Source organism: Nocardiopsis baichengensis YIM 90130, from assembly GCF_000341205.1.
Taxonomy (GTDB): Bacteria; Actinomycetota; Actinomycetes; order Streptosporangiales; family Streptosporangiaceae; genus Nocardiopsis_A; species Nocardiopsis_A halophila.
On record NZ_ANAS01000040.1, the window covers coordinates 1 to 56,541 of the forward strand.

General features: G+C 74.9%; 52 protein-coding genes (1 of these 52 only partly in view). 38 read left to right on the top strand and 14 right to left on the bottom strand.

Going from position 1 to position 56,541, the window contains the following annotated elements:
* Positions 1-977: 977 nt before the first annotated feature.
* Positions 978-2,318 (top strand): HNH endonuclease signature motif containing protein, encoded by a 1,341-nt coding sequence (locus C892_RS29645; protein WP_017559639.1) that lies wholly within the window; start codon positions 978-980, stop codon positions 2,316-2,318.
* 620 nt (positions 2,319-2,938) lie between these two features.
* On the opposite strand, the gene C892_RS0126210 is transcribed toward C892_RS29645, so the two are convergent.
* Both C892_RS0126210 and C892_RS0126215 read right to left on the bottom strand, forming a co-directional pair.
* Positions 2,939-5,392, bottom strand: a complete 2,454-nt coding sequence (locus C892_RS0126210) for an NACHT domain-containing protein (protein ID WP_017559640.1) — start codon at positions 5,390-5,392, stop codon at positions 2,939-2,941.
* Positions 5,393-5,521: 129 nt separating this feature from the next.
* Positions 5,522-6,121 (bottom strand): TIGR03086 family metal-binding protein, encoded by a 600-nt coding sequence (locus tag C892_RS0126215; protein ID WP_017559641.1) that lies wholly within the window; start codon positions 6,119-6,121, stop codon positions 5,522-5,524.
* A 447-nt stretch (positions 6,122-6,568) separates the two neighbouring features.
* On the opposite strand from C892_RS0126215, the gene C892_RS0126220 reads away from it, so the two are divergent.
* On the top strand, positions 6,569-7,540 hold the full coding sequence (locus C892_RS0126220) for a tetratricopeptide repeat protein (protein ID WP_017559642.1): 972 nt from the start codon (positions 6,569-6,571) through the stop codon (positions 7,538-7,540).
* Between the two features lie 65 nt (positions 7,541-7,605).
* Here the strand turns inward: C892_RS0126220 and nhaA are convergent, their stop codons facing one another.
* Entirely contained in the window at positions 7,606-8,850 is a 1,245-nt protein-coding gene (nhaA, locus tag C892_RS0126225) for a Na+/H+ antiporter NhaA (protein ID WP_017559643.1), read from the bottom strand.
* A 289-nt stretch (positions 8,851-9,139) separates the two neighbouring features.
* Between nhaA and C892_RS0126230 the strand changes: the two genes are divergently transcribed.
* On the top strand, positions 9,140-9,538 hold the full coding sequence (locus C892_RS0126230; RefSeq protein ID WP_017559644.1) for an NUDIX domain-containing protein: 399 nt from the start codon (positions 9,140-9,142) through the stop codon (positions 9,536-9,538).
* Here the strand turns inward: C892_RS0126230 and C892_RS0126235 are convergent.
* Positions 9,499-10,491, bottom strand: a complete 993-nt coding sequence (locus C892_RS0126235; RefSeq protein ID WP_017559645.1) for an MBL fold metallo-hydrolase — start codon at positions 10,489-10,491, stop codon at positions 9,499-9,501. The genes C892_RS0126230 and C892_RS0126235 overlap by 40 nt on opposite strands.
* 162 nt (positions 10,492-10,653) lie before the next feature.
* Between C892_RS0126235 and C892_RS0126240 the strand changes: the two genes are divergently transcribed.
* Complete coding sequence (locus tag C892_RS0126240) at positions 10,654-11,031, top strand: single-stranded DNA-binding protein (RefSeq protein ID WP_017559646.1); 378 nt, start codon at positions 10,654-10,656, stop codon at positions 11,029-11,031.
* Between the two features lies 1 nt (position 11,032).
* On the opposite strand, the gene C892_RS0126245 is transcribed toward C892_RS0126240, so the two are convergent.
* From C892_RS0126245 to C892_RS0126255, 3 genes are read right to left on the bottom strand one after another with little or no spacing between them, the layout of a single operon-like run.
* Entirely contained in the window at positions 11,033-12,022 is a 990-nt protein-coding gene (locus tag C892_RS0126245; RefSeq protein ID WP_017541767.1) for an HAD-IIA family hydrolase, read from the bottom strand.
* Positions 12,009-13,337, bottom strand: coding sequence for a DUF1015 family protein (locus tag C892_RS0126250; protein WP_017559647.1), 1,329 nt, complete (start codon positions 13,335-13,337; stop codon positions 12,009-12,011). The genes C892_RS0126245 and C892_RS0126250 overlap by 14 nt, the downstream gene beginning before the upstream one ends.
* Before the next feature lie 25 nt (positions 13,338-13,362).
* Positions 13,363-13,713: an SCP2 sterol-binding domain-containing protein gene (locus C892_RS0126255; RefSeq protein WP_017541765.1), complete on the bottom strand. Its 351-nt coding sequence runs from the start codon at positions 13,711-13,713 to the stop codon at positions 13,363-13,365.
* 104 nt (positions 13,714-13,817) lie between these two features.
* Between C892_RS0126255 and C892_RS0126260 the strand changes: the two genes are divergently transcribed.
* The 12 genes from C892_RS0126260 to uvrA all read left to right on the top strand — a co-directional run bounded on the left by C892_RS0126260 (position 13,818) and on the right by uvrA (position 28,818).
* Complete coding sequence (locus tag C892_RS0126260; protein WP_017559648.1) at positions 13,818-14,561, top strand: coiled-coil domain-containing protein; 744 nt, start codon at positions 13,818-13,820, stop codon at positions 14,559-14,561.
* Between the two features lie 3 nt (positions 14,562-14,564).
* Positions 14,565-14,750, top strand: a complete 186-nt coding sequence (locus tag C892_RS0126265) for a hypothetical protein (protein WP_017559649.1) — start codon at positions 14,565-14,567, stop codon at positions 14,748-14,750.
* Positions 14,751-14,832: 82 nt separating this feature from the next.
* The gene (locus tag C892_RS0126270; protein ID WP_017559650.1) at positions 14,833-15,633 is read left to right on the top strand and encodes a TlyA family RNA methyltransferase; all 801 of its coding nucleotides are present in this window, start codon (positions 14,833-14,835) and stop codon (positions 15,631-15,633) included.
* Positions 15,634-15,644: 11 nt separating this feature from the next.
* On the top strand, positions 15,645-16,586 hold the full coding sequence (locus C892_RS0126275) for an NAD kinase (RefSeq protein ID WP_017541761.1): 942 nt from the start codon (positions 15,645-15,647) through the stop codon (positions 16,584-16,586).
* 49 nt (positions 16,587-16,635) lie between these two features.
* The gene (recN, locus tag C892_RS0126280; RefSeq protein ID WP_017559651.1) at positions 16,636-18,339 is read left to right on the top strand and encodes a DNA repair protein RecN; all 1,704 of its coding nucleotides are present in this window, start codon (positions 16,636-16,638) and stop codon (positions 18,337-18,339) included.
* A 144-nt stretch (positions 18,340-18,483) separates the two neighbouring features.
* Entirely contained in the window at positions 18,484-19,689 is a 1,206-nt protein-coding gene (steA, locus tag C892_RS0126285) for a putative cytokinetic ring protein SteA (RefSeq protein ID WP_017541758.1), read from the top strand.
* Positions 19,686-20,735: a copper transporter gene (locus tag C892_RS0126290; RefSeq protein ID WP_017559652.1), complete on the top strand. Its 1,050-nt coding sequence runs from the start codon at positions 19,686-19,688 to the stop codon at positions 20,733-20,735. The genes steA and C892_RS0126290 overlap by 4 nt, the downstream gene beginning before the upstream one ends.
* Before the next feature lie 60 nt (positions 20,736-20,795).
* Positions 20,796-21,713 (top strand): hypothetical protein, encoded by a 918-nt coding sequence (locus C892_RS0126295; protein WP_017559653.1) that lies wholly within the window; start codon positions 20,796-20,798, stop codon positions 21,711-21,713.
* A gap of 3 nt (positions 21,714-21,716) precedes the next feature.
* Positions 21,717-23,366 carry a murein biosynthesis integral membrane protein MurJ gene (murJ, locus tag C892_RS0126300; RefSeq protein WP_017559654.1) on the top strand — a complete coding sequence of 550 codons (1,650 nt, stop codon included), beginning with the start codon at positions 21,717-21,719 and terminating at the stop codon, positions 23,364-23,366.
* Positions 23,335-24,414 carry a glycosyltransferase family 4 protein gene (locus C892_RS0126305; RefSeq protein WP_017559655.1) on the top strand — a complete coding sequence of 360 codons (1,080 nt, stop codon included), beginning with the start codon at positions 23,335-23,337 and terminating at the stop codon, positions 24,412-24,414. The genes murJ and C892_RS0126305 overlap by 32 nt, the downstream gene beginning before the upstream one ends.
* Before the next feature lie 302 nt (positions 24,415-24,716).
* A complete protein-coding gene (locus C892_RS0126315; RefSeq protein WP_017559657.1) occupies positions 24,717-25,742 on the top strand; it encodes a TerC family protein in 1,026 nt (341 codons plus the stop codon).
* Between the two features lie 244 nt (positions 25,743-25,986).
* Positions 25,987-28,818: an excinuclease ABC subunit UvrA gene (uvrA, locus tag C892_RS0126320; RefSeq protein WP_017559658.1), complete on the top strand. Its 2,832-nt coding sequence runs from the start codon at positions 25,987-25,989 to the stop codon at positions 28,816-28,818.
* Here uvrA and C892_RS0126325 read toward each other — a convergent pair.
* On the bottom strand, positions 28,811-29,983 hold the full coding sequence (locus C892_RS0126325) for a M20 metallopeptidase family protein (protein ID WP_017559659.1): 1,173 nt from the start codon (positions 29,981-29,983) through the stop codon (positions 28,811-28,813). The genes uvrA and C892_RS0126325 overlap by 8 nt on opposite strands.
* A gap of 25 nt (positions 29,984-30,008) precedes the next feature.
* Entirely contained in the window at positions 30,009-30,533 is a 525-nt protein-coding gene (locus C892_RS30960; RefSeq protein WP_161632003.1) for a helix-turn-helix transcriptional regulator, read from the bottom strand.
* Positions 30,534-30,844: 311 nt separating this feature from the next.
* On the opposite strand from C892_RS30960, the gene C892_RS0126335 reads away from it, so the two are divergent.
* Positions 30,845-33,091, top strand: coding sequence for an ATP-binding protein (locus tag C892_RS0126335; protein ID WP_017559662.1), 2,247 nt, complete (start codon positions 30,845-30,847; stop codon positions 33,089-33,091).
* 62 nt (positions 33,092-33,153) lie between these two features.
* On the opposite strand, the gene C892_RS32680 is transcribed toward C892_RS0126335, so the two are convergent.
* Both C892_RS32680 and C892_RS32685 read right to left on the bottom strand, forming a co-directional pair.
* Positions 33,154-33,279, bottom strand: coding sequence for a hypothetical protein (locus tag C892_RS32680; protein ID WP_017559663.1), 126 nt, complete (start codon positions 33,277-33,279; stop codon positions 33,154-33,156).
* A gap of 37 nt (positions 33,280-33,316) precedes the next feature.
* Positions 33,317-33,442, bottom strand: coding sequence for a hypothetical protein (locus C892_RS32685; RefSeq protein ID WP_017559664.1), 126 nt, complete (start codon positions 33,440-33,442; stop codon positions 33,317-33,319).
* Between the two features lie 236 nt (positions 33,443-33,678).
* On the opposite strand from C892_RS32685, the gene C892_RS0126350 reads away from it, so the two are divergent.
* The 8 genes from C892_RS0126350 to C892_RS0126390 all read left to right on the top strand — a co-directional run bounded on the left by C892_RS0126350 (position 33,679) and on the right by C892_RS0126390 (position 40,077).
* The gene (locus C892_RS0126350; protein WP_239647545.1) at positions 33,679-34,416 is read left to right on the top strand and encodes a Rossmann-fold NAD(P)-binding domain-containing protein; all 738 of its coding nucleotides are present in this window, start codon (positions 33,679-33,681) and stop codon (positions 34,414-34,416) included.
* A 22-nt stretch (positions 34,417-34,438) separates the two neighbouring features.
* Positions 34,439-35,422 carry a TOMM precursor leader peptide-binding protein gene (locus C892_RS0126355; protein WP_017559666.1) on the top strand — a complete coding sequence of 328 codons (984 nt, stop codon included), beginning with the start codon at positions 34,439-34,441 and terminating at the stop codon, positions 35,420-35,422.
* Positions 35,419-36,786 carry a SagD/YcaO family ATP-dependent cyclodehydratase gene (locus tag C892_RS0126360; protein ID WP_017559667.1) on the top strand — a complete coding sequence of 456 codons (1,368 nt, stop codon included), beginning with the start codon at positions 35,419-35,421 and terminating at the stop codon, positions 36,784-36,786. The genes C892_RS0126355 and C892_RS0126360 overlap by 4 nt, the downstream gene beginning before the upstream one ends.
* Positions 36,787-36,808: 22 nt before the next feature.
* Complete coding sequence (locus tag C892_RS0126365) at positions 36,809-37,627, top strand: SagB/ThcOx family dehydrogenase (RefSeq protein ID WP_017559668.1); 819 nt, start codon at positions 36,809-36,811, stop codon at positions 37,625-37,627.
* A 10-nt stretch (positions 37,628-37,637) separates the two neighbouring features.
* On the top strand, positions 37,638-38,276 hold the full coding sequence (locus C892_RS0126370) for a CPBP family intramembrane glutamic endopeptidase (protein ID WP_017559669.1): 639 nt from the start codon (positions 37,638-37,640) through the stop codon (positions 38,274-38,276).
* A 251-nt stretch (positions 38,277-38,527) separates the two neighbouring features.
* Complete coding sequence (locus tag C892_RS0126380) at positions 38,528-39,013, top strand: RDD family protein (RefSeq protein ID WP_239647546.1); 486 nt, start codon at positions 38,528-38,530, stop codon at positions 39,011-39,013.
* The gene (locus tag C892_RS0126385; protein WP_017559671.1) at positions 39,010-39,543 is read left to right on the top strand and encodes an RDD family protein; all 534 of its coding nucleotides are present in this window, start codon (positions 39,010-39,012) and stop codon (positions 39,541-39,543) included. The genes C892_RS0126380 and C892_RS0126385 overlap by 4 nt, the downstream gene beginning before the upstream one ends.
* A gap of 129 nt (positions 39,544-39,672) precedes the next feature.
* Positions 39,673-40,077: a Rieske (2Fe-2S) protein gene (locus C892_RS0126390; protein ID WP_017559672.1), complete on the top strand. Its 405-nt coding sequence runs from the start codon at positions 39,673-39,675 to the stop codon at positions 40,075-40,077.
* A gap of 21 nt (positions 40,078-40,098) precedes the next feature.
* Here C892_RS0126390 and C892_RS0126395 read toward each other — a convergent pair whose 3' ends face one another.
* On the bottom strand, positions 40,099-41,316 hold the full coding sequence (locus C892_RS0126395; RefSeq protein ID WP_017559673.1) for a mechanosensitive ion channel family protein: 1,218 nt from the start codon (positions 41,314-41,316) through the stop codon (positions 40,099-40,101).
* Positions 41,317-41,469: 153 nt separating this feature from the next.
* On the opposite strand from C892_RS0126395, the gene uvrC reads away from it, so the two are divergent.
* The 9 genes from uvrC (at position 41,470) to C892_RS0126440 (ending at position 50,631) form a co-directional block, all read left to right on the top strand.
* Positions 41,470-43,443 (top strand): excinuclease ABC subunit UvrC, encoded by a 1,974-nt coding sequence (gene uvrC, locus C892_RS0126400; RefSeq protein ID WP_017541737.1) that lies wholly within the window; start codon positions 41,470-41,472, stop codon positions 43,441-43,443.
* 6 nt (positions 43,444-43,449) lie between these two features.
* Positions 43,450-44,334 carry an RNase adapter RapZ gene (gene rapZ / locus C892_RS0126405; protein WP_017541736.1) on the top strand — a complete coding sequence of 295 codons (885 nt, stop codon included), beginning with the start codon at positions 43,450-43,452 and terminating at the stop codon, positions 44,332-44,334.
* 61 nt (positions 44,335-44,395) lie between these two features.
* Positions 44,396-45,367: a gluconeogenesis factor YvcK family protein gene (locus tag C892_RS0126410; RefSeq protein WP_193374817.1), complete on the top strand. Its 972-nt coding sequence runs from the start codon at positions 44,396-44,398 to the stop codon at positions 45,365-45,367.
* A 41-nt stretch (positions 45,368-45,408) separates the two neighbouring features.
* On the top strand, positions 45,409-46,389 hold the full coding sequence (gene whiA / locus C892_RS0126415) for a DNA-binding protein WhiA (protein ID WP_017541734.1): 981 nt from the start codon (positions 45,409-45,411) through the stop codon (positions 46,387-46,389).
* A 234-nt stretch (positions 46,390-46,623) separates the two neighbouring features.
* Positions 46,624-47,628 carry a type I glyceraldehyde-3-phosphate dehydrogenase gene (gap, locus tag C892_RS0126420; RefSeq protein ID WP_026124652.1) on the top strand — a complete coding sequence of 335 codons (1,005 nt, stop codon included), beginning with the start codon at positions 46,624-46,626 and terminating at the stop codon, positions 47,626-47,628.
* 89 nt (positions 47,629-47,717) lie between these two features.
* On the top strand, positions 47,718-48,905 hold the full coding sequence (locus C892_RS0126425; protein ID WP_017541732.1) for a phosphoglycerate kinase: 1,188 nt from the start codon (positions 47,718-47,720) through the stop codon (positions 48,903-48,905).
* Positions 48,906-48,921: 16 nt separating this feature from the next.
* Entirely contained in the window at positions 48,922-49,704 is a 783-nt protein-coding gene (gene tpiA, locus C892_RS0126430) for a triose-phosphate isomerase (RefSeq protein WP_017541731.1), read from the top strand.
* 200 nt (positions 49,705-49,904) lie between these two features.
* Entirely contained in the window at positions 49,905-50,141 is a 237-nt protein-coding gene (gene secG, locus C892_RS0126435; RefSeq protein ID WP_017541730.1) for a preprotein translocase subunit SecG, read from the top strand.
* A gap of 91 nt (positions 50,142-50,232) precedes the next feature.
* Positions 50,233-50,631: an RNA polymerase-binding protein RbpA gene (locus C892_RS0126440; protein WP_083932812.1), complete on the top strand. Its 399-nt coding sequence runs from the start codon at positions 50,233-50,235 to the stop codon at positions 50,629-50,631.
* Positions 50,632-50,695: 64 nt separating this feature from the next.
* On the opposite strand, the gene C892_RS0126445 is transcribed toward C892_RS0126440, so the two are convergent.
* Positions 50,696-51,460: an IclR family transcriptional regulator gene (locus tag C892_RS0126445; protein ID WP_026124653.1), complete on the bottom strand. Its 765-nt coding sequence runs from the start codon at positions 51,458-51,460 to the stop codon at positions 50,696-50,698.
* Positions 51,461-51,622: 162 nt separating this feature from the next.
* Positions 51,623-51,823: a hypothetical protein gene (locus C892_RS0126450; RefSeq protein ID WP_017541727.1), complete on the bottom strand. Its 201-nt coding sequence runs from the start codon at positions 51,821-51,823 to the stop codon at positions 51,623-51,625.
* Between the two features lie 50 nt (positions 51,824-51,873).
* On the opposite strand from C892_RS0126450, the gene C892_RS0126455 reads away from it, so the two are divergent.
* The 4 genes from C892_RS0126455 to C892_RS0126470 all read left to right on the top strand — a co-directional run.
* A complete protein-coding gene (locus tag C892_RS0126455) occupies positions 51,874-52,809 on the top strand; it encodes a LysR family transcriptional regulator (RefSeq protein ID WP_239647547.1) in 936 nt (311 codons plus the stop codon).
* An 89-nt stretch (positions 52,810-52,898) separates the two neighbouring features.
* Positions 52,899-54,458 (top strand): histidine ammonia-lyase, encoded by a 1,560-nt coding sequence (gene hutH / locus C892_RS0126460; protein WP_017559676.1) that lies wholly within the window; start codon positions 52,899-52,901, stop codon positions 54,456-54,458.
* 33 nt (positions 54,459-54,491) lie between these two features.
* Positions 54,492-56,165 carry a urocanate hydratase gene (gene hutU, locus C892_RS0126465; RefSeq protein WP_017559677.1) on the top strand — a complete coding sequence of 558 codons (1,674 nt, stop codon included), beginning with the start codon at positions 54,492-54,494 and terminating at the stop codon, positions 56,163-56,165.
* Positions 56,158-56,541 carry the start of an allantoate amidohydrolase gene (locus C892_RS0126470; RefSeq protein ID WP_017559678.1) on the top strand. It continues 918 nt past the right edge of the window, so 384 of the gene's 1,302 nt are visible here — the first part of the coding sequence; the start codon lies at positions 56,158-56,160; the stop codon falls past the right edge of the window. Before hutU ends, C892_RS0126470 begins: the two co-directional genes overlap by 8 nt.

Here is a 56,541-nt window from a genome sequence, read left to right on the forward strand (position 1 = left end):
TCCCTTGCTTGTGATCATGTGAAAGTGTGGCCGGCCGGTCGTGGGGGTGTCTCCTGGGGCGGGGTGCCGGCCCGCGGCCGGGGTGCGGGGGCGGTGAGGGCGGGCCGGGCGGGTGCTTGTGCCTGCTTGCCGTCCGCCGGGCCCCGGGTGGTCCGGGTGGCCGGCGGCGACGGATGGGCAGGTGCCCCGCTCACTGCTACTCGCCGGGTGCCGGGCCCGCGCCGGTCGGGCGGGCGGGGGCGAGGCGGGGCGGGTGCCCGGCCCTGCCTGCCGGGCGCCGTGTGGTCCGGCTGGGGAGCGGCGACGGAGGAGCGGGGTCCCGCCTGCCCTGGCCTGTCGGGCGGGCGGGCGGCCGGTGCCCGGCCAGGGCGCGTTCTGGTGGCCGTGGCCCCTGTTCCGCCGCGCGGTCGGCGCCTGCGCGGGAATCGATAGTGGTGAGATCACCACCCGATCGCACATCGGGTGTCGATCTCACCACTATCGTTCGCCCATCCGGTCTTCCGGCGGGCCAGGCCGCAGGGGCACGTCTCCACAGGGCCGGTGGCGGCCCTGCCGCGCTCGTGCCGGGTGCCCCCGTTCGGCTGCCGGGGCGGTTTGGGAACGCATCGGTCCTTACCGGTGCCCCGCCCTGGAACGGGCGGCCCTTCGCCATTCCAGGACACTCTGGAACGGGCGGCTCTCTCCGATTCCAACCCTCTTGGAAAGGGAAAGGGGTCTTGTTTCCAAGGCGGCTTTCCGCGGGAAGCGACCGGCCTTCCGAGGCGCCTTTGCCGGGCAATACTCAAGCACCCTCCATACATGATCAACATCTGTTCTGACCTGGGATAACCGTGCTTCCGGGGAATTCTTTGGGAAATCTTCCGCCGGGCACCCAAAAGTGGTGGCGGGTGGTTCATAATGGGTGTATGGCAGATCAGCGGCACCCCGGTGTTCCGGCCGGATCTCCCGCAGAGGGGATCCGGACCGGGATCGACGGTGTGCTCGCCGAGGCCGACCGGGCTGGGGACATGGAGGTGGCACCGGGCCACCGGGACATGCTCACCGCCACCATGGAGGCCCTGGCTTCGGGGCTGGATGCCCTGGACCTCGCGGCGGCCCGTTTGGCCGCGCGTATGCGCGGGGCCGGGTGTCTGGCAGGAGCGGCCTCCTCCACCGTGACCGGATTGCTGCGCGATCAGGGGCGCCCGTTGGCCCAGGCCAAGGCGATCGTGAGGGTCGCTGAGCACCTGGACGACTACCCGGCCTCGGTCGGTGCGCTCGAGGCGGGGGAGATCGGTTTCGCGCAGCTGGCCCGTATCGTCGAGGGATGCGAGAGGGCCGCGGCCGGCCGGTGCGTGCAGGAGCACCCCGGCGCGGAGGATTTTCGGGAGGCGGCCGAGCCGATCCTGCTCCAGGCCGCGCGCGGCGGGGCCGACGAGCGGATGCTGGCCAGGATCGGGCGCACTCTCGTCGAGCGGGTGTCCCCTCGGGTGCACGAGGAGGAGGACCGGCGGGCCTACGGAGCGCGTGAGGCACGGTTCTCCAAGAATGCCTTCGGGTTCGCTCTTCAGGTGCAGGGGGATGCGGCCTCGGAGGAGATCATCCGCACCGCCGTCGAGGCCCACGCGGCCCCGCCGGATGAGCGCACTCCTGGCCAGCGGCGCTTCGATGCGCTGGTGCAGCTGTGCGAGAACCGGCTGGCGGCCGAGGGGCTGGAGGTGCCGGTGCCGCAGGAGGGCTCGGACGCCGCGGCGGCCCTGGCTGCGCCACGGGTCGAGCAGGGCACCCGGCGGCGGGGCGCGTTCCGTCCGCAGGTGAGCGTGGTGGTGCCGCTGGAGGCCCTCCTCGGCGCGGAGGGGGCGGCCCCGGCGACCACGGACCGGGGGCGGCTGCTGCCGCCCTCGGCGGTTCGGGCCCTGGCTTCGGACTCGCTGGTGCGGCGGCTGGTCACCGACCCGGTCGAGGGCGTGGTCGACATCGGCCGGACCCGCCGCACCTTCCCCTCCCGCATCCGCGAGGCGCTGGTGGCCACGGCGGGCACCTGCCAGTGGGAGGAGGGGTGCAGCGTTCCGGCCCGCTGGTGCCAGGGCGACCACCGCACCGAGTGGTGGGAGGGCGGCACGACCTCGGTGGCCAACGCGCAGCTGCTGTGCGGGCGCCACAACCGGGAGAAGCACCGGGCGCGGGCTGAGGCCCACTACCGGGCCAGCACCCGGCCGCCGAACCGGGGCCGGAAGGGAATCCGGGACGGGCGCACCGGCCCAGGGCGCGGGGGAAACTCCGGTGACAGGGGTGGAACCGACCCGCCAGGGCGACCGGGTCCCTCCGCGCATTCCTGAAGCACCACCCCCTTGGGGCCCGCCGGGAACCCACCCGCCCCCCCGAGAGGCACGCCCCCCCCGCGAGCACCCCGCGCCCCCGGGGCACCCGGGAGGTCGGCCAGGGGGCCTGCCCGAGTGCGCCCGCACCGCCCCCCTCCGCTATGGGGAGTACTGCGGGGAGTGCTGCAGTGTGCCCGCCGCACAGCCCCCCTGGGGCCGCGGGCTCCGGCACCCCTGCTGCGCACCGGCCCCAGGCACAGGAGAGCCGGTCCGGAGCGTGCCCCGGACCGGGGCCGTCCCGCCGCCCTTCCCTACCGCGACCGCCCGCCCCCTGGCGCCCGGCAGCGGTGCCGGCCCCCTCGGCGCCTTCGCCTTCGTCGCCGCCCCCTCCCGGGACCACCCGCACACCCGGCATCCGACAGCGCTACCGGCAGGACCGCCCGCCTTCGTCGTCGCCGCCGTCCTACCGGACCGTGAGCGGCCCGGTAGCTGACGAGCAGGCCTGGGGGAACCGCCGATCCGGCCTCGTTGCTCCACTCCCTCATCGCTTACGGCGGCCCGGTCGGTCGGGCCTCGACGGCCGCTTGTGGCCCTGGTCCCTCGGGAACGGAGTGGGGAGGACAGGCGAAGCCGGCTCCTCAGGATGTCGGTGTATCCGCCGCCGAAGTATCAGGCGCCGACGTGTTCCTCTGTCGAGCGAGGCCATTGTCGACCGCGCTACGGGCCAATTCCTCCTGAAGGCGGGCATGTCGGAACTGATAGAGGGCTCCCGACTGTCGGAGGATCCCGCATCGGTGCGCGCCGTCAAGGAACTTGTACAGCCTGATCGGCAGGCGGCCCAGAGCGGTCGGCCCCACGCGCGCGACGACCGTCCTCCCCCAGCAGCTGCCGACGAAGCCGAGCCCGAAGGCCAGGAGGGCTCCGATCACGACTCCGAGCCGTGCCCCCGAAGCGACGAGGCTCCCGAGGCCGTGCGTCAGGTACGCCGGGGAGATCTCCGAGATTCCCCGGCCCCCGTGCACGTGCCACTGGGCGATCCGCTGCAGGAGGACCGTGCCGACCCACGTCGTGCTCCCGAACACGGCCCCTGCGCCGAAACCGACGACGGTCTTGGCGCCGAGCGCCACCGCCTGGTCGGTGCGCAGGACGGAGTGGGGAGTGACCGTGGTGTCGCTTTCCAAGGGGGTCAGTACGGCCGCCATGGCGGCGAGCGAAGTCCCGGTGATGAGCGCTGTGACCGTCCCGTAGCCGAGGACATAAGCGAGGGCGTAGCCGGGATGGGGAAGGTCGACGAAGGCGGTCGCGAATACGGCTCCCGCGCAGAGCCCCAGCGCCGAACCGGCCCCCAAGCCGGTGATCAGGCGTCTCCGTACGCCGGCGTTCCAGCGGATCCGATTGTTGACCCGTGCGGGGGCGACAGGGGTCGCGACCGCGAGGGCCGCCAGGGCGCCCACCGTTCCGTGGACGAGGGTGTACACGTAGACATGTCCGGACTCGGCCTGCCAGGGGCCGATGTCGAACCCGAACGCCGCCTGGGGCATGACGCCGACACCGATTCCGGCGGCCGCCCCGAGGAGGAGGCGTCCGACGGCGGCCGGGACGCCGTGGCGCTCATGCTCCGAGTGCGGTTGCGAGTGCGCTTCGGTGAGGGCGGCGACCAGCGCCGCGGCGCCTGCCGCGAGGGCGGCGGGGACGCCCCAGTCCGGGCCGTACACGCCCCCGATCACGATGCCCGTGACGAGCGCCGCCACTGCGGCGGTCACGGTCGCGTACGCCGACGAGGGCACCAGCGTGTGCAGGTGCCACCACCCGAAGCCGTTCCTGGCCCCGCGGGTGAGGAGGAGGGCCAGGTACTGCAGGTACCCGTCGGCGGCATGGGCGGTGATCGTGGGCTGCCGCCTTTCGGCCGGGGTCCTCGGCGGCGGCGGTCCGGAGCTGTAGGCCGCGGGGACGTAGGCCCGCAGCAGGTGGCGTTCGACCGCGCGGCGCCCGAGCGCGGCGGCCTTCTCTACGAGGTCACCGGGATCGGTTCCGGGCACCGAGTACACCGTCTTGGCGAGGGTCACCATGAGGGGGCTCGAAAGCGCGGCGGCCAGTTCGCCGGTCGGGTCCTCGCGAAGGCGGGCGGCGACTCGCTCCCAGCGTGCGCTGCCGTGTGCGCCCGGGCGGTGGAGGTGCTTCGCGGCGTCCTCGGCCCGGACGGGCTGCAGTTCGAGAACCGCGGCACCGCTGATGAGCCCACCGCTCCGATGGACGGCCTCCTGGTATTCGGCGGTGCGGCTGGTGAGGACCAGCGGGCGGCCGAGGAGCGCCCGGTCGACGGCGGCGAGCGCTCTGCCCCGGGCATCGGCGGACAGTTCATCGAGGCCGTCCAGGATCGGCAGCACCCGTCCGGACATGACCAGTTCCTCGGCGGTGCCGGGGCCGAGGGCCGGTCGGCGCAGTGCCGGATGGTCCTCCTCCAGGCACCGCGCGATCCAGGCGCACAGGTGCTCTTCTTCGGGCTCCCAGGAGGCCGGCTGCACGAGCACCGGTACGGGAGCACCGGGGTACCGGTGCCTCTCTTCGAGCATCTCCAAGGTGAGGAGTGTGGCGAACCCCGTCTTGCCGGAGCCCGGGGCGCCGACGACGACGAGCCGCTTCCGGGGGAGCCCGAGGAACAGTGGAGCGGCGCTCCGGATATCGCCGTGCTCCCGGGGCCCCTGCACCGTGGTGCCGGAGGCGGCATACGCGACGGTGCCGGTGGAGTCCGAGGCCAGCCTGTCATTGAAGGACAATGTGACCGGCAGCGGCTCAGGACGGTGCAGGGCGTACGTCCCTGCCTCCGCACGCCATTGCTTCTGCACCTCTTGGGCCAGCTCCTCTGCGGCCTGGTCCCACCACCGGGGGTCTTTCGGGCGCTGAACGGGAACCGCCGCCCAACGGGCGGCGGCGACGATCAGCGCCAGCGCGGCCACGATGGCCGCCCCCCACGCCGCGGCCTCCCATCCCGCTCGGGTCCCGGGACCACCGCCCCACCACAGGGCCGCCGCCAGCGTCCCCAGGATCCCGGCCGCCGCGCCCACCGCCCCCAGCGTGCGAAGTCCGCTCATGCCGCCGGATTGTCCCCCACCCTGAGGGGGGCCGGTGGCGATGAGCGAACATGTCGTGGCCGACATCACATGAGCGTGCGGTGCCTGGGACCGCGTTCCGCGATGGGCGTCAGGTGCGTCCTGTGGGCGCTACGCCTGCCGGGGGCCGGGGCTCCAATCGGGGGCGCGGCCGCTGAGGCCCAGGGCCCGGTCGAACAGCGGGGCGTCGTCGGGGACCGGGACGACGGGGCCGAACAGGCCCTCGCGGGCCTCGGGGACGTCCGGAATCGAGGCGGCGAAGTCGTGGCTGACCTGGGCCTCCCACTCTTCGCACCGGTAGGGGCGGTCCGTTGCCCGGGCGAGGTCCCATCCGTGCAGGACGAGCTCGTTCAGGGCGATCGCGCCCGCCTCCTGTCCGCTGAGTGTGAGTCCTCCCGCCGCGGTCTCGCCTTCCCAGGCCGACGGTGAGCGCCAGGCCTCGGCCAGCGCGTCGAGCCGGCGCGGCAGCTCGACGCGCCAGTCCGGGGGAAGGTGGGCCCCGGAGGCCTCCGGCGGCGGGCCGTCGTCGGGCGAACCGGTCTTGTCCGCGGCCTGCCGGAAGGCCTGGGCGAGCATCATGACGTGGTCGAGCAGCCCGGCGACGTCCATGCCGGTGCACGGGGTGGGGCCGTCGAGCCGGGAGTCGGGGGTCGCGGCGGCCAGGTCGGCCAGGCGCCGGGCCGCGGGTTCGAGGTCGAGGTGATCGGCCATGGGTCGTCCACTTCCGGTCGTGGTTGCGCTCGCTCGGGAGCCGTCGGGGTGAAGACCCGCGCGGGGCGCGAAACTCATCGCACGTGCGGTCGAATCCGCGGTGATGCTCCGATGGCGAGGGATTCGAGGACCTGGGGGAGGAGGGCGCCGCCGCGCCCGTGGACGGGTGGGACTTCTCCTGGCCGGAGGGGTGCGCCACGGAGGCGCGGCCCTCTCGGGGATACCAGGGCCGGCCGGCCTAGCGGCCGGGCTGGAGTGGGGCGGTGGTGTACCTGCTGCGCAAGGCCGCGCCGGCGGATCTCCGCCAGCGGGCCGTTCGTGGCGCACGCCTCGCGGACGCTGATCGAGGCGCGCAAACCCGGCCGATGACGTAAAGTGGATTCCCTGGGAATCCCTGTGCGCTGTCGCGGTTCGCGGCGGCGCTTTTGACTGCTTACGGAACGGGACATGACTGACGACAGCCGATCGGGGGGCCGCGGCGGCTCCGGAGCCCGTGACCACAGAGGCCGCTCCGGAGGGTCCGGCGGCGGCCGCCGAGACGGCGGACCCCGCGGCGGCGGAGGGTTCCGCGGCGGCGGGGGACCCCGCCGCGGCGGTGGCGGTGGCGGCGGAGGACGCCGCTTCGACGGGGGCCGCGGGGGGCGGCCCCAGGGCGAGCGGGGCGCCGAGCGCCCGGAGAGGGAGAAGGGCCCGGCCCTGCCGGAGGACGTCAGCGACCGCGAGCTGGACGGCGACGTCCGGCGTGAGCTGGCCACCCTGCCGCGTTCGCTGGCGGAGATCGTGGGCCGCCACCTGGCCGCGGCCGGGCGCCTGCTGGACGAGGACCCCGACGCCGCCTACGAGCACGCCGCCTACGCGCGCAAGCGCGCCTCCCGCGTGTCCGCGGTGCGCGAGGCCGCGGGCGTGGCCGCATACAACGTCGGCAAGTGGCAGGAGGCCCTGTCCGACCTGCGGGCGGCGCGCCGGATCAACGGCAGCCCCGCCTACCTGGCGGTGATGGCCGATTGCGAGCGCGGGCTGGGGCGCCCCGAGCGCGCGCTGGAGCTGTCCCGCGCGCCCGAGGCCTCCGAGCTGGACACCGACGCCCGTGTGGAGCTGCGGATCGTGGCCGCCGGGGCCCGCCGGGACATGGGCAACCCGGAGGCGGCGCTGGTGGAGCTGCAGGTGCCCGAGCTCAAGGAGCGCCGGGCCCGCCCGTGGGCGGCGCGGCTGTTCTACGCCTACGCCGACGTGCTGGACGAGCTGGGCCGGGACAAGGACGCGCGGGAGTACTTCGCGCGCGCCTCGGCCGTGGACCGCGAGGGCCAGACCGACGCCGACGAGCGCCTGGCCGAGCTCGAGGGCATCGAGCTGGTCGCCGTCGACGACGACGTGGTGTGGGCCGACGCCGAGGACGCCGAGGCCGACCCGCGGGCCTGACCCGGGATCGAAGAGAAGGGGGCGCCCGCCGGATACCGGCGGGCGCCCCCCTTTGCGTCGTCCCGTCAGCCCTGCCCGGCCGTCTCCTCCTGCGGGATGCCGTGCTTGCGGTAGTAGGCGCTGCGGCGGGTGAGCACCACCGAGGCCAGCAGGGTGGCCAGCAGGGAGGCGATGAGCACGCCGCCCTTGGCGTGGTCCAGGGTGGTCCCCGGCTCGTAGGCCAGTTCGCTGATCAGCAGCGAGACGGTGAAGCCGATCCCGGCCAGCTGGGACATGCCGGCGATGTCGATCCAGCGCAGTGTCGGGTTGAGCTCGGCGGTGGTGAGCTTGGTGGTGACCCAGGCCCCGCCGAGGATGCCGATGAGCTTTCCGGCGACCAGGCCGACGATGACGCCCAGGGCGACGGTGTCGGTGAACATCGAGCCGATGCCGGAGAAGACCACACCGGCCGAGAAGAGGGCGAAGATGGGCAGCGCCAGCCCCATGGACCAGGGGCGCAGCATGTGCTCGACCCGGTGCAGCGGGGACTCGTGCTCGCCCTCGCGCATGCGGCTGCGCATCAGCATGCCCATCGCCACGCCGGCGATGGTGGCGTGCACGCCGCTCTCGTGCATGAACGCCCAGATGAGGAAGGCGAGCGGCACGTAGACGAGCCAGTTCGGCACGGCCGAGCGGTCGAGCGCGGCGGCGATGCCGCGGCCCTGCTGCAGGTAGCCGAAGAGGACCAGCAGCGCCAGGGCGGCGAACAGGTAGGCGAAGGAGAGGTGGTCGGTGTAGAAGATCGCGATGACGGTGATCGCGCCCAGGTCGTCGACGATGGCCAGGGTCAGCAGGAAGGTGCGCAGCGCCGGCGGCAGCGACTTGCCGATGATGGCCAGGATGGCCAGGGCGAAGGCGATGTCGGTCGCCATCGGGATGCCCCAGCCGCTCATGTCCTCGGGCCGGGCGGTGTTGAAGGCGACGAAGATGAGCGCCGGGGCGATCATCCCGCCGACGGCGGCGACGATGGGCAGCATGGCCCGGCGCGGGTTGCGCAGCTCGCCGTGGACGAACTCGTGCTTGAGCTCGGCGCCGACGATGAAGAAGAAGACCGCGAGCAGCCCGTCGGCGGCCCAGGTGCCGACGGTCAGGTCCAGGTGGAGCGGCGCCGAGGGGCCGATGGTGAAGTCGCGGATGGCCTCGTAGGCCCCGGAGAGCGGCGAGTTGGCCCAGATGAGCGCGATCGCCGCAGCCCCGATGAGCAGAAAGCCGCCGACCGCGTCTCTGCGCAGTGCGTCGGCGATCGCGTGCACACCGGTCTTCTTCACCATAAGCGGTTCTCCCGAGTCGTCCATGGGATTGCGTACGTCGCCGACCAGACTTCCCGGCACACCAGTGCGCAGCACGGCACTGCGCTTCCTTAACACTGCCTTATGCCCCGGACTGTATACAAATCACCGCGCGTGATGGTGATCGTCCACACCCCTGTGACCGGCGGGTTCCCGGTTCGTGCGAGATGTGGGTGACAACCTTTCACGTCCTCCGGGGGAAGCGCCCGGCGCCGGGCCGGCGCCGCAGGGTAGGATAACCGCCGTGTCGGCGGCGGATCTCGGTGGTGCGGTGGTGCGCGTCGGCGCGCTGCCCGAACGCCACGACTCGGTGGTCTGCCTGCTCTTCGACGGCGCCCGGCCGGTTCTGGTGCGCCACCGCGACCGCGCCTGGGAGTTCCCGGGCGGGCACGCCGAGCCGGGGGAGGACCCGGAGGCCACCGCCCGCCGCGAGGCCCGCGAGGAGGCCGGGGCGGAGCTCGGCGAGGTGCGCACCGCCGGGCACTACGTCCTTCCCGGCGGGCACACCACCGTGGTCACCTGCGCGCGGGCGCGTGCGTTCCGCCCGCTCACGGGTGAGTTCGAGACCGTCGAGGTGCGCGCCTTCGACACCCTGCCCCCGCAGCTGTCCTGGGACGACGGCATCTACGCCTATCTGCTGCGGGAACTGGGGCTGCCGGGCGCGCCCTGAGCGGCCTCCTGCTCGGCCTCCAGCCGGTCCAGCCAGTGCCAGATGCCGCTGGTGTTGCCCTCCACGCCGCTGAGCACGTCCATCACCTGGGCGGCCTCGGCGGGCGCCTCCTCGGGCAGGGGCCGGTAGCGCTTGAGCACCGCGTCGCGGACCATGCCCACGGCGTGGTCCAGGTCCCCGGTGGAGGCGCGGGCCCGGCGCACCTCCTCCACCCAGGCGTGCAGCTCCTCGCGGGCCCGCTCCAGCGTGCCCTCGACCTCCTCGACCGCACCGAAGTGGGAGAACATCAGGCGCCGGGCGCCGATGTCGCCGAACAGGTCCAGCGAGCGCCGCGCGGCCCCGAAGTCGAAGTCCGGCGGCGGCGTGGCCGGGCGGACGTCGCCGGTGTAGGGGTTGTACACCCCCAGGGCGTCGCCGGCGTACAGGTCGCCGGTGGCGCTGTCGACCAGCCCCACGTGGTGCTTGGCGTGGCCGGGGGAGTAGTGCGCGACGAGCCGCCTGCCGGCGCCCAGGTCCACCTCGCCGGTGGTGCCGACGGTGCGGATGCGGTCGGCGTCGGAGGGGCTCATCTCGCCGAAGAGCACGTCCAGCCGGTCGCCCCAGACCATCCGCGCCGAGCGCATGAGCCGTTCGGGGTCGGCCAGGTGGCGGGCGCCGCGCTCGTGCACCACGATCTCGGCCCGGGGGAACATCCGGGCGATGTCGCCCACGCCGCCGGCGTGGTCCAGGTGGATGTGGGTCACGACGATGGTGGCCAGGTCGTCGGCGCCGATGCCCAGCGCGGCCATCCGGTCGCGCAGCACCTCGGCCGACCCGGCGGTGCCCACCTCCACCACGCACGGCCGCTCGGTGCGGATGAGGTAGCTGGAGGTGATCCCCGGGTACCCGGCCATCAGCGTGTCGATGGCGAAGACCTCTTCGCCCAGGGCGGTGATGCCCTCGGTCGCGTCCACCGCTGCACTCCCTTCTGCGAGGCCGGGAACCGAATCTAGTTCACCGGGCCCGGGGCCGGGCGCGCGGCCCCCGTCCACAGGCGCCGGATCGGTCCGCACGGGCCGGGGCGCGCGGTGCAGGGTGGACGGCGACAGCGACACCCCCGTCGACGGGAGGCGCACATGCCCCGGATCCCGACCGCCCCCTCCGCCCTTGCGGCCCGGCCCGCGCACCGCAACGAGGTGCTGCTGGCCGGGCGCGTCACGGCCGAGCCGTCGGTGCGCGAGCTGCCGGACGGCGCGCACATGGTCACCTGGCGCATCTCGGTGGCCCGGCCGGCCTCGGACGCGCGCCGCGGCCCCCAGGCCGACCCCTTCACCTGCGTGAGCTTTCGCCCCGACATCCGCGAGGCCACCCGCGGCTGGCGCATCGGCGACCTGGTGCAGGTGTCGGGGTCGCTGCGCCGCCGCTACCGCCGGGCGGCCCGGGGCGGCGGCGGGACGGTGGAGGTGGAGGCCACCGGCGTGCGGGAGCTCGGCGGGCGGGCCGCCGGGGGGTGACTCACCAGCCGAGGCGGTCCAGCGCGCCGCGCGGGTCGGCCCCGGGGTCGGCCCAGGCGGCGGCGCACACCGCGCGCAGCCCGTCGAGCCGCTCGCCGCCGCCGGACAGGGCCAGGGCCCCGTCGTCGCGCACCCGGGCGGTCCATCCGGCGCAGGCGGCCCCGCCCGGGACCGCCTCGGTGCCCGGGTGGGTCTCGTTGAGGCCGGACAGGTCCCAGGCGATGTGGTCGGGGCGGCGCTCGGGCGGGGCGGCGGCCAGCTCCCGGGCCCCGGTCACCCCGGACAGCACCAGCAGTGAGGCGGCGCCGCGGGCCCGTGCCCCCTCCACGTCGGTGTCCAGGCGGTCGCCCACCACCAGCGGCCGCCGGGAGCCGGTGCGGGCCACCCCCTCCTCGTGCAGGGGCCGCATCGGCTTGCCCGCCACGACCGGTTCCAGGCCCGCGGCGTTGGCGATGACCCGGGAGAAGGAGCCGTTGCCGGGCAGGATGCCCGGCCCCATGGGGGCGGTGGCGTCGGCGTTGCTGGCCACGAACAGCGCCCCGCGGCTGACCGCGAGCGCGCCCTGGCAGACCAGGTCGTAGGACAGGCGGGGGGAGTGGCCCTGCACCACCGCGACCGGGTCCTCGGCCGCCTGGGTGACCGGGCGCAGGCCGCGGCGGATCAGCGCCAGGCGCAGCCCGGTGTCGCCGACCACCAGCACCGGGGCCCCGGCCGGGAAGCGTTCGCGGACCAGACGGGCGGCGGCCTCGGCGGAGGTGACCACGTCGCCGGCGGCGGCCGGGACGCCCAGGGCGGTGAGCCGCTCGGCGATGGAGGCCGGGGTGCGCGAGGAGTTGTTGGTGACGAACACCGCGGCCATCCCGGCCGCGCGCGCCTTGGCGACGGCCTCGGGCGCGGCCGGGACCGGGCGGTCCCCGATGTAGACGACGCCGTCCAGGTCCAGCAGGGCGGCGTCGTAGAGCTCGTTCAGCGGGCGGTCAGCGGGCTTCATCGGTCCTCTCAGGCAGGGACTCCAGGGAGCGCAGCACCAGTCCGGTGCGCGGCTTGGGGCCGAAGGAGGTGGATTTGCGCGGGGTGAGTTCGCCGCGCCCGGTCACCTCGTACACGTCGGCGACCCGCAGCGGGGGCAGCAGCACGGCGGCGGCGGGCCCGGTGCGGGCCCCGGCGCGGCGCACCGCCTCGGCGGCGTCGTCGTGCACGAGCTCGGCCGCCCGGGGGCGCACCCCCCACAGCGGCAGGAACAGGCGCTCCAGGGCGGCGGTGGGCATCGCCCGCCAGGCCTCGGAGCGGTCGGGGGCGGCGGCGCGCATCGCCCCGGGGTCGACCCGGTCGATGAGGAAGCGGCCGCTGTGGTCGGCGAGGGCCAGCGCCGGACCCTGGCGGGCCGCCTGGGCGAGCAGGCGCACGGTGCGGTCGGTGCCCCCGTCCTCGGGCAGCGCGCGGACGCGGGCGTGGGCCCGGGCCGCGTCGGCCGCCGCGCGGGCGCCGATGCCGGGCACCACCCGGTGGATGGGGCCCAGCCGGGGCGGTGAGGCGTCGGAGTCCACCAGCAGCGCCAGCCCCAGGTCCCAGGGGCCGGGGCCGTGCTGGCGCGCCTGCAGGCGGCGGTAGGCGGCGTAGCGGTGGTGGCCGTCGGCGATCAGCGCGGTGCGCCCGGCCAGGTCGTGGGCGATGCGGGCGTGCAGCCCGGCGTCGGTCAGCGCCCAGAGCCGGTGGGTGACGCCGTCGCCGGTGACCGTGTGCACCAGCGGCTCGTCGCCCTGCTCGGCGGGGGCGTCGGCGGCCCGCGAGGCGGCGCCGCGCTCGGCGCCGTGCCCGCCCCGGTAGAGCAGGAAGATCGGTTCCAGGTTGGCCCGGGTGGCGGCCATCAGCCGGGCCCGGTCCAGCACCGGCTCCTCGGCGATGGACTCGTGCGGGCGGACGGCGCGGCCGCCGGGCGGGGGCAGCCGCAGCAGGCCGATGAGGCCGCGCTGGCGCAGCCCTTCGGGGGTGGTCTGCTCGTAGGCGTACACCGCGGGGGAGGGGTCGCGCACCAGCACCCCCTCCTCGATCCAGCGGTGCAGGGTGCGCGCGGCACCGGTGTAGTCGGGGGCCGAGACCGCGGGCGGGGCGGTGAGCCGGGCGGCGTTGTGCGGTTCGTCGGTGGTCATGCGCGCATAGGAGGCGGCGTCGACCAGGTCGTAGGGAGGGGACAGGGCGAGCGCCAGGTTGAAGGCCGGCGAATCGATCAGGGCGCTCGCGTCGGCGCCCGCGTACCGGAGCCCGCGCAGCGGGGCGAGCTCCAGGGCGCCATCACCCGTATCCATCGGCACCCTGGAACGATACCCGCGGCTAGAGCAGCTTGCGCATGCGCATCAGGTCGGTGAAACTCGCCTCGATCTTGAGCCGCCCGGACAGCATCGCCTTGGCGGCGTCCAGCCGGTCCTCGGCCAGGGCCACCAGGTCGTCGGCGGTGGCGGTGAGGCGCACCTGCGCCCGCCCGGCCGGGTCGCCGGCGGCGCGGGTGGACACGTCGCGCAGCCCGGTGCCGGTGAGCCGCATGTCGAAGACGGTGTCCAGGTCGCTCACGGTCACGCTGACCGTGCGCTCGACGATGTGCTTGCGGCGGTCGGCCTCGTCGACCTCCATGATCCGCTCCGACACCCGGTCGATCGCGCGGCGGCAGTCCTCAACGCTGGTCATGGCCCCATGATGCCGTAGCGGCCGGGCGGTTTCGCCCCGGGCGGCGGCGCGTCCCCGCTACCATCGGGGCCCGGAACCGAGTCGCTTTTAGGAGCAGTCCCACCATGGTCGTCGATGCGGTGCGCACCTATATGGATGCCACCAGTGGCCTCAACGAGCTCACCCGCAAGCGCGCCGTCGCCGCGGCGAAGTCGCTCATCAGAGAGTCGGGTGCGGGCGAGGACGCGCCCGGCGAGGGGTTGGGGCGCACCATCCAGGCGCTCGCGGCCGAGCTGATCGAGACCGGCCAGGCCAACCGGGAGGCCCTCGGGGAGCTGGTCCGGGCCGAGGTCGGACGGGAGATGGAGCGGCGCGACATGGTGCCGCGCTCGGAGTACGACCGGCTGGCGCGGCGGGTGGCCGAGCTGGAGCGGCGGCTGGCCTCGGTGCGCGGCGGCGCGCCGCTGTGGACGCGCGCGGCCGCCGTCCCCGAGCAGGCGGCTCCCGAGCAGGAGCCTGAGCCGGAGCCCGCGCCCGCCGCGCCCGCCGCGGTCGCCGAGGCCCCGGAGGCGGAGGCGGAGAAGGCGGAGGCGGTGGACGCCGCACCGGAGGCCTCCGCCGGGGACACGCCTGCCCAGGACGCCCCTGCCGAGGCGAACACCGCCGGGGACGGCGCCGCCGAGGAGAGTGGCGCCGAGGACAGCGCCACCGAGGACACCGCCGCCAAGCCCAAGACCCCCGCCAAGAAGGGCACGGCCCGCGGCAAGTCGCAGCAGGGCAAGTCCACCGGCAAGCGCACCGGCGGGAACCGCTCCAAGGGCGGATCGGGCGCCAACAAGAGCGGTGCGGCCGCGAAGAAGGGCGACTGACCCGTGTCCGCACCCGAGGAGCCCCCCGAACTCCCGGAGGCCGCGGCGCTCGCCGAGCGCACCCTGCACAGCGTGCGGCAGCGGCTGGCCTCGCTGGACCGGCTGCCCGCCGCCGACCACGTCGCCGTGTTCGACGCCCTCCACCAGGAACTGTCGGAGGTGCTGGGCAGCCTGGACCGTACGGACTGACCCCGCCCGACGGGCACGCGCGCGCACCCGGGGGCGGTATCGTCCTAAGGCAGACTTCTTCCGGATGGGCGCGATTTCAACCATGGCCAAACGCACGCGGCTCGATGCCGAACTGGTCCGCCGCGGCCTCGCGCGTTCGCGGGGGCACGCCGCCGAACTCATCGAGGCCGGCCACGTCCTGGTGGGCGGGGTGCCCGCGGGCAAGGCGGCCACCCAGATCGGCACCGACCAGGCGGTCCTGGTCAAGGAGCCCGACGGCGAGCCGACCTACGTCTCCCGGGGCGCCCACAAGCTCGTGGGCGCGCTGGAGGCCTTCGGCCTGGACCCCGCCGGCCGGCTCTGCCTGGACGCCGGGGCCTCCACCGGGGGCTTCACCGACGTGCTGCTGCGGCGGGGCGCCCGCGAGGTGGTCGCCGTGGACGTGGGCTACGGCCAGCTCGCCTGGTCGCTGCGCTCGGACGAGCGGGTCCGGGTGATGGAGCGGTGCAACGTGCGCGAGCTGACCGCCGACATGCTCGGCGGGGACCGGCCCGGCCTGGTGGTGGGCGACCTGTCGTTCATCTCGCTGAGCCTGGTGCTGCCGCCGCTGGTGCGCTGCGCCGCCCCGGAGGCCGACTTCGCCCTGATGGTCAAGCCCCAGTTCGAGGTGGGCCGGGACCGGGTGGGCGCCGGGGGCGTGGTGCGCGAGGCGGGGCTGCGCGCCGAGGCGGTGCGCCGGGTGGCCGGGGCCGCCGGGGAGCTGGGGTTGGGCGTGCCGGGCGTGGCGGCCAGCCCGCTGCCGGGCCCCTCCGGCAACGTGGAGTACTTCTTGTGGCTGCGGGCCGGCGCGCCGCCGCTGAGCGAAGAGGCGCTGGAGCGCGCCATCGCCGAGGGCCCGAGCTAGGGGAGGTGTCCATGACGACCACCGGTGCGTCCGGGCGCAGCGTGCTGCTGCTGACCCACACCGGCCGCAAGGCGGCCATGCGCAGCACGCAGCTGGTGCACTCCAGCCTGACCGACGCGGGGCTGACCGTGCGCATGCTGGCCTCGGAGGCGGACGACCTCAAGCGGTCCGGGTTCGAACTGGACCCGGTGGAGGCGGTGCGGGGCCCGGACGCGGCCGAGGGCGTGGAGCTGGTGCTGGTGCTGGGCGGCGACGGCACGCTGCTGCGCGCCGCCGAGATCGCCCGTCCGGCGGGCGCGCCGCTGCTCGGGGTGAACCTGGGCCATGTCGGGTTCCTGGCCGAGGCCGAGCGCGAGGACCTCAACGCCACCGTGCGCAGCGTCGTGGAGCGGCGCTACGCGGTGGAGGAGCGGATGACCCTGGACGTGGCCGTGTACAACGGCGGCCGGGCCAAGGGCGACCCGCCGGTGCGCACCTGGGCGCTGAACGAGGCGACCCTGGAGAAGGCCACCGCCCGGCGGATGCTGGACACGGTGCTGGAGATCGACGGGCGCCCCCTGTCGCGCTGGGGGTGCGACGGTGTGGTGTGCGCCACACCGACCGGGTCGACCGCGCACGCGTTCTCCGCCGGCGGGCCGATCGTGTGGCCGGAGGTCGAGGCGCTGCTGGTGGTTCCGATCAGTGCGCACGCCCTGTTCGCCCGGCCCGTGGTGGTCTCCCCGGACTCGGTGGTGGCGTTCGAGATCGTCCCGGACACCCCCGCGGGCGTGCTCTGGTGCGATGGACGCCGTATGGTCGAATTGCCCGCCGGGGCGCGGATCGAGGTCACGCGCTCGGACACGCCGGTGCGCCTGGCGCGCCTGCAGCGGGCGCCGTTCACCGACCGGCTGGTGGCCAAGTTCGGCCTGCCGGTCGCCGGCTGGAGGGGGCGCGCCGAGAGCGACGACCTCTAGCCAGCCGGCCCGAGCGGCCGCGACGCAGTCGGGAGCAGGAGAGGTTTCGGTGCTCGAAGAAGTCCGCATCCGCGGTCTCGGCGTCATCGACGACGCCGTGCTGGAGCTGTCGCCGGGGTTCACCGCCGTCACCGGCGAGACCGGTGCCGGCAAGACCATGGTGGTGACCGGACTGGGCCTGCTCTTCGGGGGCCGGGCCGACCCGCAGCGGGTGCGTCCGGGCGCCGACCGGGCCGTGGTCGAGGGGCGGCTGGCCGTCGAGGAGGACGGCAGGGTCGCCGAGCGGGTCGCCGAGGCCGGCGGCGAGCTGGACGAGGGCGTGCTGATCCTGAACCGGACGGTCTCGGCCGAGGGGCGCTCGCGCGCCACCATGGGCGGCCGGTCGGCGCCGGTCAGCCTGCTGGCCTACCTCGCCGACGAACTGGTGGCCGTGCACGGCCAGTCCGACCAGCAGCGGCTGCTGCGCACCGAGCGCCAGCGCGCCTCGCTGGACCGCTACGCCGGCCCGGAGCTGGGCCGCGCCCTGGGGGCGTACTCGGCGGCCTACCGGCGGCACCGCGAGGTCGCCGCGGAGCTGGCCGAGATCACCGAGCGGGCCCGGGAGCGGGCCCAGGAGGCCGACCTGCTCCGCTTCGGGGTGGAGGAGATCGGCGCCGCCGAGCCGCAGCCGGGCGAGGAGGCCGAGCTGCTGGCCGAGGAGACCCGGCTGGCGCACGCCGACGCGCTGCGGGTCGCCGCCACCACCGCCAACGAGGCGCTGACCGGGGACCCCGCGGCCGAGGTGCAGGCCGACGTGGTGGGGCTGCTGGCCGCGGCCCGCCAGGCGCTGACGGCGGTGCGCGAGCACGACGCCGACCTGGCCGCGGTCGCCGACCGCCTGGACGAGGTGTCCTACGTGCTCGGCGACGCCGCCACCGAGCTGGCCTCCTACGCCGAGTCCGTGGAGGCGGACCCGGCGCGGCTGGCCGAGGTCCAGGAGCGGCGGGCGCTGCTGGGGCAGCTGTGCCGCAAGTACGGCGAGACCTCCGACGACGTGCTGGCCTGGGCGCGCGACGCGGCCAAGCGCCTGGAGGAGCTGGACGGCGACGACGACCGGCTGGAGGAGCTGCGCGCCGAGGAGTCCGAGCTGGCGGAGCGGATGGAGGAGCTGGCCTCCGAGCTGACCCGGCTGCGCACCGAGGCCGCCGACCGGTTCGCGGTGGCGGTCACCGAGGAGCTGACGGCGCTGGCGATGCCGCACGCCCGCGTGGAGGTGCGGGTGGAGCCCGGCGAGGAGTTCGGGCCGAACGGGCGCGACGAGGTGGAGCTGCTGATGGCCCCGCACCCGGGGTCGCCGGCGCTTCCGCTGAACAAGGGGGCCTCGGGGGGTGAGCTGTCCCGGGTGATGCTGGCCATCGAGGTGGTGTTCGCGGGGGCGGACCCGGTGCCCACCTTCGTCTTCGACGAGGTCGACGCGGGCGTGGGCGGCAAGGCGGCGGTGGAGATCGGCCGGCGCCTGGCCCGGCTGGCCCGGGGGGCCCAGGTCATCGTGGTGACCCACCTGCCGCAGGTGGCGGCGTTCGCCGACAACCACCTGGTGGTCCGCAAGTCCAGCGAGGGCACGGTCACCGAGAGCGGGGTGAGCCGCCTGGACGCCGCGGCCCGGGCCCGGGAGCTGTCCCGGATGCTGGCGGGCATGGAGGACTCCGAACTCGGCCGCGCCCACGCCGAGGAGCTCCTGGCCATGGCGGAGAAGGCCCGCACCGAGGCCTGAGTCCGGCACTCCGGCGGCCTGTGCGGGCCGGTTCCGGCCATCGGGGGGCGGGCCGCCCCGCCTGGCAGGGTGATCACGTGGTGAACACGCCGTGTACCCGACCGTTATAACGATCATCCGGCTCCGCGTGGCAGTATGCGACCAATGAAGGTCCCGACGGCGCTCGGCGCCCGATTCTCGCGGTTCCGTCGTCCCAAGGTCGACGGCTCTTCCGGTGTGACCGCCCCCGTCAGGGCGGACCGCAGGACCAAGAACCTGACCAAGCGCCTCCGCCACGGCGACATCGCCGTGATCGACCACACCGACCTGGACCGGGTCAGCGCCGAGGCGCTGGTGGAGTGCGGGGTCTCGGCGGTGCTCAACGTGGCCACCGGCATCAGCGGCCGCTACCCCAACCTCGGCCCGCAGATGATCGTCGAGGCCGGCGTCCCGCTGGTCGACGACGTCGACCCCGAGGTCTTCGCGCGGGTGCGCGAGGGCGAGGTGCTGCACCTGGAGGGCGGGCGGCTGACCCGCGGCGGCGAGCTCGTCGCCGAAGGCGTCGAGCAGGACGCCGACTCGGTCGCCGCGGCCATGGACGAGGCCCGGGCCGGGCTGTCCGTGCAGCTCGAGGCGTTCGCCGCGAACACCATGGAGTACCTCAAACGCGAGCGCGAGCTGCTCTTCGACGGCGTGGGCGTGCCCCGCATCTCCACCTCCATCGAGGGCCGGCACGTGCTCATCGTCGTGCGCGGCTACCACTACCGGGAGGACATCGCCGCCCTGCGGTCCTACATCCGCGAGTACCGCCCGGTGATGATCGGCGTGGACGGGGGCGCCGACGCGCTGATGGAGGCCGGGTACCGGCCGGACGTCATCGTCGGCGACTTCGACTCGGTCTCGGACCGGGTCCTGGCCTGCGGGGCCGAGCTGGTGGTGCACGCCTACCGGGACGGGCGCGCCCCCGGGCTCAAACGCCTGACCGACCTCGGCCACGAGGCCGTGGTCTTCCCGGCCACGGGCACCAGCGAGGACGTGGCGATGATGCTCGCCGACGACTCCGGCGCCGAGCTCATCGTCGCCGTCGGCACCCACGCCACCCTGGAGGAGTTCCTCGACAAGGGCCGCGCCGGCATGGCCAGCACGTTCCTGACCCGGCTGCGGGTCGGCGGCAAGCTGGTCGACGCCAAGGGCGTGAGCCGCCTCTACCGCAGCCGCATCTCCCCCTGGTCGCTGCTGGCGCTGGTGGCCGCCTCTCTGCTCACCATCCTGGTCGCGGCCTGGAGCTCCCCTGTGGGCCAGTTGTTCCTGGCCAACGCGGGGGCGCGCTGGGACGCCTTCTTCTACTGGCTGACGGGGCTGTTCTCGTGATCGACTTCCGGTACCACCTGGTGTCCATCGTCGCCGTCTTCCTCGCCCTCACCGTCGGGCTGGTGCTGGGCACCACGATGCTGCAGGACCCGCTGCTCAACACCCTCGAGTCCGAGACCTCCGAACTGCGCGAGCAGAGCGAGACCCTGCGCGCGGAGAAGGAGCGGGCCGAGGCGCTCAACGACGCCGGCGACGCGATGGCCGGCGTCTACGCCGACGACATGCTGGGCGGCCGCCTGGAGGGCCTGGGGGTGGTCGTGGTGTCGGCGCCCGGCGCCGACGAGGAGGTCCGCGACGGGCTGGAGGCCCGCGTGGAGCAGGCGGGCGGCACCGTCGAGGGGCGCCTGGCGCTGACCGACAAGTACATCGACCCCGACCAGGCCACCTTCGTCGGGGAGCTCGCCGACCAGCTGGCCGAGGACGCCGACGGCTCCGCGGGCTCCGGCGGGCCCTACGAGCGGGCCGCCGTGCGGCTGGTCGAGGCGGTCGGGGCCGAGGACGGCTCCGAAGGCGAGGACGGCGAGGACGGCGAAGGGGACGCGGGCATCGACGGGGAGGCGGTGCTGGCCGGGTTCGCCGAGGCGGGCCTGCTGGCCGTGGAGGGAGAGCCCGCCGAGGCCGCCGACGCGGCGCTGGTGCTGGCCCCCGCCGCCCCGTTCCCCGACGGCGCCCCCTCCACCCCGGAGGGGGAGGCGTCCGAGCCGCCCGGCAACGACGCCGTGCTGCCCCTGGCCGAGGCGGTGGGAGGGGACGCCCCGGCGCTGCTGGCCGGCGGCGCCTCGGCCGCCGGGCCGGGCGGCCTGGTCGCCCGCGCCCGAGAGGACGGGGCGCCGGTCGCCACCGCGGACGCGGTCGGGCGCGCGGTCGGCGATGTGGCGGCGGTGCTGGCACTGGCCGAGGCGGTCGGGGACGGCCCCGGCCACTACGGCGTGGGGCCCGAGGCCGACGGGTTCCTGCCCGACCCGCCGCCCCCGGCGCGCGAGGACGGCGAGGCGTCCGAGCGGGGCGGCACCTCCACCGAGCGCCGCACCCCGCAGGCCGGGTAGGGGCCGGTGCGCCGCACCGGCACCGGACCACGCAGCGAACAGGAGCGAAAGCGAGCCCCCATGCCCCTCTTCTCCACCACGGCACGCCCCCTGCGCCGCCTCGCCGCAGCCGCCGTCGCCGCGGGCGTGTCGGCCGCGGCCGCCCGCGCCGCCTACGCGCTGCCCGGGCGCGCCCCCGCGCGCTCGCCGGGAGGGGACCTGTTCCGGCTGCCCGAACACGTCGGCGACGTGTGGACCCGCACCAACTTCCGCGGCGAGCCGGTCACCCTGGTCGAGGGGCCCGCCACCGCGGCGGGGGCCTGCGCGGGGGTGCTGGCCGCCCCCGGGCTGGGCGGGCCCGAGCGCGCCGCCGCGGTGGCCGCCGCAGCGGGCGCGGCCGCCTTCGGCTGCTATGACGACCTGTCCGGCGGCGGCGAGGCCCGCGGGTTCCGCGGCCATCTGGGCGCCCTGGCCCGGGGCCGGGTCACCACCGGGGCCGTCAAGATCGCCGGGATCGGCGCGACCGGGCTGGCGGCCGCGGCCCTGCTCGGGCGCGGCCGGGCCGACCTGCTGCTCGACGGCGCGCTCATCGCCGGTACGGCCAACCTGGTCAACCTGCTCGACCTGCGCCCCGGGCGGGCGGGCAAGGCGGTGCTGGCCGCCGGGGCCCTCCACCTGGCCGGGCCCGCCGCCCCGGCGGCTGGCGCGCTGTGCGGGGCGACCGCCGCCCTGCTCCCGGAGGACCTGGGGGAGCGGGCGATGCTCGGCGACGCGGGGGCCAACGCGCTGGGGGCGCTGCTGGGCACGGTGGCCGCGGCGGGCCTGCCGCGGTCGGGCCGGATCGCGCTGCTGGCCGGGACGGCGGCGCTGACCGCCGCCAGCGAGGTCGTCAGCTTCACCCGGGTCATCGACGCCACCCCGCCGCTGCGCCGCATCGACCGCTGGGGGCGCCGTCCGGCCGCACGCGCTCCTGCCGGCGCCGCCGCCGACGGGGAGTGAGCGGTGCGCCTGCGCCGCCTCGGTGCGGGGGTCGCCGGGGCCGCCGCGCTGATCGCCGCGGTGACCGCGCTGGCCCGCCTGGCCGGCTTCGGGCGCACCGTGGTGTTCTCCCAGACGGTGGGGGACACCTGCGTGGGCACCGCCTACGTCACCGCCAACCAGCTGCCCACGGTCCTGTTCGAGGTCGCGATCGGCGGCGCGCTGGCCGGGATGGTGGTCCCGGTGCTGGCCTCGGCGGCGGCCCGGGGCGACCGCAGGCACGTGGCCGAGACCGCCTCGGCGCTGGTGACCTGGGTGGTGCTGGCGGCGGTGCCGCTGAGCGCCCTGCTGGCGGCGGCCGCGGTCCCCGCGATGGCGGCGATGCTGGGCCCCCTGCCCGGCTGCGACCGGGACGCGGTGCTGGCCCTGGCGGCGCGCTTCCTGGCGGTGTTCGCGCCCCAGGTGCTGTTCTACGGCCTGGCCGCGGTGCTGTACGGCGTGCTGCAGGCGCACCGGGCCTTCCTGGCCCCGGCCCTGGCCCCGCTGGTCTCCAGCCTGGTGGTGATGGCCGCCTACACGGCCTTCGTCCCGCCGGCCGGGCCCGACCGGGGCGACCCGGCGCGCCTTCCGGTCCCCGCCGAGCTGGTGCTCTCGGTCGGCACCACGCTCGGGGTGGCGGCGATGTTCCTGACCGTCGTGGTCCCGGTGGCGCGGCTGCGCCTGGGGCTGCGGCCGCGGCTGCGGTTCCCGCCCGGGGTGGGGCGCAGGGTGCGGTCGCTGGCGGCGGCCGCGCTGCTCCCTCTGGTGGCGATGCAGCTGAGCCTGCTGCTGTCGGTGGCGCTGGCCAACTGGGGCGGGGGCGCGGGGCAGGCGGTCCTGTACAACTACGCCTGGGCGCTGTTCACCCTGCCCTACGGGGTGGTGGCGGTGCCCATCGCGACCAGTGCCTTCACCGCGCTGTCGGTGCGCCACGGCGAGCGCGACACGGCGGGTTTCGCCTCGGTGCTCTCGGCCGGGGTGCGGGCCGTGGTGCTGCTCACCGGCGGCCTGGCCACGGCGCTCGCGGCGGCCGCCGGGCCGGTGGCCGAGCTCTTCGCCCGCCAGGACCCGCTCGCGCTGGAGCGCGCGCTGCCGGCCTACGCCCTGGGCATCGTCGGCTTCGGCCTGGTGGCGCTGCTGAGCCGGGCGCTGTACGCCTCCGGGCACGGGCGCCGCGCCGCGCTGGCGCAGATCGCCGGGTGGGCGGTGGTGATGGCGGCGGGCGCCGGGCTGGTGGCCGTCCTGCCGTCGGCGTGGACGGTGGCCGCGCTGGGCGCGGGGACCGCCGCGGGCCTGACCCTGGCGGCGGTGCTGCTGGCGGCCGGGGTGCGGGCGGCGCACGGCCCCGGGGCGCTGGCCGGGGCCGGGCGCTCGCTGCTGGCCGCGGCGCTGGGCGCGGGCTGCGGCTTCGCCGCCGGGTGGCATCTGGTGGGCCTGCTGGACTATTCGGGCGCCGGCCCCCTGGCGGCGCTGACGGCGGTGGCCGCCTCGGGCGGGGCGGCGCTGGCGGTGTTCGGCGCGGTGGCGGGCGCGGTGGACGTGCGCTCGGTGCGCGCGGCACTGGGGCGGTTGAGGGCGATGGCGGCGAGGAAGGGGGAGCAGGATGCGGATCGCACTGGTCCTGGGCACCAGTAGCGGCGGCGTGGGCAACCACGTGCGGTCGGTGGCGCGGCTGATGGCCGGGCGCGGGCACCGGGTGGCGGTGCTGGGCCCGGCCGAGGTGGGGGAGCGGTTCGCGTTCGAGCGCGCCGGCGCCCGGTTCGCGCCGGTGGAGATCGGCGCCGGCCCGCGTCCGCTGCACGACGCGGCGGCCGCCGCACGGCTGTCCGGGCTGCTCGCGGGGGCGGGCGTGGTGCACGCCCACGGGGTGCGGGCGGGGGCGATGTGCGTGGCCGCGGGCGCCCGCCCGCTGGCGGTGACCGTGCACAACGCGCCCCCGCGGCTGTCGGGGCCCCGGTCGCTGGTCTATCCGGCGCTGGAGCGGGTGGTGGCGCTGGGCGCCGACGCGGTGCTGGGGGTCTCCGGCGACCTGGTGGAGCGGATGCGCGCGCTGGGGGCGCGGCGCACCGGGCGCGCGGTGGTGGCCGCGCCGCCGATGCCCCCGCCCGCGCGCACCCGGGAGCGGGTGCGCGCGGACCTCGGCCTGTCGGGCGACCGTCCGCTGCTGCTGGTGGTGGCCCGGCTTGCCGAGCAGAAGGGGCTTCCGGTGCTGCTGGACGCGCTGCCCGGGGCCGCCGGGGGCGGAGCGGACCCGCTGGTGGCGGTGGCGGGGGAGGGGCCGCTCCGCCCCGTGCTGGAGCGCCGCATCGCCGCCGAGGGTCTTCCCGTGCGCCTGCTGGGCCACAGCGGCGACGTGGCGGGCCTGCTCGCCGCGGCGGACGCGTTCGTGCTGCCCAGCTGGTGGGAGGGGCCCTCGCTGGTGGTGATGGAGGCGCTGCGCGCCGGGCTGCCGGTGGTGGCGACCCGGGTGGGCGGGATCGCCGACCTGTACGAGGACTGCGCGCTGCTGGTGCCGCCGGGGGACCCCGCCGCGCTCGCGGCGGCGGTGCGGCGGGTGCTGGAGGAGCCGGGCCTGTCCGCGCGCCTGGCCTGCGCGGCCCGCGCGGCCGCGGCGGGGCTGCCGACCGAGGAGGACGCCGCCGACCAGCTGGAGGGGACCTATGCCGGGCTGGCGCGAAGGTGACGCATTCGACGCGACATTCGCCGGCACCGTGTTCCCGGAGGTCGCTTTCGATGGCATGATGAGAAGTGGATCCGCGGAGGCGCGGGGTTTCGTCCTGCGTTCCTCCTCGTGGTCCGTCGTGAGGGGAGTATCCCTGTCCGACGGCGGTGTCGTCATCACGGTCCGTAAAGGCGCGGGCCCGGTGCCGCCGGTCCCGGAGTCGAGCCAGCCCATCGGCCGTGCCACCGGGGCGGGAGAGACCTCCGGTTGGCAAGCGTGCCCGAACTGACCGAGGCCGCTCGACCGGAGGAGAGATCTTCAGCATGGACGTCCCCACCTGGGTGTGGTTCGCCACCATCGGCGCGATGGTCGCCATCCTCGCCGTCGACCTGGCCATCGTCGACCACCCGTGGAGCAAGAAGAGCGGCCCCAAGGAGTTCGGCGTCAAGCAGGCCGCCTGGTGGGCGGCCTTCTACATGGCCGTCGCGGTGCTCTTCGGCCTCGGTGTCTGGTACTTCGGCGGCGGGACCGCCGCGGGCGAGTACTTCGCCGGCTTCCTCACCGAGAAGAGCCTGAGCGTCGACAACCTCTTCGTCTTCTACCTGATCATCGGCGCGTTCTCGGTGCCCAAGAGGTACCAGCACGAGGTGCTGCTGGTGGGGATCGTCATCGCGCTGGTCATGCGCGGCGCCTTCATCGCCGTGGGCGCCCAGGCGATCAACGCCTGGAGCGAGGTGTTCTACCTCTTCGGCGCGTTCCTCATCTACACCGCGGTCAAGATCGTCCGCGACCACATGAAGGGCGACGAGGAGGACAAGGACTACACCGACAGCTTCGCCGTGCGCATGGTCCGCAAGGTGTGGCCGGTGGCCGACGACTACCACGGCGCCAAGCTCACCGTGCGCCTGGACGGCCGCCGCCACGTCACCCCGATGCTCATGGTGATCGTCGCGATCGGCGTCACCGACCTGGTCTTCGCGGTCGACTCCATCCCCGCGATCTTCGGCCTGACCCAGGACGCCTACATCGTCTTCACCGCCAACGCCTTCGCGCTGCTGGGCCTGCGCCAGCTCTACTTCCTGCTGGCGGGGCTGATGGACCGGCTGGTCTACATCAGCTGGGGGCTGTCGATCATCATGGCCTTCATCGGCGTCAAGATGGTCCTGCACGCCCTGCACGAGAACGGGGTGCACGTGCCCGACATCGGCATCGCCACCTCGCTGACCGTCATCATCGGCGTGATGACCGTCACCGTCGTGGCCAGCCTGCTCAAGTCCCGCGGCGCGACGGCCGCGGTCGCCTCCGGCGGGCAGGACTCCGAGGACGCGAAGGCCGACCGGAACGGCTGAACCTCGAACGGATGTTCGTCTATAGTTGGTGGCGCCCGCCGGTCCCGGCGGGCGCCGCGTCGCGTCCAGGGCCTGGAAGAATCCCCGCCCGTGACGCGTTGACCAGGAAGGCCGCGGCCCACGCGGGACGCTCGCGCCGAACGGCGCCCATACGTCACCGCCCCCCTCTAGGCTTGAGGGCCGCAGCCTTCGACGTCCCAGCGCGCCTCGGGCGCGCCCGTGCCGATCAGGCGGATGGAGCGACATGGCCGACCAGCTGGTGATCCGGGGAGCCCGCGAGCACAACCTCAAGGACGTCTCGCTGGACCTGCCCCGGGACGCGATGATCGTGTTCACCGGGCTGTCCGGATCGGGCAAGTCCTCGCTGGCCTTCGACACGATCTTCGCCGAGGGCCAGCGGCGCTACGTGGAGTCGCTGTCGGCCTACGCGCGCCAGTTCCTCGGGCAGATGGACAAGCCCGACGTCGACTTCATCGAGGGCCTGTCCCCGGCGGTCTCGATCGACCAGAAGTCCACCAGCCGCAACCCGCGCTCCACGGTGGGCACCATCACCGAGGTCTACGACTACCTGCGCCTGCTGTGGTCGCGCATCGGCGTGCCGCACTGCCCCGAGTGCGGCAGGGCGATCGCCCGGCAGACCCCGCAGCAGATCGTCGACCGGGTCCTGGAGCTGCCCGAGGGCACCCGCTTCCAGGTGCTGGCGCCGCTGGTGCGCGGGCGCAAGGGCGAGTACGCCGAGCTCTTCAAGGACCTGCAGACCAAGGGCTACACCCGGGCCGTGGTCGACGGGGCGTCGGTGCGCCTGGACGAGGCCCCGGCGCTGAAGAAGACCGAGAAGCACGACATCGCGGTGGTGGTGGACCGCCTCACCGTCAAGGGGTCGGCCAAGAAGCGGCTGACCGACTCGGTGGAGACCGCGCTGAAGCTGGCCGGGGGCACCATCGTGCTCGACTTCGTCGACGCCGAGCAGGGCTCGGCCGACCGGGAGAAGGTCTTCTCCGAGCACCTGTACTGCCCCTACGACGACCTGTCGTTCGAGGAGCTGGAGCCGCGCTCGTTCTCCTTCAACTCCCCCTACGGCGCCTGCCCCGAGTGCGCGGGCCTGGGCACCCGCATGGAGGTCGACCCCGAGCTGGTCGTTCCCGACCCGGAGCGGACCCTCGCCGAGGGCGCCATCGGCCCCTGGTCGGGCGGGCACGCCGCCGAGTACTTCGGCCGCCTGATGCAGGCGGTCGCCGACGCCATGGGCTTCGACCTGGACACCCCCTGGGAGCGGCTGCCGCGCAAGGCGCGCAAGGCCCTGCTGGAGGGGCACGACACCCAGGTGCACGTGCGCTACCGCAACCGCTACGGGCGCACCCGCTCCTACTACACCTCCTATGAGGGCGTGATCCCCTGGATCAAGCGCCGCCACTCCGAGAGCGAGAGCGACTCCAGCCGCGAGCGGCTGGAGGGCTACATGCGCACGGTGCCCTGCCCCGCCTGCGAGGGCAAGAGGCTCAAGCCGGTGGTGCTGGCGGTCAAGGTCGGCGGCGCCTCCATCTCCGAGGTGGCCGCGCTGCCGCTGGACGAGGCCGCGGAGTTCCTGCGGAGCCTGGAGCTGAGCGAGCGCGACCAGGTGATCGCCGCCCAGGTGCTCAAGGAGATCAGCGCCCGCCTGGGCTTCCTGCTCGACGTGGGCCTGGACTACCTGAGCCTGGAGCGCTCGGCCGGGTCGCTGTCGGGCGGGGAGGCCCAGCGCATCCGGCTGGCCACCCAGATCGGGTCGGGCCTGGTGGGGGTGCTGTACGTGCTGGACGAGCCCTCCATCGGGCTGCACCAGCGGGACAACTTCCGCCTGCTGGAGACCCTGCGGCGGCTGCGCGACATCGGCAACACCCTGATCGTCGTCGAGCACGACGAGGACACCATCCGGGCCTCGGACTGGGTGGTCGACATCGGCCCCGGCGCCGGCGAGCACGGCGGCTCGGTGGTGGTCTCGGGCACCGTCAAGGAGCTGCTGGACAGCACCGACTCGGCCACCGGCGACTACCTGGCCGGGCGCCGGCGCATCGAGGTGCCGCAGGTGCGCCGCCCCCGCGGCAGGGCCGAGCTGGTGGTGCGCGGCGCCCGGGAGAACAACCTCAAGGGCGTCGACGTCGCCTTCCCGCTGGGCGTGTTCACCGCGGTGACCGGGGTGTCCGGGTCGGGCAAGTCCACCCTGGTCAACGAGATCCTGTACAAGGTGCTGGCCAAGGAGCTGCAGGGCGCCCGCTCGGTGCCCGGGCGGCACGTTCGGGTCAACGGCCTCAACCAGGTCGACAAGGTCGTGCACGTCGACCAGAGCCCCATCGGGCGCACCCCGCGCTCCAACCCGGCCACCTACACCGGGGTGTGGGACCACGTCCGCAAGCTCTTCGCCCAGACCACCGAGGCCAAGGTGCGCGGCTACCAGCCGGGCCGGTTCTCCTTCAACGTCAAGGGCGGGCGGTGCGAGGCCTGCTCCGGCGACGGCACGCTCAAGATCGAGATGCAGTTCCTGCCGGACGTGTACGTGCCCTGCGAGGTGTGCCACGGGGCGCGCTTCAACCGGGAGACCCTGGACGTGCACTACAAGGGCAAGAACATCGCCGAGGTCCTGGACATGACCATCGAGGACGCGCTGGACTTCTTCGAGCCCATCACGGCGATCCGGCGGCACATGCAGACCCTGAACGACGTGGGGCTGGGGTACGTGCGGCTGGGCCAGCCGGCGACCACCCTGTCCGGAGGCGAGGCGCAGCGCGTCAAGCTCGCCACCGAGCTGCAGCGCCGCTCGACCGGGAGCACGGTCTACGTCCTGGACGAGCCCACCACCGGGCTGCACTTCGAGGACATCCGCAAGCTGCTGGGGGTGCTGGACCGGCTGGCCGACGCGGGCAACACGGTGATCGTGATCGAGCACAACCTGGACGTGATCAAGACCGCCGACCACATCATCGACATGGGCCCCGAGGGCGGCTCGGGCGGCGGCACCGTGGTGGCCGAGGGCACCCCCGAGGAGGTCGCCCGGGTCGAGGGCTCCTACACCGGCCGGTTCCTCGCCGAGATCATGTGAGGCGGCGCAGCGCCAGTTCGGCGTAGAGGCGTGCACCGTCGGACAGCACGCCCTCGTCGAAGCGCGCCCCCGCCGAGTGGTTCGGGGCGGCGGTGGCGGGGTCGCGGCCGGCGGGGCAGGCGCCGAGCGAGAGGTAGGCGCCGGGGACCTCGTCGAGCACGTGGGCGAAGTCCTCGGAGGCGGGCAGCGGGCGCGGAAGCCGGGCGTAGCGGTCCTCGCCGAACACCTCGCGCACGGTCGCGGCCGCGAAGGCGGTCTCCTGCGGGTCGTTCCGGGTGACCGGGTACCCCCGGTCGGTGCCGGCCTCGACCTCCACCCCGTGGGCGGAGGCGATGCCGCGGGCCGTGCGCTCGATCGCCTCACACATCCGGCCGCGGGCCTGGGCGGAGTAGGAGCGCAGGGACAGCGTCACCTCGGCCCGCGCGGGGACGGCGTTGTCCGCCTCGCCCGCGTGGACCGCGGTCACGGTCGCCACCACCGGGTCGAAGGGGTCGACGGCCGCGTCGACGGCGGTGTGCACCGCGTTCGCGGCGGCGCAGGCGGCGTGGACGGGGGAGCGGGCGGTGTGCGGCATCGCGCTGTGGCCGCCGGCGCCGGTGAAGGCCAGGCGCATGGTGTCCGAGGCGCCGAGGACCACCCCGGGCCGGGACACGAACAGCCCGCTCGGCAGCATCGACGCCACGACGTGCAGGGCGTAGGCGGCGACCGGCCGCTCGCCCGCGGCCTCCAGCACCCCCTCGCGGACCATCAGCTCCGCGCCGCCGGCGCCCTCCTCCCCGGGCTGGAACATGAAGACCACGGACCCGGCGGGGTCGGCCTCGCGGAGCAGGCGCGCCGCGCCGACGAGCATGGCCGTGTGCATGTCGTGACCGCAGGCGTGCATGGCCCCGGGGTGCTGCGAGACGAAGGGCCCCTCGCCCTCCTCGGTGATCGGCAGGGCGTCCATGTCGGCGCGCAGCAGCACGGCCGGCCCGGGCCGGGAGCCGCGCAGGACGGCGGTCACCGAGGAGAGCCCCTCGCCGGTGCGCAGTTCCAGGCCGGTGCCGTCGAGCGCGTCCAGGACCGCCTCCTGGGTGCGCGGGAGCCGCAGGCCCAGTTCCGGGATGCGGTGGAGCGTGCGGCGCAGGCGGACCAGGTCGCGGTGGAAGCGGGTGCCGGTGTGCATGGGATCCGTTTCGTTCGGGGAGGGGTCATCGCGGGGGCCGTCCGGGGAGCAGGCCCATGGACATCGCCGCGGCCACGGCGGTCGTCCGGTCGTGCACGTCGAGTTTGCGGAAGATGCGGCGCCAATAGGTCTTGACCGTCGCCTCGCTCAGGGAGAGTGCGCGGGCGGCGCTGGAGTTGGTCAGGCCGTGGGCGGCAAGCCCCATCACTTCGAGTTCGCGGACGCTCATCCGGACGCCGGGCGCGGCGGCGGGGGCGGGGCGGCCGCGGATGAGGCCCGCGCCCGCGGTGGCGGCGACCGCCACCGCGAGCTCGACCTCCTCCGCCGTCGCGCACCAGGGGATCGTCCCGGCGGCGCCCTCGGCGGCCGGGGCGCCCGCCCGCCCGGGGTCCTCGCCGACCAGCAGCACCGATGCCGATTCACGTGAAATGTCACGCACGCGCCCGATCAATGACACGGTCGTGTTCCCCTGCACCGGCAGGATGACGACGTCCGGAAGGATCCTCTGGACCGATTCGAGTATTCTCGGCGCCAGGTACGCGATTCTCACGGTTTCCAACTTTTCGCTTACGGAGAGCGCGGAGACCAGTCCGTAGCATCCGATCGACCCGTCATCGGCGACGACCACCCGGGGAGCGCGCCGCCCCGCGATCCTTTCCGGGCCGGAACGTGTCGATGTCATCTTCATTCTCCTGGGGAGAGTTATGGCTGCACCTGCCGGAACACGCTCGGGGCCGGATCCGTACGGCCCCGCGGGGGCGACTCAAGGAAACCCGCTCCGGGGCGCCGGCGGCCAGTTCCGCCCGGCGGCAGCCTTATCGCGCCGGAGAGACCGCCGGGCCCACGGAAAGGCCGGGTGAGATGCGCGGCGAAGGGGGCGGAGCGGAATCGGACTTCGGGGCGCTGCTCCTGGGGCACCGGCGTGCGGCGGGGATGTCGCAGAAGCGGCTGGCCCGGGCCTCGGGGATGAGCGTGCGCGCGCTCCGGGAGCTGGAGCACGGGCGGGCGCGTGCGGCCCAGCGCCGGTCGGCGGAGGTCCTGGCCGAGGCGCTGGGGCTGCAGGGCGGTGAGCGGGAACGGTTCCTGATCGTCGCGGAGCTCGGCCGGCGCCGCGGCGGCGCCCGGGACGCCGAGCCCCTGGAGACCTGCGGCCTGCCTCCCCGCGTCCCCCGCCTGGTCGGCCGCCACCGCGAACTGGACCGCCTGCGCGCCGAGGCCGCGTCCGGCGGCGCGGTGGTCGTGTCCGGCCCGCCCGGGGTGGGCAAGACCGCCCTGGCGGTCGCGGCCGCGCACGCGTTGGCCGGGGAGTTCCCCGACGGCGCCTTCGCGGTGGACCTGCGGGGCATGGACGAGCGGCCGGTCGCCGCGCGGGCGGCGCTGGAGCGGCTGCTGCGCGCGCTGGGCGTGCCGGGCGTGCGCGTCCCCGGGAGCGAGGCCGAGCGTTCGAGCCTGCTGCGCGCGCTGCTGCGGGAGCGCCGGGTGCTGCTCCTGCTGGACAACGCGGCACAGGAGGCACAGGTGCGCCCCCTGCTGGGGGCGGGCCCCGGGTGCCTGACCCTGGTGACGTGCCGCGGGGCGCTGGCCGGGCTGGAGCAGGTGCGGTGGATGCGCCTGGACCCCCTGGAGGGAGGGTCGGCGGTGGGCCTGCTGGCCGCGATCGCCGGCGCCGACCGGGTCGCGGCCGAGCCGGGGCGCGCCGAGGAGCTGGCGGCCCTGTGCGAGGGCCTGCCGCTGGCCGTGCGGATCGCCGGCAACCGGTTGGCCACGCGGCCGGACTGGTCGCTGGGCCACCTGGTGGACCTGCTCCGCGACGAGCGCACCCGGCTGCGGTCGCTGTCGGCCGGGGACCTGCAGGTGCGGCCGGCCTTCGAGATGTCCTACCGGCGCCTGGACCCGGCCGCCCGGCGGGTGTTCCGGCGGCTGGCCGCGGTCCCCGGGGCGGACTTCGGCGCCGAGCTGGCGGCGGTGGCGACCGGGGCGCCCCCCGAGCGGGTGCGCGGCCACCTGGACGCACTCGCCGACGCCGGGCTGCTCCAGCCCGCCGCGCCGCCCGGACGGTTCCAGTTCCACGACCTCATCCGGATCTTCGCGGCGGACCGCCTGGAGGCCGAGGAGCCCGGGCCGGAGCGGGAGCGGCTGCGTGACGGCCTGGTCGCCCACACGCTGGCCGCGGCGACCGCCGCCGCCCGGCTGTTCTTCCCCGACGTGCACCACAGCGGCCCGTTCGCCTCGCGGACCGAGGCCGCCGACTGGCTCGACCGCGAGGCCGCGAACTGGCTGGCCGCGCACCGCACCGCCGCCCGGCTGGGCCGCCACCGCGAGGTCCTCGACCTGGCCAGGGCGATGCACTGGTACTCCGACGGCCGGCTGCACGAGCGGCCCTGGGACGAGGTCTTCCGGGCGGGGGCCGAGGCGGCGCGGGCGCTGGGGGACCGCAAGGAGGAGGCCGCGCTGCTCAACTTCCTGGGCTGGGCCCAGTACCGGTGCCTGGACGAGAACGAGGCCGGGCTGGCCACGCACACCGCGGCGCTGGAGATCGCCCGCGAGGTCGGCGACCGGCGCGAGCAGGCCTGGGCGCTGGCCTACATGGGGATGGAGCTGCAGCGGCTGGGCCGGATCACCGAGGCGCTGCGGACCGCCCGGCGGGCCTGCGCCCTGGCCGCCGAGTTCGGGTTCCTGGACGTGGGGATGCCGGCGCAGCACGCGCTGGGCCGGGTCCTGGCCGGCCTGGGGCGCTACCGGGAGGCGCTGCGGGTCCACGGCGAACTGCTCGAACAGGTGCGGCGGAACCGCCCGAACGAGGAGGCGCTGCGGCTGATGAGGGGGGTGACACTGGAGCACGTCGGGGACTGCCTCGCAGGTCTGAAGGACTGGCGCGCGGCGGGCGAGGCCTACCGCGAGGCCGGTGCGCTCCAGGTCGCCGGGGGCCTGCGGCACACCGGGCCCCGCCTGGCGGTGCTGGAGGCGGCGGCCCGGCGCAGGGCCGGGGAGCATGCGCGCGCCCGCTCCCTGCTGGAGGCGGCGGTCGCGGCGTCGGAGGGGCCGCTGGACCGGGACCGGCGCCGGGAGGCCCTGGCGGAACTGGCCCGCCTGTCCCGGGAGGGGTGAGCGGGGCGGGGCGGCCGGGGGACCCCGGCCGCCCCTGGGGCCGTCCGGGGGGACGGAGCCTCCTAGCTGCAGCAGCAGCAGGAGATCACGCTGCTGCTGCAGGCGGCCACCACCGGTTCGAAGTAGACGGCCTCTTCGCCGTAGGTGTCGACCTCGATCTCGGGCACCTCGGTCAGCGGTTCGGGCATTGCCTTCCTCCTGTTCTTCGCCGGTCCGGATGTGCGGTCAGGAACAGCAGCAGCAGCACACCAGGCTGCTGCTGCAGCCGGCCACCACCGGCTCGAAGTAGACGGCCTCTTCGCCGTAGGTGTCGACCTCGATCTCGGGCACCTCGGTCAGCAGTTCGGGCATTGCCTTCCTCCTGTTCTCCTTCTGAAAATGCCGCCGCGCGCGGCCGGCGGCGGAAATCAACGTAATCGGGCGCCCCCGGTGCGGCGAGTCGCCCGAAAGGATGACGCCGGAGAAGGGATCCGAGCCTTGCCCGCGCACCACCGGCTTGAGAAAGTCATGCGGACGCCGGATACCGAACAAATGGTGGTCATGAGAAGAGTGCACATATGAGCGCGCCGAGGACAAGGGTCTTTCTCATGGACGGGCGGGATTCCGTCCGGAGGGGGATGGCCGAGGCGGTCGCCGCCGCACCGGAGCTCGTCCCCGTCGACGCGGCCGCAGAGGCCGACCTCATCGTCCGGGACGTGTGCGGCTCGGGGCCGAGCGCCCCCGGGCCGGGACGTCCCGACGTCCCGTTGGTCGTGCTGTCGGTGGCCGCCGCCGACCGGGCGCCGGCGGGCTCCTTCGCCGCGGAGGCCGCCGCCCGGGAGGCCGCCGCCGTCGCCGGGGCCGACCGCTGGTGCGTGCTGCGGTGCGCGGCCTTCGGCGAGGAGCTCGCCTGGAACACCCGCTACACGGCCGAGGGCGGCCTGATGACGGCGTGGCGGCCCGGCGGCGCCCCATGGGTGGCCGCGGCCGACGTGGTCGCGCTGGTCGCGCGGCTGGCCTCGGCCCCGGAGCGCTGGAACGCGGCCTACGACGTGACCGGCCCCGAGCGGGTGCCGATGGACCGGGTCTGCAACCTGCTCCACGACCTGCACGGCCGCCCGCTGCACTACGTGCACCTGGAGCCCGAGGCCCTGGCCTCGGGCATGGAGCAGGCGGGGTTCGATCCCGCCTTCGCCGCGCGGCGCGCCGACTACATGTCCTGGACGACCTCGGGCCCGTGCCGCGAGGTGTCCCCCGTGCTGGCCGACGCGCTCGGCCGCCCCGCGACCCCGCTGTCCGACTACCTCGTACGATCCGCGCGGTCCGGTCTGACCGCCGCCCGCTAGACCCCAGGAGAGAAGCCTGCGCATGACCAGAACCGGAAGCAGAAGCTGGCTGGTGAACACCGAGGCCCGGGTGCTGGCCCACGGCCCGGACATCCTGATCCGGCGCGGCGGGCTGGTGTCCCGCTGCACCGGGGAGGGCATCGGCGAATTCGTCGTCGATCTGCTCGACAAGGCGGTCGAGGGCCGGGTGGTGCTCGACGCCGCCGGGGCCGATGAGGACCGGCGGGCCCGTTTCGAGGCGCTGATGGCGCGGCTCGTGGCCGGGGGCCTGTTCTTCGAGTCCGGCGTCGGCGGCGACGGGGAGGCCGACGACACCGACCCGGTCGCGGTGGGCCTGTGGCAGCGCGGCGGCGGCGCGGTGGAGCGCGCGGACGTCCAGGAGCGCCTGCGGACCCGGCCGGTCCGCGTGGTGGGCTCCTGCGGCCTGGCCGAGGACCTGCGCGCCGCGCTGGCCGGCGCCGGGCTGCAGATCGCGGCCGACGGCGCCCCGGCCGCGACCGCGGTGGTGGTGGGCGCCCACGAGGAGGACCCGGTCCTGACCGAGTGGAACGCCGCGCGCCTGGAGGAGGGGGCGCCGGACCCGTGGCTGGCCGTGGTGTCCTTCAACGGAGGGCAGGCCCTGGTCGGCCCCTGGGTGGTGCCGGGGGAGTCGGCGTGCTACGAGTGCTTCCTGCTGCGCCGGGCCTCGGTCTTCGGCGTGCACGAGGTGTCCGCGGCGCTGGCCGGGGCCGAGCCGGTGGGGCCGGTGTTCGACGGCTCCGCGCGCCACCCGGGGATGCGGCTGATCCAGACCGGGGCGGTGGTGGACCGGATCACCGAGCGCGTGGGCCTGCAGGACCGGTCGGGGCAGGCCGTGCCCGGCGGGGTGACGACGATCTCGCTGCGGCACGACGAGATCGGCATGGAGCACCACCGGGTGCTCCGGGTCCCCCGCTGCCCGCGGTGCTCGCCCTCCGCCGGCATCGGCTACCCGCAGGTCTGGTACGCGAAGGGGGCCGCGGAATGAGCACCGCCCTGGGCGCGCCCGCGCCGGCGGGCGGCACCGCCTGGACCCCGGCCGCCGAGGCCGAGCGGGTGATGTCGGCCTTCGTGTCGCCGGTGGCGGGGATCGTGCGCCGGATCTTCGAGCGCACCCGCGACACCGATGACCTGTACGCCTACTCGGTGGGCAGCGAGGCGTGCGACTCCCGGATCGTGCTGGGCACCGCGTGCAACCAGGTGAACGGGGGCGGCGGCCCCTCCCGGCAGGGGGCCTGGCTCGCGGCCGTCGGCGAGACCGTGGAGCGCTACAGCGGCGCGTGGGTCCCGTTCGACCTGCTGGAGTACGGGACCCGGCGTGAACTGTCGGGGCGCGGCCTGGAGTGCCTGTCCCCCGACGACTACACGCCCTTCGCCGACTGGCAGTACGACCGGCCGGACGCGGACCACGTCCGCTTCACCGAGCAGACCTGGATCCCGTGGGTGCAGAGCCGCAGGCTGGGCGACGGCGCCCTGGTGTGGATCCCCGCCCAGCCGGTGTACCTGCGCGCCGACCTGATGGACGTGAACCCGGTCGCCTACGCGACCAGCAACGGGCTGGCCTACGGCAGCACCGAGGACGAGGCGCTGGTGGGCGCCCTGCTGGAGCTGGTCGAACGCGACGCCGTCATGCTCGCCTGGTACAAGGCGCTGTCGATGCCGCTGATCGACCCCGCCTCGGATCCCGGTGTCGCCGCCTACCTGGAGCGGCACGTGGCCCCCACGGGCTGCCGGGCCTCGCTGGTCGACCTGAGCGTGTTCACCGGCGTGTCCACCGTGCTCGCCGTGGTGCGCAACGACGTGCCCGGTGCGGTCCCGCTGGGGCTGGGCGCCGCCGCCGACGCGTCGCCCGCGCGGGCCGCGACCAAGGCGGTCGCCGAGGCGGTCAGCACCCGGTCGTGGGCGGTCGCCAAGCGGCGCGCCGGCATCCGCGTCGACCCGGACTCGGACTTCGACGAGACCGTGCGCACCTTCGACGACCACATCGCCCTGTACGCCGGCGGGGAGCTGACCGGGCAGACCCGGTTCCTGGACGCCTCGGCCGAGCGCTCGTCCCTGGGGGACATGCCGCGGCTCCCCTCGGACGGCCCGGGGGAGCTGCGCGACGCGCTGGTCTCCCTGCTGGCCCGCGCCGGGATCGACCTGTACGCGGTCGACCTGACCAGCCCGGACGTGCGCGAGGCCGGCGGGCGCGTGGTCAGGGTGTTCTCACCGCAGCTGCGCGCCCTCGACGCCGGGTACCGCCGGCGCCTCCTGGGCGGCGAGCGCCTGCACGCCCGGCCCGCCGAGCTCGGGCTCGTGGAGCCCGGGGCGCAGGACTACGTCAACCCCGACCCCCACCCGTTCCCGTGACCGTTCCGGTGAAGGAGCCGAGATGACCGAGGTCGACACCTCCAACCTCGTCGACGTCGTCTACCAGTCGGAGGTTCCCGGTACGGGGGACCCCGCGGAGGACTACTTCGAGGCGTCCAAGATCCACCCCTCCAGCGTCCCCTGGGACATGCCCGGTGTGCTGCGGCTGGAGCGGTCGGAGCAGATGCGCGAGCTGACCACGCGCTCCACCCGCCGGTACGAGGGCAGGCCGGTCGTCCCGCTGCCCGCGCCGGCGCCGGCGGCCGCGCCGCTGGAGTCGGTGCTGGCCGCGCGGCGCAGCGCCGAGGCGTTCGGCGAGGGCGCTCTCGGCGAGGACGTGCTGGCGAGCCTGCTGGTGCGCTCCTACGGGATCACCGGGGCGATGGGCGGGCACACGCTGCGGCCGGCCCCCTCGGGCGGCGCCCTCTACCCGCTGGACCTGTACGTGGTCCCGCACCGGGTCGGCTCGCTGCGGGCGCAGGGGCGGTACCACTTCGACCCGTTCGGGCCCGTGCTCACCGACGTGGGCGACTGCGACCCACAGGCCCTGCGCACGGGGCTGAACGCGGGCAACCTCTCCGGTGAGCCCGCGCTCACCGTGGTGGTCTCCGCCGTGTTCTGGCGGTCGCGGTTCAAGTACGGGCAGCGCGCCCTGCGGTTCGTCCTGATGGAGGCGGGGCACGTGGTGCAGAACCTCCTGCTGCTCGCCGAGGCGCACGGGCTGGCCGCCCGGCCGGTCGGGGGCTTCTTCGACGGTCCGCTGACCGCGGCGATGGCCGACCACAACGGCGTGGACGACGCCCCGGTCTACGCGGTGCTGATCGGGCCCGCGGCCGCATGACGGGGGCCGCATGACGGGGATCGTCCTGGCGGCGCTCCACCTGGGCCTGCCCTGGGCGCTGCGCCTGGCCGGCGCGGGCCGGGCGCGGGCCGACGCGGTCTATCCGGCCGCCACCATCGTGCTCGGCCTGGCGGTTCTGCCGGCGGTGCCGTCCGCGGGGCCGCCCCCGGCCCCGCCCGGACCGGCGTGGGTCCTCGTCGCGGTGGCGGCCGTGTCGGCGGCGGCCGGCGCGGGGATCCCCCTCGCGGCGGCCGCGGCGGCGGGCCGCCCGAGGCGGTTCGTCCGGCGCCCCGGGCGGCCGGTGCGTACGGTCCTGTGCGCCGCGGCCGAGGAGGTGCTGTGGCGGCTCGCGGCGCTGGGCGGCCTCGTGCAGGCCGGCGTGCCCACGGTCCCGGCCGCCGCGCTGTCCCTGGTCGGCTTCGCCCTGCTGCACGTCCCGCGGAACGGGTGGAGGGTGCTGCCCTACCAGCTCGTGTTCGGCGCCGTCCTGACGGTGCTGGCGCTCTCGGGCGGGCTGCTCGCCGCCGTGCTGTGCCATGGCGTGCACAACCTCGTCATGGGCGCGACCGCCCGCCGGCCGCGCCCCCCGGCCCCCGGGGGGCCGGCCGCCCCGGCCGGCCTGCCGCCCAGCCGGTCCTGGGGCGGCTGAGGCCGGGTGTCGTCCCCGGTGTCGTCCGATGAGGCGACTGGGCGGCCCATGGCACCGTTCGGTTCGATCGGGGTATGTCCTTCGCCTCTGCCGCCGTCGCCCTGGGCAACGCCGCCTGCGCGACGCCCACACCGTCACCCAGCAGGTGCAGATGACCTCCCGCGTCTACCCCCTCTACGGGCGGCTCCGCTTCGGCGCCGGCCTCGACGTCTCCGCGCTCCGCCACGCCACCTGACCCGTAGGCTGGGGGCGTGGAGAGTGCACAGAGGGAGTGGCCGCTGTTCGGGCGGCGGGTGGTCGCCCGGGTCGTCGACCTGGCCGTGGCGACCGGCATCAACCTGGCGGTGAGCGCGGGGCTGGACCCGGTCCTGCCCGGCGGGGCCGGTGTCGCGTCGCCGTCGCTGCTGTCGGGGATCGTGCTGGCGGTGGCGGCGTTCGCGGTCTACACCGGGTACGAGGTGGTGCTGACCGGGATGTACGGCGCCACCCCCGGCAAGCTGCTGCTGAAGGTCCGCCTGGACCCCGAGCCGCCCGCCCCCAAGGCGGTGCTGATCCGCTCGACGGTGCTGTTCGGGTACCTACTGGTGTACTTCGTCCCGCTGGTGAACCTGATCGCGCTCATGGTGTCCATCTACGCGCCGTTCTCGGCTCTGGTGGACCGGCCGGGGCACCGGGGGCTGCACGACCGGCTCGCGGGGACGGGCGTGGTGCCGCGGCTCGGTAAAGTCGGGCCATGAGCTACCCGCAGGCGCATCCGGTCTCGTCGGCCCCTGAGCGCCTTCCGCTCGCCTCGTGGGGCCCACGGGCCCTGGGGCGCCTGGTCGACACGGTGGTGGTGGCCCTCCCGGCGTTCCTGGTGGCGGCGCTGCTGGGGCTGATGATGACCGGGATGCTGGCCCTGGCCGGCGGGCGGGACCTGTCGTCCAGCTTCGGGATCCTGACCTCGGTGGCGGCCTTCCTGACGGGGGCGGCCTACGAGGCGGTGTGCATCACCCGGTGGCGGATGACGCTGGGCATGCGCCTGGCGGGGCTCCGGGTGGGCCCGCTGGCGGGGGCGGGGTACCCCGGCCCGCTGCCGGTGATGGCCTCGGCCGCCCGCGGCGCCCTGCTGTGGGCGCCGGTGATCTTCGCCTTCTCCGCCCCGGCCATGGGGGCCCTGGCCCTGCTCGGCGCGGTGCTGTTCGGCCTGTGGCCGCTGTGGGACCGCCCCAACCGCCAGGGCCTGCACGACAAGGTGGCGGGCACCGTGGTCCTGACCGTCCGCTGACGGGCGGGGGATGTCACGGCACCCCCGTGAGGGGCGTAGAGTGCCTCCCGGTGGTACTACACCGCGTAGTAGAAGGCGCGGTGGTGCGGAAAGGAGCCGTGCATGGGCGCGGGGGGAACGTGCTGCGGGATGACGCGGCGCAGGATGCTCGGGACCGCAGGGGCGGCCGGGGCGGCCGCGCTGGGGGCCGCCGGGTGCGGCGGCGACGAGCCGGAGCCGCAGGACGCGCTGGCCGGGACCGTGGTGGCGCAGACCGGTGAGGTGCCCGAGGGCGGCGGCACCGTGATCGTGCGGGGCAAGCTGGTGCTCACCCAGCCCGAGAAGGGCGACTACCGGGCCTTCAGTGCCGTGTGCACGCACGCCGGCTGCACCGTCCAGGAGGTGGAGGAGAACATCCACTGCCTGTGCCACGGCAGCGAGTTCGACATCGCCACGGGCGAGCCGGTGGCGGGCCCGGCCACCGAGCCGCTGGAGCGGTTCGACGTCACGGTGGACGGCACCGACATCACCCTGGACGGCCCGCAGGACGCCTGACGGGCAGGTCCCGGCGGGCGGCTACTCGCCGCCGTCGCCGTCCCCGCCGTCGCCGCTGCGCGCCTGCTGCTGGTCGGCCAGGGACCCGTCGGGCGCCTGGGCCGACCGGCCCCGGGCGGGCACCGCGGCGAAGGCGGCGCCCCGGGCCCCGTTCGCGGGCTCCCGGCCGGCGCGGGCCGGGCGCGCCGAGCGGCCGAAGGCCTCCTCGTCCATCGCGATGAACTCGGTGCGGCGGCGCGGCAGCGCCTCGGGGTAGTTCTCGGCGATGAAGGCGATCAGGTGCTCGCGCAGATCGCAGGACAGGTCCCAGCGGGCGTCGGAGTCGGCGGTGGTCACCACCGCGCGCAGCTCGACCACGCCCTCCAGCACGTCGGTGGCCTGCACCGACCAGCGGCGCCCGTCCCACAGCGGGTGGGAGGAGACGTAGGCGCCCACCTCGCGGCGGACCTCCTCGATCGGCACCTCCCAGTCCACCCGCAGCATCACCCACCCGGTGATCTCGGTGCCCTCCTTGGTCCAGTTCTCGAAGGGCTTGGTGGTGAAGTCCGAGACCGGCACCACCAGGCGCCGCTCGTCCCAGGTGCGCACCGTGACGTGGGTGAGGCTGATCTCCTCCACCCGGCCCCACTCGCCCTCGAAGACCACGATGTCGTTGATCCGCAGCGCGTCGCCGAAGGTCAGCTGCAGCCCGGCGAAAAGGTTGCCCAGCGTCGACTGGGCCGCCACACCGGCCACGATGCCGATCAGGCCCGCCGAGGTGAGCAGCCCGGCGCCCAGCGGCCGCACCGAGTCGAAGGTGAACAGCACCGCGGCGGTGGCCAGCACCACGATGACGCCGGTCACCATCCGCCGGGTCAGCCGCACCTGGGTGCGCAGCCGGCGCGCCCGCCGGTCGGCGTCGTCGTTGCTGTCGGCCAGCCGCGCCAGCACCGCGTCGGTGACCGCGTAGGCCGCCGAGGTCGCCAGCCAGGTGATGCCGATGATCATGGCGATCGCCAGGGCGTGGGTGATCGGCCCGTACAGCGACCGGTCCTCCATCTCCGCCACGCTCGGCAGCGAGAGGTTCACGCCGACGGCGGCCGCCGCGACGTAGGCCGAGTAGCGGCACCGCCTGACCAGGTACCCGGCCAGGCTCCACACCTTGGCGAGCTGGTGGGTCAGCAGCCAGTGCACGACCGCCACCAGGCCCATCGAGACCAGCACCGACACCGCGATGCCCGTCCACTGCATGAGGTCCACGGCTCGTCAGTCCTCCCTATCCGGGGTCGTGCCCAACCTAGGGCATCCGGATGCTGAATCGTGACGTTTAGGGCGTCGTGGACGACGCTGTCCGGCATGACGGGCGTTACGGCCGATTGGTCGATCGTCCCCGGGGCCGACCACAATGGAGCCATGACGGTCCGACCCCATCTGCGCCCCCGCCCGGGTTCGATCCCGACCTCGCCCGGGGTATACCGCTTCCGTGACGAGCACGGGCGGGTCATCTACGTGGGCAAGGCGAAGAACCTGCGCGCGCGGCTCTCCTCCTACTTCCAGGACTTCGCCGCGCTGCACCCCCGCACGCAGACCATGGTCTCCACCGCCGCCGACGTCGACTGGACCGTCGTCGGCACCGAGGTGGAGGCCCTGCAGCTGGAGTACTCCTGGATCAAGGAGTACGACCCCCGCTTCAACGTCAAGTACCGCGACGACAAGAGCTACCCCTACCTGGCCGTCACCATGGGCGAGGAGTTCCCCCGGGTGCAGGTCATGCGGGGGGCCAAGCGCAAGGGGGTGCGCTACTTCGGCCCCTACGGCCATGCCTGGGCCATCCGCGAGACCGTCGACCTGCTGCTGCGGGTGTTCCCGGTGCGGACCTGCTCGGCCGGGGTGTTCCGGAGCGCCCGGAACAGCGGCCGCCCCTGCCTTCTGGGCTACATCGGCAAGTGCTCGGCCCCGTGCACCGGAAAGATCGGCGCCGAGGAGCACCGGGAGCTGGCCGAGGACTTCTGCTCCTTCATGGCCGGGGACACCGGGCGCTTCATCCGCGCGCTGGAGGGCTCGATGCGCCAGGCCGCGCAGGACCAGGAGTACGAGCGGGCCGCCCGCATCCGCGACGACGTGCAGGCGCTGCGCACCGCCCTGGAGAAGCAGTCGGTGGTGCTGTCCGACTCCACCGACTGCGACGTCATCGCCTTCGCCGAGGACCCCCTGGAGGCCGCGGTCCAGGTCTTCTACGTGCGCGGCGGCCGCATCCGCGGGCGCCGCGGCTGGGTGGTGGACAAGGTCGAGGACGTGGGCACCGGCGGCCTCGTCGAGCGCTTCCTGGCCCAGGCCTACGGAGGCGGGGACGCCGGCGGCGCCGAAGGCGCGGCCGTGCCGCGCGAGGTGCTGGTCTCGGCCGAGCCCGCCGACCGCGACGCGGTCGTGGCATGGCTCACGGAGCTGCGGGGGGCGCGGGTGGACCTGCGGGTACCCCAGAGGGGCGACAAGAAGACCCTGCTGGAGACCGTGGGCAAGAACGCCGACCAGGCCCTGGCCCGGCACAAGACGCAGCGGGCCGGGGACCTGACCACGCGCAGCCGCGCCCTCCAGGAGGTCCAGGAGGCGCTGGACCTGCCCGAGGCCCCGCTGCGGATCGAGTGCTTCGACATCTCCAACCTGATGGGCGAGCACGTGGTCGCCTCGATGGTGGTCTTCGAGGACGGCCTGGCCCGCAAGAAGGAGTACCGGCGCTTCTCCATCCGCGGCACCGCCAAGGGCGACCGCGAGCAGCACGACGCCGCCTCGATGTACGAGGTCGTCCACCGCCGCTTCACCCGCTACCTGGAGGAGGGGGCCAAGAGCGGGGAGCTGGCCACCATGGGCGAGGAGGGGCCCACGGCCGGGGAGGCGTCCGAGGGCGAGGGGGCGGCTCCCGGCAGATTCGCCTACCCGCCTAACCTGGTGGTCGTGGACGGGGGCCGCCCGCAGGTGGAGGCGGCCCGCCGGGCGCTGGACGACCTGGGCATCGACGACGTCGCGGTGTGCGGCCTGGCCAAGCGGCTGGAGGAGGTCTGGCTGCCCGGCGAAGAGGACCCGGTGATCCTCCCGCGCGCGGGGGAGGGGCTGTACCTGCTGCAGCGGGTGCGCGACGAGGCGCACCGGTTCGCCATCGCCTACCACCGCAAGAAGCGCTCCCAGGCGCTCACCGGCAGCGCGCTGGACGACGTCCCCGGCCTGGGGCCGGCCCGCCGGGCGGCGCTGATCAAGCACTTCGGTTCGGTCAAGCGGCTCAAGGCGGCGGGCCCCGAGGAGATCGCACAGGTGCCGGGGGTGGGCCGGGCCACCGCCGAGGCCGTGCACGCCCACCTCAACGGTGGACAGGAACGCAACGATGGGGGATGAGCTGTGATGGCGGAGGGACTCAGTGCGGATCTGCCGCCGGAGATCGTGATCGTCACCGGGATGTCGGGGGCGGGCCGCAGCACCGCCGCCCGGGCGCTGGAGGACCTGGACTGGTTCGTGGTGGACAACCTTCCGCCCGGGCTGCTGCCCACCATGATCGAACTGGCCGGGCGCACCCGCGGCGCGGTGCCCCGGGTGGCCGCCGTGGTGGACGTGCGCTCCATGGCCTTCACCGAGGACCTGCTGTCCACGGTGGAGGAGCTGCGCTCGCGCGGCATCACCGCCCGCGTGGTGTTCCTGGAGGCCGGCGACGAGGCGCTGGTGCGCCGCTTCGAGAGCGTGCGCCGCCCGCACCCGCTGCAGGGGGAGGGGCGGCTGACCGACGGCATCGCCCGCGAGCGCGAGACGCTGCGCGCCATCCGGGGCGAGGCCGACCTGGTGATCGACACCTCGCAGAGCAACGTGCACCAGCTCAAGGCCAAGGTGATCGGCTTCTTCGGGGAGGCCGAGGAGGCCCGCCCGCGCGCCAACGTGGTCTCCTTCGGCTTCAAGCACGGCCTGCCGGTCGACGCCGACCTGGTGCTGGACTGCCGCTTCCTGCCCAACCCGCACTGGGTGCCCGAGCTGCGCCCGCTCAACGGCCGGGACGAGCCGGTGCGCGACTACGTGCTGGCCCAGGGCGGGGCCAAGGAGATGCTGGACGCCTACACCGAGGTGCTGCGCCTGCTCATCGAGGGCTACCGGCGCGAGGGCAAGCACTACATGACGCTGGCGGTGGGCTGCACGGGCGGCAAGCACCGCAGCGTGGCCATGGCCGAGCGGTTCGGCGAGATCCTCGGCGAGCAGGGCGTGGAGGTGCACGTGGTCCACCGCGACGTCGGCCGGGAGTGAGGCCGGGGGCGTCGAATCGCGCAGTCGCCCGGGCGTGCCTACCATTGGGCCGGTGATGGCTATGGGAGCAGGCGCGGACTCCGGGCCGCCGCCCCGGGTGGTGGCCCTGGGCGGGGGGCACGGACTGTCGGCGTCCCTGCAGGCGCTGCGCCGGGTGACCACCGATCTGACCGCCGTGGTCACCGTCGCCGACGACGGGGGGTCCAGCGGGCGGCTCCGCCGCGAGCTGGGCGTGCTGCCCCCGGGCGACCTGCGCATGGCGCTGGCGGCGCTGTGCGGCGACGACGAGTGGGGGCACACCTGGAGCGAGGTGGTCCAGCACCGCTTCCGCAGCGAGGGGGAGCTGCACGGGCACGCGGTGGGCAACCTGCTCATCGTGGCGCTGTGGGAGCTGCTCGGCGACTCGGTGGCGGGCCTGGACTGGGTGGGCCAGCTGCTGGGCGCGCACGGGCGGGTGCTGCCGATGTCGTCGGTGCCGCTGGACATCGCCGCCGAGGTGGAGGGGGCCGACGCCGACCGCCCCGGCGAGGTGGTGACCGTGCGCGGCCAGGTGGCCTGCGCCAGCACCGGGGGGCGGGTGCGCTCGATCTCCCTGCTCCCGGAGTCGCCGCCGGCCTCGCCGCAGGCGGTCAAGGCGGTGCACGAGGCCGACTGGGTCGTCTTCGGCCCCGGCTCCTGGTTCACCAGCGTGCTGCCGCACCTGCTGGTGCCGGACCTGGCGCGGGCGCTGGTGGACACCGCGGCGCGGCGGGTGGTGGCGCTCAACCTGTCGCCGCAGCGCGGCGAGACCGACGGCTTCGCGCCCGAGACCTACCTGCGGGTGCTGGAGGAGCACGCCCCCGAGCTGGGGGTGGACGTGGTGCTGGCCGACCGCTCGGTGGTGCAGGACGCCGGGCCGCTGCGCGAGGCGGCGGCGCGGCTGGGCGGGGAGCTGGTGCTGGCCGACGTCGGGGTCGGCGACGGCAGCCCCCGTCACGACCCGGACCGCCTGGCCGCCGTGTTCGACCGGGTGTTCCGGGGCGCAGAGCAGTAGTGTGCCGTGGGAAGACGAGTTCCAGGGGGAGGACCGCATCCATGGCGATGACCGGCGTGGTGAAGGATGAGCTGAGCCGGCTGTCCGTGCTCAAACCGTGCTGCCGCAAAGCCGAGGTCTCCACGATCCTTCGCTTCACCGGTGGGCTGCACCTGGTGGGCGGGAGGATCGTGATCGAGGCCGAGCTGGACACCGGGGCGGCCGCCCGTCGGCTGCGCCGTGACATCTCCGAGGTCTTCGGCCACGAGTCCGAGGTGGTGGTGCTGGCCCCCAGCGGGCTGCGCAAGGGCAACCGGTACGTGGTCCGGGTGATCAAGGACGGCGAGAGCCTGGCCCGGCAGACCGGGCTGATCGACAACAACGGGCGCCCGGTGCGCGGGCTGCCCCGGCACGTGGTGGCCGGCGGCTCCTGCGACGCCGAGTCGGCCTGGCGGGGGGCGTTCATCGCGCACGGCTCGCTGACCGAGCCGGGGCGGTCGATGTCGCTGGAGGTGACCTGCCCGGGCCCGGAGGCGGCGCTGGCGCTGGTGGGGGCGGCCCGCCGGCTCAAGGTGCACGCCAAGGCGCGCGAGGTGCGCGGGGTGGACCGGGTGGTGGTGCGCGACGGCGACTCCATCGGGGCGCTGCTCACCCTGCTGGGCGCCCACCAGAGCGTGCTGGCCTGGGAGGAGCGGCGGATGCGCCGCGAGGTGCGGGCCACCGCCAACCGGCTGGCCAACTTCGACGACGCCAACCTGCGGCGCAGCGCGCGGGCGGCGGTGGCCGCGGGCGCGCGGGTGGAGCGGGCGCTGGAGATCCTCGGCGATGAGGCCCCCGACCACCTGGTGGCGGCCGGCCGGCTGCGGCTGGCGCACAAGCAGGCCTCGCTGGAGGAGCTGGGCCAGCTGTCCACGCCCCCGCTGACCAAGGACGCGATCGCCGGGCGGATCCGGCGGCTGCTGGCCATGGCCGACAAGCGCGCGTGTGACCTTGGTATCGCCGGCACCGACGCCAACCTGACCCCGGACATGCTCGCCTGCTGAGCGTGTGAATCGGTGTGAAGGAATCAGAATTCTTCCCGGTCACCCCGGGTGCGGGTGTTCGCCTTTGTGAGGGGCGGGCGGCCTGCGAAAACTTCTGAAAATGGTCTAGTCCTCTGCTCGCGGACGGTGCCACACTGGGCCCGGCGCCGCCGCGGGGCGATAGGCTCGGCCCTGACAACCCCCCGGCGCTCTTTATCCCCGCCCGCGCGAACGAACGTGAGGAGACTGGTTACCGTGACCATCCGTGTAGGCGTGAACGGTTTCGGTCGGATCGGCCGCAACTTCTGGCGCGCCGCCCAGGCCGCCGGCAGCGAGGTCGAGATCGTCGCGGTGAACGACCTCACCGACAACGCCACCCTGGCGCACCTGCTCAAGTACGACTCGGTGCTGGGCACCCTGGACGGCGACGTCGAGGTGGGCGAGGACTCCATCCGGGTCGGCAGCACCACCATCAAGACCCTGGAGCAGCGCGACCCGGCCCAGCTGCCCTGGGGCGAGCTGGGCGTGGACGTCGTCATCGAGTCCACCGGCCGGTTCACCAACGCCGAGGACGCCAAGAAGCACATCCAGGCCGGCGCCAAGAAGGTCATCGTCTCCGCCCCGGCCAAGGGCGAGGACATGACCGTCGTCATGGGCGTGAACGACGACACCTACGACCCGGCCAAGCACCACGTCATCTCCAACGCCTCGTGCACCACCAACTGCGTGGCGCCGATGGCCAAGGTCCTGCTCGACTCCTTCGGGATCACCAAGGGCCTGATGACGACGGTCCACGCCTACACCAACGACCAGGTCATCCTGGACTTCCCGCACAAGGACCTGCGCCGGGCCCGCGCCGCGGCCGCCAACATCATCCCCACCAGCACCGGTGCCGCCAAGGCGACCGCCCTGGTGCTGCCCGAGCTCAAGGGCAAGCTGGACGGCATGGCCATGCGCGTCCCGGTGCCGGACGGCTCGGTCACCGACCTGGTGGTGGAGCTGGAGCGGGAGGTCACCTCCGAGGAGGTCAACGCAGCGTTCAAGGCCGCCGCCGACGGCCCGCTCAAGAACGTGCTGCGCTACACCGCCGACCCGATCGTCTCCTCCGACATCGTCGGCACCTCCCCCTCGTGCACCTTCGACTCCCAGCTGACCATGGCCTTCGGCAACACGGTCAAGATCGTGGGCTGGTACGACAACGAGTGGGGCTACTCCAACCGCCTCGTCGACGCCGCCAAGCTGGTCGGCACCGGCCTGTAGGCCCCGTGCCGGGCGGCGCGCCCCGCTCAGCGGGGCGCGCCGCCCGGCACGTTTCACCACCGACCACGACCCCGACAACGGAGAAGAGCATGCGGACGATCGACGACCTCGACGTCGCGGGCAAGCGGGTCTTCGTCCGGTCCGACCTGAACGTGCCCCTGGACGGCGGGCGCATCACCGACGACGGCCGGATCCGCGCCGCCCTGCCCACCATCGAGAAGCTGCGCGGCCGCGGCGCCCGGGTGGTCGTCGCCGCCCACCTGGGCCGCCCCAAGGGCGCGCCCGACGCGGCCTACACGCTGCGCCCGGTCGCCGAGCGCCTCGGCGAGCTGCTGGGCGCCCCGGTCGCCTTCGCCGAGGACACCGCGGGCGAGGCGGCCCGCTCCGCCGTGGAGTCCCTGGACGACGGCGGTGTGGCGCTGCTGGAGAACCTGCGCTTCGAGCCGGGGGAGACCAGCAAGGACGACGCCGAGCGCGGCGAGTTCGCCGACCGCCTGGCCGGACTGGCCGACCTCTACGTCGGCGACGGCTTCGGCGCGGTGCACCGCAGGCACGCCAGCGTCTACGACCTGCCCGCGCGGCTGCCGCACGCCGTCGGCGGCCTGGTGCTGGCCGAGGTGCAGGTGCTGCGCCGGCTCACCGAGGACCCGCAGCGGCCCTACACCGTCGTGCTGGGCGGGGCCAAGGTCTCCGACAAGCTCGGCGTCATCGCCAACCTGCTGGGCACCGCCGACCGCCTGGTCATCGGCGGCGGCATGGCCTACACCTTCCTCAAGGCCAAGGGGCAGGAGGTCGGCTCCAGCCTCCTGGAGGCCGACCAGGTCGACACCGTCGCCGGGTACCTGCGCGAGGCCGAGGAGCGCGGCGTGGAGATCGTGCTGCCGGTCGACGTGGTGGCCGCCGAGTCGTTCTCGGCCGACGCCCCGCACGGCCCGGTCCCGGTCGAGGCGATCCCCGCCGACCGGATGGGCCTGGACATCGGCCCGCAGAGCGCCGAGCTGTTCGCCCGGAAGGTGCACGAGAGCCGCACCGTCTTCTGGAACGGGCCCATGGGCGTGTTCGAGATGGAGCCCTACTCCCACGGCACCCGCGCGCTGGCCGGGGCCCTGGTCGACTCGGCCGCCTTCACCGTGGTCGGCGGCGGCGACTCGGCCGCGGCCGTGCGCGCGCTCGGCTTCGACGAGGCGGGGTTCGGCCACATCTCCACGGGCGGCGGAGCCAGCCTGGAGTACCTGGAGGGCAAGGACCTTCCGGGCATCGAAGCCCTGAAGGACTGAGAGGAAGCACCGAACCATGGCACAGCCCGAGCGCAAGCCGCTCATCGCCGGCAACTGGAAGATGAACAACAACCACCTCGAGGCGATCGCGCTGGTGCAGAAGCTCGCCTTCGCCCTCGACGCCGCGGACTACGACCGCGCCGAGGTGGTCGTCCTTCCCCCCTTCACCGACCTGCGCAGCGTGCAGACCCTGGTGGACGGCGACAAGCTCTCCATCGCCTACGGCGCCCAGGACCTCTCGCGGCACGAGAAGGGCGCCTACACCGGCGAGGTCTCCGGCCCCATGCTGGCCAAGCTGGGGTGCTCCTACGTGCTCGCGGGCCACTCCGAGCGCCGCGAGTACCACGCCGAGGACGACGCCCTGGTCAACGCCAAGGTCAAGGCCGCCTTCGCGCACGACATCACCCCGATCCTGTGCGTGGGCGAGGGGCTGGAGGTGCGCAAGGCCGGCGACCAGGTCGCGCACACCTCCGCGCAGGTCGAGGCGGCCGTGAAGGGGCTCACCGCCGAGCAGGTCGAGCGCCTGGTCATCGCCTACGAGCCGGTCTGGGCGATCGGCACCGGCGAGGTCGCCACCCCCGACGACGCCCAGGAGGTGTGCGGGGCCGCGGTCCGCGCCACCCTGGCCGGCCTGTACGACGAGGCCACGGCCGCCAAGACGCGGGTGCTCTACGGCGGTTCGGTCAAGCCGGACAACATCGGCGGCATCATGGCCAAGGCCGACATCGACGGCGCCCTGGTGGGCGGCGCGAGCCTCAAGGCCGACGACTTCGCGAAGCTGGTCAAGTTCGACACGTGACGGCCGGTGCGCGGGACGCGCTACACTTCCCCGGAGGTTCGTCCTCCTGGCGTACGTGCGTCCCGCGTTCGCGTTAGAATTTCAGATACTGTCCCCGGTCCCTCCTCCGCCGGGCCCTTGGCCCAGCCGAGCGGCGTGCCTGCGGTCTTGGGACCCGAGCCGTCCATTCCCCTCGTCGGGGTCGAGATTCGGGTGAGCGTGTGATCCTCGGTCTGTCCATCCTCGTGATGCTCTGCAGCGTGCTGCTGGTCCTCATGGTGCTCCTGCACAAGGGCAAGGGCGGCGGCCTGTCCGACCTCTTCGGCGGCGGCGTCACCTCCTCCCTCGGCGGTTCGTCGGTGGTGGAGCGCAACCTCGACCGGATCACCGTCGTCACGGCCCTGGTGTGGATCATCGCCGTGGTCGTGCTCGGCCTGCTCATCAACCGGGGCGCCTGAACCAGTTCCGCCGTGCCCGCCGCACCGGGGCGCGCGCCAGTCTTTTCCGTGCCCCGCCCGCGGTGGGGCGTGTCCGCCGAAGGAGAGTTTCGTGGGTAGTGGCAGCGCCATCCGTGGCAGCCGCGTGGGCGCCGGTCCGATGGGCGAGGCCGAGCGCGGCGAGTCCGCGCCGCGCATCCGGGTTCCGTTCTACTGCGCCAACAAGCACGAGGTCGTGCCCAGTTTCTCGAACGAGGCCGCGGTCCCCGAGGAGTGGGACTGCCCCCGGTGCGGGTTCCCCGCCGGCAAGGACCCCCAGAACCCGCCGTCCCCGCCGCGGACCGAGCCCTACAAGACGCACCTGGCCTACGTGAAGGAGCGCCGCAGCGAGGAGGACGGCAAGGCCATCCTGGACGAGGCCCTGGCCAAGCTGCGCGCCGAGCGCGCCGAGATCCGGGCCGAGATGGAGGCCAACGCCAAGGCGAAGGCCAAGGCCAAGGCGGGCCGCTGAGCCGCAGCGCAGAGCACGGAACGGGGACCCCGCATCGCGGGGTCCCCGTTCTCGTGCGCGGCCCTCAGCCGGAGGGCGGGCGCCCGCCGAGGCGCCGGGTGAGCTCGGCGGCGGCGTCGCGGGCGCGCGAGGCCAGGGCGGTGGGGGTGACCGGGCGCTCGGAGGGCACGGTGAGGCTGATCGCGGCCACGGGCGCGGCGTTGTGGTCGAAGGCGGCCGCGGCCACCGAGGAGAAGCCTTCGGTGACCTGGCCCTCCTCCAGCGCGTAGCCCTGGCGGCGCTCGGCGGCCAGCGCCTCGCGCAGCTCGCCGGGGGAGGCCGGGCCGCGCCCGGTGCGGTCGACGAAGGTGTCGGCGCCCGGGTACAGCGCCCGCACCTGGGCGCGCGGCAGGTGCGCGAGCAGGACCCGGCCCGAGGCGGTCAGGTGGGCGGGCAGGCGCACCCCCACGCCGGTGATGAGCACGGGGGCGTGCGGGGGCTGCTCCTTGAGCAGGTAGAGGGTGTCGCGGCCGTGCAGGATGCCCAGGTGGGCGGTGGCGCCGGTCTCCTCGCACAGCCGGGACAGCAGCGGCCGGGCCAGCCGCTCCAGCGGGTCGTGGCGCAGGTAGGCCGAGCCGATCTCGAAGGCGGCCACGCCCAGGCCCCACCGCTGCTCCTCGGGCAGGTGCACCACGAAGCCCTCGTCGGCCAGGGCCTCCAGGAGCTGGTAGGCGCTGGAGCGGGGCAGGCCCAGCTCGGCGGCCAGGGCCGCCGCCGACACCGGGCCGGAGCGCCCGGCCAGGTGCCGCAGCATCCGCAGCGCCCGCGTGGCGGCCGGTACATGCGACATGCTCCGCATTGTGGCACGTCAGGCGGGGGAGGACGGTCGGCGCCTCCACCGGCGCCCGGCCCCCGGCCGCAGGCGGCCCGCCGGTCGGCGCGACCGCGGGAGGTGCGCCGGCCTCTTCGCGCCGTTGCCGTGGTCGCCGTGGTTGCGCGGTGCGGCCATGGTTCACCTCACCAGGAACGTGTCGGCACGGGCGGCGCGGGCGGTGCGGACGCTGAGGCGGCCGCAGGCGCAGCGGGTGTAGACGATGGTCCCGAAGGACACGGGGTGGCGTGAGACCACCTGCTCATCGGTGCCGTCGGGGCGCCCGCAGGAGGGGCAGCGGCCGGTGTCGGAGACGGGCCGGGGGGCGGTTTCGGTGTCCATGCGTCCAGTGTGGGCGCCGGGAACCCTTCAGGTCCATCTCAACTTTGTGAATGGGAACGTGTAGCATCGCCTACATGATCGATGTGCGCAGGCTGCGTGTCCTGAGGGCCGTCGCCGACCACGGGACGGTCACCGCCGCCGCCGACGCGATGCACCTGACCCCGTCCGCGGTCTCCCAGCAGGTGCGGGCGCTCGGCCGGGACCTGGGGGTGGAGCTGCTGGCCCCGCAGGGGCGCGGGATCCGGCTCACCTCCGAGGGGCAGGTGCTGCTGGAGCACGCCGACGCCATGGAGGAGCGCTGGGAGCGGGCGCTGACCGACCTGGCCGCGCACGCCGAGGGGCGGACCGGCGTGCTGCGCATGGTCGCCTACCCGACGGCCGTGTCGGCGCTGGCGGCCCCGGTGGCGGCCCGGCTCCGGGAGCGGGCGCCCCGGCTCTCGGTCGAGATCGGCGAGGTCGACGGGACGCCGGCCTACGAGGCGCTGCTGGCGGGGCGCGCCGACATCGCCGTGGCGGTGCCGCCGCCGGACGGCCCCCCGGCCGACGACCGCCGCTTCGATCAGCGCCCGCTGCTGCGCGAGCCCCTGGACCTGTTCGTCCCGGTCGGCCACCCGCTCCAGGGGCGTGCGCCGGTGCGCCTGGACGAGGCGGCCGGACAGGAGTGGATCGCCTCCAAGGACGAGTGCCACCAGGCGTGGATCGTGCAGGCGGCCTGCTCGGCGGCGGGGTTCACGCCGCACTATGCGCACCGGGTGTCGGACTGGACGGGGGTGCTGGCGCTGGTCGCCGCGGGGCTGGGGGTGACGCTGGGGCCGCGGATGCTCCCCCTGCCCGAGGGCGGCGGGGTGGCCCGGGTCCGCCTGGAGGGCGCCTCGGCCCCGTACCGGAGCGTCTTCACCGTCGTGCGCCGGGGAGCGGCCGAGCGCCCGGCGGTCGCCCAGGGCCGCCGGCTCCTGGAAGAGGTGGCCGCCGGGCTCGGCGTCTGACCGGGACGGCGACCGCTCTGTCTGAGATCTCGGACAGATGGTGCGCGGCGGTGCTGCGGGACGGCCCGCCGAGGGCGTGGAATGGGGGCATGTCCACCACCACCACCGCAACCGCTGACGAGGTCGTGCTCGGCCGCTCCTCCCTCACCGCCGAGGAGGTGGTCGCCGTCGCGCGCCGGGGCGCGCGGGTGCGCCTGGCCGACGACGCGCTCAAGGCGCTGGCCGAGGGCCGCGAGCAGGTGCGCGCCCTGGCCGAGGGGGACCGGCCCGCCTACGGCGTGAGCACCGGCTTCGGCGCCCTGGCCACCCGGCACATCGCCCCCGACCTGCGGGCCCGGCTCCAGCGCTCGCTGGTGCGCTCGCACGCCGCCGGGGCCGGCGCCGAGGTGGAGGCCGAGGTCGTGCGCGCCCTGATGCTGCTGCGCCTGCGCACCCTGGCCTCCGGCTCCACCGGTGTGGAGCCCGGCACCGCCCGCGCCCTGGAGGGCATGCTCAACGCCGGCATCACCCCCGTGGTGCTGGAGTACGGCAGCCTGGGCTGCTCCGGCGACCTGGCCCCGCTCAGCCACGTCGCGCTGGCCCTGATGGGCGAGGGCGAGGTGCGCGATTCCTCCGGCGAGCGGCGCCCCGCCGCCGAGGCGCTGGCCGCCGCCGGGCTGGAGCCGGTGGAGCTGGGCGCCAAGGAGGGCCTGGCGCTGATCAACGGCACCGACGGCATGCTCGGCATGCTCGTGCTGGCCTGCCACGACCTGGAGCGGCTGTTGCGCACCGCCGACGTCACCGCCGCGATGAGCGTGGAAGCGCTGCTGGGGACCGACCGGGTGTTCGCCGCCGACCTGCAGCGGATGCGCCCGCACCCGGGCCAGGCCGACGCCGCCGCCAACATGCTGGCGCTGCTCGCCGGCTCGCCCATCGTCGCCTCGCACCGCGGCCCGGACTGCACCCGGGTCCAGGACGCCTACTCGCTGCGGTGCGCCCCCCAGGTCGCCGGCGCGGCCCGGGACACCCTGGCCCACGCCCGCGCCGTCGCCGAGCGCGAACTGGCCGCGGTCATCGACAACCCGGTGATCACCCCCGACGGCCGGGTGGAGTCCAACGGCAACTTCCACGGCGCACCGGTCGGCTACGCGCTCGACTTCCTGGCGATCGCCGCCGCCGACGTGGCCTCCATCGCCGAGCGCCGCACCGACCGCATGCTCGACGTGGCCCGCTCGCACGGCCTGCCCGCTTTCCTGGCCGACGACCCGGGCGTGGACTCGGGCCACATGATCGCCCAGTACACCCAGGCCGGCCTGGTCTCGGAGATGAAGCGCCTGGCCGCCCCGGCCAGCGTCGACTCCATCCCCTCCTCGGCGATGCAGGAGGACCACGTCTCCATGGGCTGGTCCGCCGCCCGCAAGCTGCGCCGCGCGGTGGCCGCCCTGACCGACGTGCTGGCCGTGGAGCTGCTCACCGCCGCCCGCGCCCTGGACCTGCGCTCGCCGCTGGAGCCCGGCCCGGCCACCGGCGCCGTGCGCGGCGCGCTGCGCGCCCGGGTGCCCGGCCCCGGCCCCGACCGCTACCTGGCGCCTGAGATCGCCGATGCCTCGGCCCTGATCGCCGACGGCGCCGTGGTGGAGGCCGCCGAGACGGCCGTCCCCCTGCGCTGAACCCCCCGCCCGCGCTGCACACCAGGAGGCGTCATGGCAGCCCAGCACACCCCCCGCACCGTCCGCGCCCCGCGCGGCACCGCCCGCACCGCCAAGGGCTGGCCCCAGGAGGCGGCGCTGCGGATGCTGCACAACAACCTCGACCCCGAGGTGGCCGAGCACCCCGAGCGGCTCGTCGTCTACGGCGGCACCGGCAAGGCCGCCCGCGACTGGGAGAGCTTCGACCGGATCACCGCGACGCTGCGCGGCCTGGAGGACGACGAGACCCTGCTCGTGCAGTCCGGCCGCCCGGTCGGGGTCATGCGCACCCACGAGTGGGCGCCCCGGGTGCTCATCGCCAACTCCAACCTGGTGGGCGACTGGGCCACCTGGGAGGAGTTCCGCCGCCTGGAGGCGCTCGGGCTGACCATGTACGGCCAGATGACCGCCGGGTCCTGGATCTACATCGGCACCCAGGGCATCCTCCAGGGCACCTACGAGACCTTCGGTGCGGTGGCCGCCGAGCGCGGAGGCACCCTGGAGGGCACCATCACCCTCACCGCCGGGCTCGGCGGCATGGGCGGCGCCCAGCCGCTGGCGGTCACCATGAACGGCGGTGCGGCGATCGTCGTGGAGTGCGACCCGAGCCGCATCGACCGCCGCATCGAGCACCGCTACCTGGACGTGCGCGCCGACACCGTCGACGAGGCGCTGCGCCTGGCCACCGAGGCCCGCGACGCCCGCCGCCCGCTGTCGGTGGGGCTGCTGGGCAACGCCGCCGAGGTGGTGCCCGAGCTGCTGCGGCGCGGGGCGCCCGTCGACATCGTCACCGACCAGACCAGCGCCCACGACCCGCTGTCCTACCTGCCGGCCGGGGTGGCCTTCCAGGACTGGGCCGACTACGCCCGCGCCAAGCCCGCCGAGTTCACCGCCCGCGCCCGGGAGTCGATGGCCGCCCACGTGGAGGCCATGGTCGGGTTCATGGACGCCGGGGCCGAGGTCTTCGACTACGGCAACTCCATCCGCGGGGAGGCCCGCGAGGCCGGGTTCGCCCGCGCCTTCGACTTCCCCGGGTTCGTGCCCGCCTACATCCGCCCGCTGTTCTGCGAGGGCAAGGGTCCGTTCCGCTGGGCGGCGCTCTCCGGCGACCCGGCCGACATCGCCCGCACCGACCGCGCCGTGCTGGACCTGTTCCCCGAGAACGAGCACCTGGCCCGGTGGATCCGGCTGGCCGGGGAGAAGGTCTCCTTCCAGGGGCTGCCGGCCCGCATCTGCTGGCTCGGCCAGGGCGAGCGGGCCGCGGCCGGGGAGCGGTTCAACGAGCTGGTCGCCTCCGGGGAGGTGAGCGCCCCGCTGGCGATCGGCCGCGACCACCTGGACACCGGATCGGTCGCCTCCCCTTACCGGGAGACCGAGGCGATGCGCGACGGCTCCGACGCCATCGCCGACTGGCCGCTGCTCAACGCGCTGGTCAACACCGCCTCGGGCGCCTCGTGGGTGTCGCTGCACCACGGCGGCGGGGTCGGCATGGGCCGCTCCCTGCACGCCGGGCAGGTCAGCGTCGCCGACGGCACCGAGCTGGCCGCGCGCAAGCTGGAGCGGGTGCTCACCAACGACCCGGGCACGGGCGTGGTCCGGCACGCCGACGCCGGCTACCCCGAGGCCGAGGCGGTCGCCGAGCGCGAGGGCCTGCGCCTGCCGATGCGGGAGGGCGGGGCCGGTGCCTGAGCCGCACACCGCCGACGGCGGCACCGGCCGGTTCGACCGGCTGTTCGACCGGCTGTGGGACGAGCTGGCCCCGATCGGGCGGGACCGCGCCACCGGCGGCTACCGCCGCTTCACCTTCGGCGGGCCCGACGCCGAGCTGCGGGACTGGTTCCACCGGGCGGCCGCTGGGGTCGGCCTGGACGCGGAGACCGACGGCAACGGCAACATGTGGGCCTGGTGGGGCGCGCCCGGCCCGGACGCCGTGGTCACCGGCTCCCACCTGGACTCGGTCCCCGACGGCGGCGCCTACGACGGCCCGCTGGGAGTGGTGAGCGCGCTGGCGGCCGTGGCCGAGCTGCGCCGGCGCGGCGTCCGGCCCCGCCGCCCGCTGGCGGTC

Coding starts and splice junctions, on each gene's coding strand:
- hutH (WP_017559676.1), top strand. CDS start 52,899: ATGTCCACCACCACCACCGCAACCGCTGACGAGGTCGTGCTCGGCCGC.
- C892_RS0126455 (WP_239647547.1), top strand. CDS start 51,874: ATGGGAACGTGTAGCATCGCCTACATGATCGATGTGCGCAGGCTGCGT.
- C892_RS0126240 (WP_017559646.1), top strand. CDS start 10,654: ATGCCCCGGATCCCGACCGCCCCCTCCGCCCTTGCGGCCCGGCCCGCG.
- C892_RS0126270 (WP_017559650.1), top strand. CDS start 14,833: ATGGCCAAACGCACGCGGCTCGATGCCGAACTGGTCCGCCGCGGCCTC.
- hutU (WP_017559677.1), top strand. CDS start 54,492: ATGGCAGCCCAGCACACCCCCCGCACCGTCCGCGCCCCGCGCGGCACC.
- uvrC (WP_017541737.1), top strand. CDS start 41,470: ATGACGGTCCGACCCCATCTGCGCCCCCGCCCGGGTTCGATCCCGACC.
- rapZ (WP_017541736.1), top strand. CDS start 43,450: ATGGCGGAGGGACTCAGTGCGGATCTGCCGCCGGAGATCGTGATCGTC.
- C892_RS0126445 (WP_026124653.1), bottom strand. CDS start 51,460: ATGTCGCATGTACCGGCCGCCACGCGGGCGCTGCGGATGCTGCGGCAC.
- C892_RS0126385 (WP_017559671.1), top strand. CDS start 39,010: ATGAGCTACCCGCAGGCGCATCCGGTCTCGTCGGCCCCTGAGCGCCTT.
- C892_RS0126360 (WP_017559667.1), top strand. CDS start 35,419: ATGAGCACCGCCCTGGGCGCGCCCGCGCCGGCGGGCGGCACCGCCTGG.
- C892_RS0126295 (WP_017559653.1), top strand. CDS start 20,796: ATGCCCCTCTTCTCCACCACGGCACGCCCCCTGCGCCGCCTCGCCGCA.
- C892_RS0126220 (WP_017559642.1), top strand. CDS start 6,569: ATGACTGACGACAGCCGATCGGGGGGCCGCGGCGGCTCCGGAGCCCGT.
- C892_RS32685 (WP_017559664.1), bottom strand. CDS start 33,442: ATGCCCGAACTGCTGACCGAGGTGCCCGAGATCGAGGTCGACACCTAC.
- uvrA (WP_017559658.1), top strand. CDS start 25,987: ATGGCCGACCAGCTGGTGATCCGGGGAGCCCGCGAGCACAACCTCAAG.
- C892_RS32680 (WP_017559663.1), bottom strand. CDS start 33,279: ATGCCCGAACCGCTGACCGAGGTGCCCGAGATCGAGGTCGACACCTAC.
- C892_RS0126425 (WP_017541732.1), top strand. CDS start 47,718: ATGCGGACGATCGACGACCTCGACGTCGCGGGCAAGCGGGTCTTCGTC.
- C892_RS0126370 (WP_017559669.1), top strand. CDS start 37,638: ATGACGGGGATCGTCCTGGCGGCGCTCCACCTGGGCCTGCCCTGGGCG.
- C892_RS0126245 (WP_017541767.1), bottom strand. CDS start 12,022: ATGAAGCCCGCTGACCGCCCGCTGAACGAGCTCTACGACGCCGCCCTG.
- C892_RS0126210 (WP_017559640.1), bottom strand. CDS start 5,392: ATGAGCGGACTTCGCACGCTGGGGGCGGTGGGCGCGGCGGCCGGGATC.
- whiA (WP_017541734.1), top strand. CDS start 45,409: ATGGCGATGACCGGCGTGGTGAAGGATGAGCTGAGCCGGCTGTCCGTG.
- C892_RS0126305 (WP_017559655.1), top strand. CDS start 23,335: ATGCGGATCGCACTGGTCCTGGGCACCAGTAGCGGCGGCGTGGGCAAC.
- C892_RS0126410 (WP_193374817.1), top strand. CDS start 44,396: ATGGGAGCAGGCGCGGACTCCGGGCCGCCGCCCCGGGTGGTGGCCCTG.
- C892_RS0126215 (WP_017559641.1), bottom strand. CDS start 6,121: ATGGCCGATCACCTCGACCTCGAACCCGCGGCCCGGCGCCTGGCCGAC.
- C892_RS0126355 (WP_017559666.1), top strand. CDS start 34,439: ATGACCAGAACCGGAAGCAGAAGCTGGCTGGTGAACACCGAGGCCCGG.
- C892_RS0126365 (WP_017559668.1), top strand. CDS start 36,809: ATGACCGAGGTCGACACCTCCAACCTCGTCGACGTCGTCTACCAGTCG.
- tpiA (WP_017541731.1), top strand. CDS start 48,922: ATGGCACAGCCCGAGCGCAAGCCGCTCATCGCCGGCAACTGGAAGATG.
- C892_RS0126335 (WP_017559662.1), top strand. CDS start 30,845: ATGCGCGGCGAAGGGGGCGGAGCGGAATCGGACTTCGGGGCGCTGCTC.
- nhaA (WP_017559643.1), bottom strand. CDS start 8,850: ATGGTGAAGAAGACCGGTGTGCACGCGATCGCCGACGCACTGCGCAGA.
- C892_RS0126315 (WP_017559657.1), top strand. CDS start 24,717: ATGGACGTCCCCACCTGGGTGTGGTTCGCCACCATCGGCGCGATGGTC.
- C892_RS0126390 (WP_017559672.1), top strand. CDS start 39,673: ATGACGCGGCGCAGGATGCTCGGGACCGCAGGGGCGGCCGGGGCGGCC.
- C892_RS0126325 (WP_017559659.1), bottom strand. CDS start 29,983: ATGCACACCGGCACCCGCTTCCACCGCGACCTGGTCCGCCTGCGCCGC.
- C892_RS0126350 (WP_239647545.1), top strand. CDS start 33,679: ATGGACGGGCGGGATTCCGTCCGGAGGGGGATGGCCGAGGCGGTCGCC.
- C892_RS0126450 (WP_017541727.1), bottom strand. CDS start 51,823: ATGGACACCGAAACCGCCCCCCGGCCCGTCTCCGACACCGGCCGCTGC.
- C892_RS0126275 (WP_017541761.1), top strand. CDS start 15,645: ATGACGACCACCGGTGCGTCCGGGCGCAGCGTGCTGCTGCTGACCCAC.
- steA (WP_017541758.1), top strand. CDS start 18,484: ATGAAGGTCCCGACGGCGCTCGGCGCCCGATTCTCGCGGTTCCGTCGT.
- C892_RS0126250 (WP_017559647.1), bottom strand. CDS start 13,337: ATGGATACGGGTGATGGCGCCCTGGAGCTCGCCCCGCTGCGCGGGCTC.
- C892_RS0126260 (WP_017559648.1), top strand. CDS start 13,818: ATGGTCGTCGATGCGGTGCGCACCTATATGGATGCCACCAGTGGCCTC.
- C892_RS0126255 (WP_017541765.1), bottom strand. CDS start 13,713: ATGACCAGCGTTGAGGACTGCCGCCGCGCGATCGACCGGGTGTCGGAG.